The organism is Pedobacter nototheniae, assembly GCF_032678625.1.
GTDB classification, from domain to species: Bacteria; Bacteroidota; Bacteroidia; order Sphingobacteriales; family Sphingobacteriaceae; genus Pedobacter; species Pedobacter nototheniae_A.
On sequence record NZ_JAVTSO010000001.1, the window covers coordinates 1153114 to 1210784 of the forward strand.

The window sequence follows — 57671 nt, forward strand, 5'->3', positions numbered from 1 at the left end:
TTTTTTCCTTGTAAAGAACCTCCATAATTTTGTTCAGTTGTGTTGGTCGGCGGTCGGCCGGCACAATACTTCCTGTTTTTTCAGCTACCGTAATTAAACCGGCCTTATCTTCTTTAATCAAAGCCACGCTGCTCAAAATCAAACTGGCATTAATGGCATAATCTAATAAGCTCAGGCCATCAAAGGGCATTTTCATAGCCCTCGATTTATCAATTACACAATAAATGTGTTGTGCTTTTTCATCAGTATATGCATTAACCATTAACTCGCCTTTGCGGGCTGTAGCTTTCCAGTTAACCGTTCTGTAATCATCGCCAGCCACATAGTTTTTAACCTGATCAAACTCCATGCTGTGCCCAATTCTTCTCATTTTTTTAATTCCAACATCCGTTAAGCGATTGGAAATTGCCATGAGTTCGTATTGCCTGAGTTTTAAAAATGAGGGGTATACCGGAACGGTTTTATTTACCCCGAGGTTAAACCTGCGGCTTAATAAACCTAATGGCGATTGAACGTAAAGCCTGGTTTGCCCAAATTCATATTCTCCCCGTTTGGTTGGGCGAAGGAAATAAGTTATAATTTTCTGTTCCCGGGCAGATAAGGAAGAATTAAACCATAAATCGCGTTTTTGAAATTGAAAAGGAATTTCATCAATGATCCCAATTTTGACCTGAAAAGGATAAAAATTTTCGAGGTATATTTTCAATTCATTATCATCCCCATTGCTTAAACGGTCGGGGGTATCCCTCCGCAAAAAAACACCTTTGTTATTTCTATACAATAAAATGAAATCGAGAATAACCAATACAATCAGGGCACCAAAAAAGAAATAAGGCAAATCGCCTAAAAAGGAAACAAAAAAAGAAAACACAAATAAGCATACACAAACGCCAATGGCGATGAATAGCCGGTTTCCCAGAAAAAGATCTTTATAATATTTCCTTAGGGTGTTCTTCATAATACTTACCTCGGCACTTCTATTTTCTTTATAATCTGGGCAACGATGTCGGCAGCGGTGAGTCCTTCCATTTCCTTTTCAGGACTTAGCATAATGCGATGAGCCAGTACCGGAGTGGCGACCTTAATAATGTCTTCGGGAGTTACAAAATCCCGGCCTGCCATGGCCGCTATTGCTTTGGCGCCATTAACCATCGCTAAAGAAGCTCTTGGAGATGCTCCAAGGTATAACGATTTATTGTTGCGGGTTTCGTGTGTTATTTGTGCTGCATAAGCCAATAATTTTGGCTCAACAAATAAAGCCTTAATGGTTGCGCGTAACGACTTTACCTGTTCAACAGATAAAACGGCTTTAATTTCGTTCAGCTGGTCATCTGTTTTATGTTGATGCTGATTGGCTAAAATCTCTATTTCTTCTTCTAATGAAGGGTATTTGACTTCGATTTTGAAAAGAAAACGATCTAATTGTGCCTCTGGCAGGCGATAGGTTCCCTCCTGGTCTATCGGGTTTTGAGTAGCTAAAACCATAAACGGTTCGTCTAAATGATAGGTGTGCCCATCAACAGTAATCTGGCGCTCTTCCATAGCTTCGAATAAAGCAGATTGCGTTTTGGCTGGTGCGCGGTTAATTTCATCAACCAGTACAATGTTTCCGAAAATCGGCCCCTGTCTGAATTGAAATTCAGCCGTTTTAGGGCTAAACACCGCAGTTCCCAATACATCAGATGGCATTAAATCAGGTGTAAACTGAATACGGGAAAATACGGCCGAAATACACTTGGCAACCAATTTTGCACTTAAAGTTTTGGCTACGCCGGGTACGCCCTCCAATAAAAGATGACCATCTGCAAGCAAGCCTGCAATTAAAAGATCTATTGTGTCTTTTTGTCCAACTATAATTTTGCCCAGCGTTTCTTTGATTTGCTGTACGGCCGTGTTTAACTGGCTCAAATCTGTACGTTGGTTAAACATTTCCTGTTCCATATTTATTGGTCTTGTTTATAAAATTGTTCAATTATTTTGTTCAGGTCAATTAAATGCTGATCACTCACCATTTGTCCTCTTCCTAAATGATAAATTTCGATTAAAAGATTTTCTATGGTTTCAGGTGTCGCATCTGAAACATGAATCAGCTTTTCTTTAAATTCCTGATTAAGGTCTAATGTTCTTAACCTGTACTTATTTCTTATATATTCCAGTAAGAATTTTACTTTTTTCTCTGCTATATCGCGGTTATTTCGCTGCTGATAATATACACGCCCAACCACCTTAACAAACTCTACAGAAGTATTGCTTAACCTGTTTATTACCGGAATAATTCTTTGTCGTCTTTTAATTTCAAAGAGAACGAAAGCCAGCAGGCCAAACAGCGCAATATAATACGCCCATTTTAACGGTGGGTTATTAAAAATTACCCTTAAAGGAGCGGTATCTTCATCATCAGGCCTGGTAAAATGTTCATCCCAGATAATGGTTTTTACGTTGGGTAAATAAGATAAGGCTTTGGATGTATACTCCAGTCCATCGGGCTTTAATAAACTGTAATTGGTTAATAGTTGCGGGTTGGGCAGAATAAACAAGGCACCTTTTCCAAAGTTGTATTGTACAAAATTAGCTTCCTTCTTTTCTCGGTTACCTAAAACTATGGCTCTTGCAGAATCAACTTTTTGAAAAAACTGCTGACTAATTCCTTTATCAAAATAATAACCATTGCTTTTACGTAAAGCAGGATTGGTAAAATTTACCGGAGATTTTTCTTTGGGTTTCAGGGTAAAATCTGATGAAACATCAAGTTTTAAGGTGTCGGCCAAAACGCCGTTTATCCTGAAAGCGGCAATAAAAATATGATTTCCGCTTTCCATGTAACGGATCATTTCCCTGTAATCCAGTTTGTCAATATTAAGGGAAGAAGCGATAATAAAATAGTTGGAGGCACCTGCTGGTTTATCTTTTAAGGTATTATAAACTGGCTTTTTAGATTTTTTAACCTCGGCACCGGGAAAAATATCATTTATGCGCTGGCGTAAAATATAAGTACCAAAAGGAATTTTATCTTCTGATAAATAAGTTGGTGTCCAATTGGTAGGTTTGGGTTTAAAATATTGTGCAAGCAGGTATGAAACCAATAATACTGCACTAAAAATCAGGTATTTTCTCAGTCCGCTCATCCTATTTTCTGATTAAATTGATGAAAGGATTGATTAATAGGCTCGAAACTTTGTTTGTCTATAAAAAAGTCGCCATACCAGATGTATTCAAATTGTTGTGTCAGTTTGGTAAATTCTGCCTGGGCGTTTTCACTTTTAATTTCCTGGATATAAGCTTGGTTGGTTTTTTCGGGCATCCAGATAATCACCTGCCCGTCGCTTAATTTTTTTAAGGTTTTTAAATATAAAAGCCTTACCACCAAACGATAATTGCTGTTTTGAAGTGCTTTCTCAATTTGCTCATCAAAATTTATTTCATGAATGTTTTCTAAGCTTTCTTCAAAGGGTACTTCCAGTTGTTTTGATTTTCCGGTAAGCAGTTTAAAATCTATGCCAATAAGTTTCATTACAATAAATACAATGAGGGCAATGGCAACTCCAATAAGCAGGTATTTCAAGAAACCACCACCAATGGCATTACCGAAAACTTCACTAAATAAGCTGCCAAGCCACCTTAAAAAACGATCCCACCAGCTTAAGCTTTCTGGTGGTACATCATCATAAATGAAATCTTTTTGTTTACTGTAGCTTTTTATGGCAGCCTTATCAAGACTGCGGATGTCTATTTTACTGCTGTCTGTTTTTAAAATAATACTTTTTTTAGGCGCAGCCTGTTTTTGCTCAGGTTTTGCCTGTGCCGTACTTATGCCAATAAAGAGAATTAAAATAAGCAGTAAACGCATGTTAATATTCTTCAGGGTGTATGTAAGTTTGATCGCCAGTTTTCCCTAAACCATCAATTCTGTCCATTAAACCGCTGCTTTCTTTACGTTCTACAAGATTGAAATAAATAAGGGTTCCACATATCAGGGGAATGATTGTAAATATGTAGGATATGTATTGTAAAATGGAAATTAAAAAAGCGTAGGTTTTGGTAAGGGGATTTGCGGTATGGGTAAAGGCGCCTACCATGCCCAGAATAATTGCGGGTAATTGGGTAAGAAGCATGCAGCCATAGGTAATTACCCAGATGATAATAAGTACGGCGGCGGTTATCCACCATTCTTCGTTTAACAGTTTAAATGAACGGCCAAAAGAGTAACCCAGGCTTCCGTTTTCTATAATCATAATCGGATAAAAAATGGTAACTGCAGGGAACACATAAATGCCGGGAATAATACAGCATATAAAACATACCGTGGCAAACAACGAAATTACAATTCCACTGCCCAGCATTCTGAAAAAGTAAAACTTAAAATAACTCCAAACCTCTTCTACACTTGGCGCTACATTTCCTTTTTGAACATATAAAGCAATATAACTTAAAATGGTAATATACATGGAAGTATAAGAAAGAACCATGAAAATAATAACCAGTATATATTGAATGCCGATTTTTGCAAATATGCTAAATGGAGAACTTCGATAGGAACCTGAATATGGATTGCTTTGTAAATCTACCAGTTGTAACTGGGTCATGATGGAGCTGATCATACCGCCCAAAATGAAAATGCCGCAGATGTAAAGAAATGCTTTACCTAAAGGTTTGAAATTTTGTCTGATAAATAAAAAAGTATCGCCAATAAGTTCTCCAAACTCCCGTATTTTTCTAAATTCTACTTTTTCTGCCATTATAATTCTTGTTGAGTACGTTTAAATAGTTTTATGGGATAAATAATTACATAACCGACCATAAAAGCAAGCGAGCCACCTAAAATGGTTATGCTTAGCCAAATTGGCATTTCTGTGTGCCGGGTAACAAAGCTTTCAAAGAAGGCAGCCAATAAAATAATTGGGACAATGCCCAATGCAATTTTTGAAGCATCTTTTGCGCTGTTTTTTAAAGCGGTTAAACGTGTGTGGGTTTTGGGGAATAATAATCCGCTGCCTAAAACTAAACCGGCCCCGCCTGCAATTACCGCAGCTAAAATTTCCAGCGTACCATGAATCCAAATGACCAAAATGGATTGCGTGCCTAAACCCCTGCTAAAGAAAAAGTATTCAAAGGCTCCAATCATGATTCCTGTTCTGAGCAGAAAAAACACAGGCCCAATTGAAAAGAAAGCACCGCTTGCAAACATGAGCAGCATAACCCAAACATTATTGGAGGCGATTTGTAAAAACATCTGAAATTCGCCTTGTTGTTTGTATACACCAAAAGGATCTCCCTTGGCAATATTTTCATTCGTCATATTTACATAGCGATCGCCGAAAAACATGCGTAAAAATGAATCGTCATATTTGGCCGAAAGCACTCCGATGCAACAGGAAATAATAAAAAAAATAAAGGAGTATAAAAGCTGTTTCCGATATTGATAAAATAATAAAGGCAACTCATATTTCCAGAAACGAACAAAGCGACCCTTTTCTTCTTTTTTGTTTTTGTAAATGGCCTGATGTAAAACAGAAGCAATGCCATTTAAATAGGCGGTGGTTTTAGATTTGGGGTAAAATGTTTTGGCATAGGCCAGATCATTTGTTATATCGATAAAACGATGTGCCAGTTCATCAGGATTGTCTGTGCGCATTTGCTCATAGCCTTTCCATTTTTCAGAATTTTGCTTTACAAACAGCGCTTCCCTCATAAAGAATTTCCGGTTTTAAATTTTGGTTAAAATAAAACAAAAATCTTATTAGTCAATGGAAATATGTAAGGTTATTATTTTAAACTATTTTCTATAAAAGAGAATAATAAAATTAAGCGGAGTTAGCAGGTCTTAAAAACTATTTTTTTATGTTTGAGTAGATATGGAAACAATAAAAGTTAGTACAAGCCAACATGTGGATATAGATTATGCTGTAGCCGGTTTAGGAGAACGTGTTGCTGCGAGGTTAATAGATTTAGCATTGTTTGTGCTTACTTTTTTTGTATTTCTGTTTCTCTTTTCGATGATGGGCATTTTAAGTGGTACAGGCATTTTACCTACAGTGCTTATAATTATCTATTGTACGGGTTTTGTTTTTTATGATTTACTATGCGAAATCTTGATGAACGGACAGAGCGTTGGGAAAAGATTCCTTAAAATCAGGGTTATTAGTCTGGATGGTTCGCAGGCCAGTTTAGGCCAGTATTTTATGCGATGGGTATTTAGGATCGTTGATTTTGTGTTAACGGCTCAATTGGGTGGTTTGGTTTGTGTAGCGGTAACAGAGAATAAACAACGTTTCGGTGATCTTGTAGCAGGAACAACTTTAATTAAAACAGAGCCTGCCACGGCATTTCAGCAAATTGCTTTCCATCCAATTGTAGAAGAATATACCCCGGTTTTTGATAATGCAAATCTGATGACGGACCGGGATATTGAACTGATCCACGAAGTTTTAGTAACCTATTATAAAACGGGTAATCATACCTTAATATACCAGATGGCCGCCCGGGTTTCAAATCATTTGAGTGTTGTCGTTCCAACAGGAATGCACGAATTGAATTTTTTAGAAACCATTATGAAAGATTATAACTATATAACGGCCAATGTAGATTAAACAAAAATATCCTGACGCCTTTATTGGCAACAGGATATTTAAATTATTTGTTGCAGAGTGTTTATTAAACAAGTCCGCCGCCTAAAATTAATCTTAGTCCACCAAATAAAATGGCAATAGCGCACAATACAATGCCTGTAACCGCTGCGCCTGTAGGCATATTTTTTTCGGTTTCCTGGTTATAGCCAACTACGCTTAAAATTAAGCCAACTACGGCAAAAGGAATATTTAACCAGTTAAATGCTCCAAAGCAAGGGATGAAGCCTAAAAGCATTCCCAATATGGCTAAAATTCCAAATATCAATCCTACTGTTTTCATTGTTTACTGTTTTTTGTTTGAAAGTGATTTATTAATTTAAATGTTGAATAAGCGAAAAATATAAAACCATTAAATAACATGGCCGTAAATAAAACGATACTGCCCTTGTTTAACACTAAAGCTTCCTTAAAATTTAAAGATCCTATTTGAATAAAAGCCCTTGTCATGCCACAGAAACTACATGTTTCCTGATTTAATTTTGAAGTACAGGTTGGCATCAGATTGAAATAATCAGGGTTTACAAACTTGCTGGCCAGGATAATTAAAAGCGCCAGGATCGAAATAATAATCCACACAGTTCTAAATGCAAAGGTTGTTTCGGGATGATTTAATTTCATTTGAGATGGTTTAAGATAGAATTCAACTATCTTAAATGGAGCGTTTAATTATTTGGTTTATGGAACCTGAAGCATTGGTTTCGTTTAACAATGATAAAATAAAAATCGTTAAGAAAGGATATAATTTCTGATTAAATTTTTTAAAAGAGTTATTGCTTTAGTGCTGCTGTAACCTTTGGCAATAAAGCCGCAGTCCATTCGCCATACATTTTACCACTTGGGTGCAGGCCATCCGCAGCAACAAGAGAAAGGTCGTTAGCCGCATTTCGGGAGGCTGCTGTAATGTCTGTGTAACTTACGCCGGCAGCAAGCGTGATTTCTTGATTCGCTGCATTAAAATTATTGATTTCTTCTGCAATCGTCTGGGCGCTTCGCGGGCCATTTTTTGCGAATGGTGTAACACCCCAGTCGGGAATAGACACAACAAAAACCCTGCGTTTATCGCCGTTGGCAAAAGTTATTGCCTGTTGCAGCAATTCTGAAAACTCTTTTTTATAAGTTTCTATAGAATAACCTCTATACTGGTTGTTAACTCCTATAAGTAAGGTTACAAAATCGTACTTTCCGGTTAAATTAGCTTGTTTAATGGCGTTTTGCAATTCATCTGTTGTCCAGCCGGTTGTTGCGATTATTTTAGGCGTTTTTACATTAAGTTGATTCGTCTTTAACGCATTTTGCAATTGAAAAGGAAAAGATTCTTCCTGTTTTACCTGTTCGCCAATGGTATATGAATCGCCAAGGGCAAGATAGGTGTAACTTTTACCGTCAAAAAGTGTATCAGGTGTATAGGCAGGCATAGTGGTTGATTTTGTGCAAGCCGAAGTTAGTAAAGAAAATAAAATTGAGCAGAATAAAACTTTCATAGTATAAGCTACGAAAAATCTATAACAGGCGGTTTTTGTTAAACCAATTTCATTCCGAATAAATCGGCAATATGGTTTTTTAATTTGCCTTTAACCTCTTCCATATCCAGTTTGCGGCCAAGCTCTTGTTGTAAAGAGGTAACGGCTTTATCATCGATGCCACAGGGTACAATGTTTTTAAAATAATTTAAATCTGCATTAACATTAAAGGCAAAGCCGTGCATGGTTACCCATCGACTGCAACGAACGCCCATTGCACAAATTTTGCGTGCTTTTTCATTGTCTGCATCCAGCCAAACACCTGTAAAACCAGCATAACGACCTGCTATAATTCCATAATCTTTTAGCGTTAAAATAACAGCTTCTTCCAGCGTACGAAGGTATAAGTGGATATCGGTAAAGAAATTATCCAGATCTAAAATCGGATAGCCCACAATTTGGCCAGGTCCGTGATAGGTAATATCTCCACCACGGTTTATTTTGTAATAGGTAGCCTGTTTTTCTTTTAGTCCGGCTTCATCCAGAAGTAAATTTTCAGGATGGCCGCTTTTGCCGAGTGTGTAAACGTGTGGATGTTCGCAAAAAATAAGATGATTCGGAGTAGGCAAATGAGCGCTGTTAATGCGGTTTTCAGTTTTAACAGCAACTGTTTTATTCAGTAAATCTTCCTGTTGATCCCAGGCCTGCTGATAATCGATCAAACCCCAATCTGCGAAATTAACAGTTGTATTTTTAATCACCTCTATACTAATATCACTCATCTCGTTAGCTTATTTTGCGAAAATTTTTAGGTTATGCCATAACGTAACCAAGCATATAACCATCTTTTGTTTTAAAATAATTTACCGTTAAAGATCTTGTGCCCTCAGGTAATTCTACTATAGCATTTAAATTGCCTTCACTTTTTAATTTAAAAGGTTTAATGTGGATGTGCTGCTTAAATTCCAAGCCTTTTTTCCCGTACCATTTGTAAATGGCTTCCTTGGCACACCAGCAAACATATAAGCCATCTGTATTGTCGCCAATTTGTTTTTGGGCAAGTTCTATATCACTTAAAAACTTATGTTTTATACTTTTAATCTTATGCTTAATCAGCTCAATATCTACACCAACCGCATGCTCTTTGCTAATCATTACAGCAGCATAATCGTAAGAATGACTAAGGGAAATGAAATATTCGGAGTTAACCAAATAAGGTTTTCCGTGTTCATCAAACTGGCAATCAATATAATCAGTCGTGTTAAGCATGGTTCTGAGCAAAAGCCTGGTACTTAACCAGTGTAAAAGCCTTTTGCCATTATTGAACGTAGAAATAACGTCGAGCTCGTGTTGTTTAAGCTGTAACCCGGCCAGCAATTCGGATTCCGTTTCTTCGATTTTCCAAATGGCCAGAACCGAATGCTCATCAATATTTTTATTATAAACTATGGGCATTTATAAAATTGGGATTAACATGCAAAACTATCTTAAATAAATGATAATTTAGGCCAAAAATAAGCATAAAAATGATATTATCGGATAAAAGGATACTGGAAGAAATTGATAAGGGCACAATTATAATAGAACCTTTTGATCGGGAATGTTTGGGAACCAATTCTTACGATGTACACCTGGGCAAATATTTGGCAACTTATAAAAATAGGGTGCTCGATGCCAAGCTGCATAATGAGATAGACCATTTTGAGATTCCAAAGGACGGTTTTGTTCTTCAACCCGGAACGCTGTACCTTGGCGTAACTTTAGAATATACGGAAACACACAGCCATGTGCCTTTTTTAGAAGGTAAAAGTAGTACAGGCCGCTTAGGAATTGATATTCATGCCACTGCAGGTAAAGGCGATGTAGGTTTTTGTAATACCTGGACTTTAGAAATCTCGGTGGCCCAGCCCGTAAAAATTTATGCAGGCATGCCAATTGGCCAGTTAATTTATTTTGTTGTAGAAGGAAATATAGAAACCATGTACAACTCTAAAGGTAATGCCAAGTACAACAATAAAACCACCCGGCCGGTCGAAAGCATGATGTGGAAGAATAATTTCTAACCGCAAAATTCATTCTAACTTCATAAATATATGCCTCAGGTTTTGTACCTTGAGGCATATATTATTTGTACCCAACACAATGAAACTCAAAATTACTCTCGCTATCAGCTTTCTTTTTATCGTTATTGGTTTTATGGCTTTTAAAATGGATGATGATCCATTTACTCAATTGCTAAAAAAACTGGACGAATACACCAGTAAATATCCCCAGGAAAAAGTGCACCTGCATATGGATAAACCCTATTATGCCATTGGTGATGACATTTGGTTTAAAGCGTATGTAACAAATAGTAAAACACAGGGGCCATCTACCATTAGTAAAATTTTATATGTTGAGCTGATTAATGAAAAGGATTCGGTAAAAAGACAACTCAAATTGCCATTAATGGGTGGAATAACCTGGGGCGATTTTAAACTTACAGATTCATTAGGCGAAGGGAATTACAGAATCAGGGCTTACACCAGGTACATGCGCAATTTTGGAACCGAATTTTTCTTTGATAAAACCATCAAAATCGGGAACAGTTGGGCAAATAAGGTATTTACAAATGCTCAATATTCTTTTGTAAAAGAAAATAATGCAGATAAAATTAATGCAACCATTCATTTTGAAGATAAAAATGGGGTAGCTTATAAAGAAAATGAGGTAAGTTATGAAGTGCAACTTGATTACAGAACGGTTGCAAAAGGGAAAACTAAAACAAGTTTGGCCGGCGATGCCTTAATTAGTTTTACAAATGCACAGATAGCGAGCAATAAAACAGGAAAAATTATAGCCACAATTACGCTGGACAATAAACAAAAGATTGTAAAAACCATTCCAATTACCTCCACTTCAAATAACGTTGATGTACAGTTTATGGCCGAAGGCGGAAGTTTAATTGAAGATTTGCCACAAAAAATTGCAATTAAAGCTGTTAATGCTGATGGGAAGGGAGAGAATGTAAAAGGAACCATTGTGGATGATTCGGGAAATGAGGTAACTACATTTGAAACGAGTTATTTAGGTATGGGCAACTTTATTTTTAACATGCAGCCCGGCCGAACTTACACCGCCAAAACACAGTTTAAAGATGGTTCATCTAAAGATATCAGACTACCGCTGGCGCAAAAAAATGGCTATACCATATCCGTTAATAATCTGGATACTGGAAAAGTATCGTTAAAAATTATGGCAAGTAAAGAGCTGGCCAATGGCGATGAGGTTAAAATTGTTGCGCAGCACGGCGGAAATGTATATTATGTTTCGAAGGCAAAAATGGATAAGCAAGTATTGGTAGCCAATATTTCAAGAAAAAACCTGCCCACCGGAATTGTACAATTCACCTTGTTCTCAGGTGCTAATCAGCCCGTGGCAGAGCGTTTAATTTTTAACCAAAATAAAACTGATTTTATTAATGTGGATTTAAACACTTCAGCAGTTTCAAATGCAAAAAGAGGAAAATCAACCTTTACATTTGATGCGCTGAACGAGCAGAAACCCGTTTTAGGCAGCTTTTCTGTTGCAGTTACCAATGCAAGTAAAATAGTGCCTGATGAGGATAATGAAACTAATATTTTCACTTCATTATTATTAACTTCTGATTTAGCAGGTTATGTTGAAAAACCCAACCATTACTTTTTAAATGAAGATGCTAAAACCCAAAAAGAACTTGATAATTTAATGCTTACGCAAGGCTGGCGAAGGTTTACCTGGAAAAATATCATCAATAATTTAAACCCGAATATAACCTATAAACCTGAAGAATCATTAAGCATTGGTGGTACGGTAATGAAAGGCAATAAGCCTGTTGTTGGTGGTAAAGTGATGTTAATGGCAACTAAAGGAACCATATTTATTTTAGATACGGTAACCAATGCTGAAGGTAAATTTGTGTTTGATAATTTAGAATTTAGCGACAGCACTAAATTTGTTGTGCAGGCAAGAACAAAAACGGAGCGTAAGTTTGTTGATATTAACTTAAATGTTGTACCCGGGCAGGTTGTAACCAAAAATAAAAATGGGGCCGATGTTGAAGTGAATGTAAATAGTGCTTTAATGAAATACATAAAAGAAAGTGATAATTATTTTAACGAAATGACCCGGTTGGGTCTTTTGGAAAGAACAATTAAGCTTGACGAGGTAACCATTACAGAGAAGCGTAATCCTGTTAAATATTCTTCCAACTTAAATGGTGCGGGCAATGCCGATTATATTCTCAAATCAGATCAGCTATCAACGTGTATTACGCTTTCGCAATGTTTGCAAGGGCGTTTGCCGGGTGTGATTTTTAGAGGAACTACGCCATATTTAATGAGAAGCCAGAACCAGCCAATGTCGATAATTTTAGATGGTATGCAGGTTGAAGCTGATTTTCTGGATAACATTACACCTACAGATGTAGAAACGATTGAGTTGCTTAAAAGTGGCGCCAATACCGCAATTTATGGCGGACAAGGTGGAGGCGGCGTACTGGTTATTACAACTAAACGTGGTGGTAGTGATTATAGCTATAACCGTTATGCTCCCGGTATATTAAGCATCAGTCCAAAAGGATTTTCTGTATCCCGAGAGTTTTATGCACCAAAATACGATCAGACAAATAATCCAAATACGGCCGATTACAGAACAACAATTTATTGGAACCCACAAGTTGTAGCGGGTGCTGATGAAAAAGCAAAATTTGAGTTTTATAATGCAAATGAGCCAGGAAACTACCGTGTGGTGATAGAAGGAATTGATGCAGCCGGGCACCTGGCAAGAAAAATTTACACTTATGATGTGAAATAGGGAAAAATAGATAAATTTGAAATAGTATGCATGCATAATTTATGCTTCGTATAAATTACCATCATGCCGGATATTTAAATCTTGATACTATTTAATAATGGAAACAATAAAAGTAAGTGTAAAAGATCGTTTAGCAACCATAACGCTTTACAGAGGTAAATCAAATGCTTTAAACCGCGAGTTGATTACTGAATTGGATGAGATGCTAAAAAATATTGCTGCCGATGATAATATTGGTGGGGTAATTTTAACTGGAACAGCGCCATTTTTCTCTGCCGGACTGGATTTGATTGAACTTTATAATTATAACGAAGAAGAAGCCAAATCCTTTTGGCAATTGTTTTTAAACTTTACAGCCAAAATGGTTTCTTTTAAAAAACCTATGGTTGCTGCAATCAGCGGGCATAGTCCGGCGGGAGGCTGCGTAATGGCCCTTGCCTGCGATTATCGTGTAATGGCAGAAGGACAGTACATTATTGGTTTAAATGAAGTTCCTGTTGGGATTATTGTGCCAAACAGTATTTTCCAGTTGTATGCTTTTTGGATTGGAAAGGCAGAAGCATCAAGAAGTTTATTAGCAGGCAAACTCTATACTCCCGAAGAGGCGTTAAAGGTTGGATTGGTAGATGACGTTGTGAAAAACGAAGGTTTATTAACGGCGGCTGAACGTAAGATTAAAAAGTTTATGGAACTCGAACCCAATACCTGGTCTCAAAGTAAACTAAACATCCGTGCTGAATTAATTGAATCCGTAACAGCAGATCAATCGGCAACATTAGAAAAAATGCTGGCACAATGGTGGTCACCGGCAACGCGCCATATTTTAAAAACCATACTTGCCAATTTGCAGAGGAAGTAATGCTCTCATTTATTATTCACTAACTCATTTAACTACTATGTTCGCATTTAATCAACCCATGCTTAGAGAAGACGCCCTGAAAGGAAAAACCATTGTTATTACGGGCGGTGGTACCGGTTTAGGAAAAGCAATGGGAATATACTTTTTAAAACTCGGCGCCAATTTAGTCATTACCAGTCGTAAGCAGGATGTACTGCAAAAGGCTGCTGATGAAATGGAAGAAAAAACCGGAGGACAGGTTTTGGCAGTAGCATGCGATGTACGCGATACAACGCAAATAGAAAATGTATTAGCCAAAACTTTAGAGAAATTTGGTTCAGTTGATGCCTTATTAAATAATGCAGCAGGAAACTTTATTTCACCAACTGAACGTTTATCTGCAAATGCCTTTTCATCCATTATCGATATTGTACTAAAAGGCACGGTAAATTGTACGCTGGCTTTTGGTAAACACTGGATTGCAGCAAAACAACCTGCAGCTGTTTTAAATATCATTACCACTTATGCTTTTACAGGATCGGCTTATGTGGTGCCTTCTGCCTGTGCTAAAGGTGGAGTTTTGGCGCTTACAAGGTCTTTAGCTGTTGAGTGGGGTAAATATGGAATCAGGACTAATGCCATTGCTCCTGGTCCGTTTCCAACAAAAGGGGCCTGGGAAAGATTACTCCCAGGTGATTTAGCCAAAAAATTCGATTTTAAAAATAGGGTTCCATTAAAAAGGGTTGGAGATCATCAGGAACTTGCTAACCTGGCAGCCTTTCTAATCAGCGATTTCTCAGGTTACATCAATGGAGAAGTAATCAGTATTGATGGTGGCGAATGGTTACAAGGTGCAGGCCAGTTTAACGGGCTGGAAGCCATTCCTAATGAAATGTGGGATATGCTGGAACAAATGACAAGAAACGCCAAATAATCTAAAAATTAAGCAGAGGGATATAAGATAAACAAGAACCTTTTTTAATCTTATATCCTTCTATATGCATTCCATGATGCCGAATTTATTTTGGCATTCTTTCTTGTAGACCATAGACACAGGAATAAATGGCCTAAGGTTTTAAAACCCGATTGACCATCTTCCATCCTTTTTTCCTTTTCCATCTTCCCTTTTACATTTTTATTTATCTTTGCCGCTATGAACATTTTACTATTAGGATCGGGCGGCAGAGAGAGTGCTTTTGCCTGGAAAATGAACCAGTCTCCGCTTTGCGATAAATTAATTATTGCACCGGGAAATGGCGGTACAAATGCTTATGGTACCAATATTAACATCAGCGTAAACGACTTCGATGCAATTAGAAAAATTACAATTGCTGAAAAAATTGATCTGGTTGTTGTTGGTCCTGAAGAACCCTTGGTAAATGGAATTCATGATTTTTTTCTCGCCGATTCGACCATTGCACATATCCCCGTTATCGGACCTAAAAAGGAAGGTGCAATTTTAGAAGGCAGTAAAGATTTCTCTAAACAATTTATGCAGCGTCATGGTATTCCAACCGCCGCATCACAATCTTTTACACCCGAAACATTAGAAGATGGTTTAGTCTATCTTGAAAACCATGCTTTACCAGTGGTGTTAAAAGCAGATGGTTTAGCTGCAGGTAAAGGTGTTTTAATTTGTACCGAAACCGTAGAAGCACAGGAGGAATTAAAACTTATGCTTGGGGGTAAATTTGGTGCTGCCGGTGCAACCGTTGTAATAGAAGAGTTTTTAAGCGGTATTGAACTTTCTGTTTTTGTATTAACAGATGGCGAACATTACATTACTTTACCCGAAGCCAAAGATTATAAAAGGATTGGCCAGGGCGATACCGGCCTAAATACCGGTGGTATGGGGTCTGTTTCTCCGGTTCCTTTTGCTTCTGCTGAATTTTTGAATAAAATTGAAGACAGAATTATCAAGCCAACCGTAGAAGGTTTAAAAAAGGATAATATTGATTACACAGGTTTTATTTTCTTCGGATTAATTAAAGTTGGAGAAGAGCCTTATGTTATTGAATACAATGCACGAATGGGTGATCCGGAAACGGAAAGCGTTATTCCCCGCATAGAAAATGATTTGGTAGAATTATTTATGGCAACAGCCAATAAAACTTTAAACCAGGTAAATCTCGAAATTAGTGAGCAAACTGCCGCTACTGTAATGATTGTTGCTGGTGGTTATCCAGGCGATTATTTAAAAGGTAAAGCCATTTCTGGCATTGAAAACCTGCGTCATTCAAATGCTTTCCATGCCGGAACGCTCTTGGAAAACGACGTGGTAAAAACCAATGGCGGTCGTGTAATTGCAATTACAAGTTTGCAAAAAGATTTATTTACTGCGCTACAATCTGCAACTGCAGATGCAGGCCGGATTTACTTCGATGGTAAATATTTCAGGGAAGATATTGGTTTCGATTTGGTCTAACGAGATTCTGTTTGTCGTTTTAGTTAGCTTTAAGGTGTCTTTGTAATTTTTGTAGTACTGGTAAATTAAGGAATGTTTTTTTTGTAATTTCATTTAATTCTTCAAATGGAATTAAAACAATGAAAAAACTAAAATTCAACAAAACAGAGTTTGCTGGTGCACAAGTATTAAGCAGAGCAGACTTGAAAAAAATTACAGGCGGTAAACAGCTCACTTGCTGGTGTAATTCAGGTTCAGGAGGATTTTCACCACATCCAGATTCTACCGGAGAACAATTAATGGGCATGATGGAAGAGTACTGTAACGGTACTGGAGCGACTTGCAGCTAACGTAAAATACCTAAACGGATTTTCCGTTTAGGTATTTTAATTGAATTTCTACAAAAAAATTATTTAGACTTACTGCCTAATAACTCCTGAAGTTTGGCTTGTAAAGCTTCTCCTCTTAGATTTTTTGCTATAATTTTACCAGTTGGATCAATTAAGAAATTATAAGGGATAAAACTAATTCCATATTGCTTAACAACTGGACTATTGAAATAGTTTAAATCAGAAACATGAGTCCAGGTTAACTTATCATCGGCAATAGCTTTTAACCAGGCATCTTTTTTGCCGGGGCGATCTAAAGAAACACCTAAAACAGTAAAATCTTTATCTTTAAATTTATTGTAAGCAACAACTACATTAGGGTTTTCCTCACGGCAAGGACCGCACCAGGATGCCCAAAAATCTAACAGAACATATTTTCCTTTAAAATCAGATAATTTTACTGGTTTGCCGTCTGGGTCATTTTGAGTAAAATCCATTGCCATTACGCCAACAGCCGTTTTTTTAGCTGCATCGAAAAGTTGAGTAAGGTCCTTGCCAGATTTAGATTCTTTTAAAGCAGGGCTTAATGCGTTAAATGCTTTTTCAGTTTCAACAAGCTGGTCAGGATCTCCGGCCAATTGACCAATTGCAGATAAACTGATATAAGATTTAGGATTGTTTTTTGCGTATGATAATAAAAGAGGGTTTAGTTCAGCAGCAGCTTTATCGTAGCGGTTACCAATCTCCTCTCTTACTTTAGGATCTTTTTGTTGTTCTTCACTAAGTTTCGAAAACTCCGCGTTAATTGCAGCTAATTTATCGTTTACCGGTTTGGTTAATGCTTTTAATTTTTTATCATCATCATTAATTGCAGAACCGGTGATGGTTGCATGTTTAATTGAATCTGCTGCGGTTAATTTAATATTTCCAGGTTCAATGTATAAAGATGTAAAATCAAGCACCTCGCCTTTAGCAGGACGATTTACATAAGGGTTTTTGTTTAAGAATAAATTCCCTCTTGAAGGATCATTTAGCGTACCTTTAAAGGTAAAAGCACCATTGGCAACCGTTGCAGAGTCGGTAATATTTTTCCCGCTTGCAGCATAAACCAGGTAAACTTTATCTCCGGTTTTTAAACCTTTAATATCACCATTAATATTAAATGGTTTTTGTGCCATAGCTGCTAATGGTAATAAAGCCACTGCAGATAATAATAATTTTTTCATGTTTTTATAAGGTAGTTATATAGTTCCTTGCCCAAATATAACGTTTGTGCCTTTTTAAAACGTAAATTACTGTGTAAAATTATGATAACTTTTGATAGGTGCGCCACCAAAGATCAGGCATATCGCCATTTACGGCAATTTGATAATCTTCATACCGGCAAGGTATCAGGTGGTAACGTTCGTTTTTAGATTGGCCCGAAGGATAAGGAACCTGCATCCACCATCGATCGGATTTTTTACTTTTTACAAAGGTCATTTCACCTGATCCATCTTTTAAACTTGTTCTGTAAATAATAAACTGAGATTTGGGTGTAAGCGGGAAATCCTTTTTACGGGCATAAAAGCCATCAATAAAATACCAAACCATTTGAGCTAATAAAAATGCAGTTTGTCCGTTATTGTCATAAGCCGGGTTAAACTCGTAAAAACCAATCGAGGTAAGTTTATCGTTCATGCCGGCATAGCGGGCAATTCTGCAGGCTTCTTCGCCATCAAAACCATTTGGAGTTGTATTTGCGTTGGCTGCAGCGTCAGCTGATCGGATAGCCCCCATATCAAAACTCAGCATATTCGCATTTCTGATAATGGGTTCGGTTAAAGTAATGTCTTGGGCAAATTCACCCAGGCGATGTACATCAAAATAAAGCTTATCCATCACACTTAAACTTTCCTGATTAACAAAGTAAGTTTGATAACCAATATTACTAAAGTTAAAAAGGTAATTGGGCTGATGCAGAAAAATTTTATTCAGGTAACAATCAGATCGTGTTGCAATGCCTTCGTTGTTATCATCATCAATATCAAATTGATTGTCAACAATAACCAGATCTACTTTTTGCTCCAGGTTTTCATAGCCTAAGTATTGTGCATAAGTTAAATCCTGACCGCCACCAATAATAACCGGGATAATATTGTTTTTAACCAGTTCAGAAACAACCATCTTTACCGCAATGTACGTATCGGCAAGGGTTGCGCCATGTTTTATGTTCCCTAAATCTACAATTCTGCTGGTAAACGCACCTTCATTAAGCTTGTAAAACTTCTCTCTGAAGTAATCAGGCCCCAGCGCGCAACCTTCGTTATTTACGGCACTTCTTCCATCCAGTACCCCAAAAATTGCCATATCGTAAGTGTTCTCCTCTAAATCGGGAAATTTCTCCGTATAAATTTCTGTTTTTAAACCCAGCTGGCTGGTAAAAAAACCTTGTTTAGGGGTAAATTGATCTGGATTAAGGGGCGAAAAGAAATCGGTTAATGACATATATTTAAAACTATCGCCTCAAATATCTATTTTTGAATGCACATATTATATAAAAATAAAATTTCTGCTGATTTCTTTTTGGCAGGCTTTTATAAATTACTCATTTACAGCTTTCAAATTCAATAAAAAGGTATAGCCTTAAAATGATGAATAAGATAGGTTTACAGCCCGATAAATAAACATGATACTGGTAACCGGCGGAACGGGATTTTTAGGATCTGAATTAATAAAACAGCTAACAGATAAAGGTTTTGCGGTAAGAGCCTTGCTCAGGGCGCATTCTGTTATTCCTCAACTCATTAGAGATGTTACGGCAATAGAATGGTTTACTGCTGATATAAATGAACCATCCGCACTCGAAGATGCATTTGTTGGAATTACTAAAGTTTATCATTGCGCGGCCTTTGTTTCTTTTAACCCAAAAGATAAAAAGAAACTTTTTCATGTAAATATAGCCGGGACTTCGAATGTGGTAAACCTTTGCATAGAAAACAATTGCAGGTTGTTGCATGTAAGCTCTGTTGCGGCCTTAGGCGAGCCCAAAAGAGGCAGCCAGATTACCGAAAAGGATTTTTGGGAATACGATGCCAAAGCGCATGCTTATGGCTTATCAAAATACGAAGCAGAAATGGAAGTTTGGCGTGGCATCACCGAAGGGTTAAATGCTGTTATTGTAAATCCATCTGTAATTATAGGGAAAAATGCAGGCTTTGAAGGTAGTGGTGCAATTTTTAAGCTCGTTAAAGGAGGTTTTCCTTTCTTTACAAACGGAGCAACAGGTTTGGTTGATGTAGAAGACGTGGCCAATGCCATGATTTTGCTGATGGAAAGTTCTATTGCTGCCGAGCGTTACATTATCTCGTCAGAAAATTACCATTATAAGGATTTATTTGGCGCAATTGCAAAAGGTTTTAATGTAAAAGCACCAACAAAAGAAGCCAAACCCTGGATGCTTGGTATAGCCTGGAGGGCTTTAGCGCTTGTATCGGCCATAACCGGTAAAGAAGCTTCTATAACTAAAGATGCCGCAAAAAGCAGCTTGGTTTTAAGCCGCTACGATAACAGCAAAATTATTAAGGAAACGGGGATTAAGTTTAAGTCCCTTGCAGATAGTATTAATGAAATTACTCAACATTTAAAAAATGCCTAAGCAAAAAGCGTATTATATTATCGATTTTGACAGCACATTTACTCAAGTAGAAGCACTGGATGAATTGGCCCGGATTTCGTTAAAAAAGCACCCGGAAAAAGAACTTATCTTTCAAAAAATTGAAGATTATACCAATCTGGCCATGGAAGGTAAACTTTCATTTTCTGAAAGTTTAGCACAACGCGTTAAATTACTCGAAGCAAATGAAGATCATTTAAAACAACTGATTAAACACCTGAAGAAAAAAGTTTCAACTTCATTTTCGCGCAATGCTGAATTTTTTAAGAAACATGCTGATGAGGTCCTTATTGTTTCAGGAGGCTTTAAGGAATTTATTACGCCGGTAGTTAGTCAGTATCATATTAAAAAAGAAAATATTTACGCCAATACATTTGTAACCACCGGCGATGGAAATATCATCGATTACGACCATGCCAATCCGCTAAGTGAAGAAGGTGGAAAAGTGAAATTATTGCAGCATTTAAAACTGGAAGGCGAACTTTTTGGTATTGGTGATGGCTATTCAGATTTCCAGCTTCGTGAAAGCGGAATGATCAATAAATTTTTTGCCTTTACAGAAAATATTGCCCGCCAAACCATTATTGAAAAAGCAGATCATATTACCCCAAGTTTTGATGAGTTTCTATATGTAAATAACCTGCCAAGGGCAATATCTTATCCAAAAAACAGGATTCTTTGCCTGGTAATTGGCCAGGTAGATCCTAAAAGCATTGCTTTATTAAAACATGATGGTTTATCCATCAGACACAAAACTTCCTTTGAAGAAAAATACGTTAAAGATGTGGGGGTAATTTTATTGGCAGATGGCGAAAAGCTGGATAATGAGCAGATAAAAAATGCCGTAAAGCTTAAAACCATTGGCTATTTAGGTAGTGCAAGAAATAAATTCAACTTCGATTTATGTACCAAACAAGGTATAGTTGTTTTTGATGATCCAAAAAGTAACCCACGTAACCTGGATTTCATCCCAAAAAGAATGATCGATTTTATGAACACCGGAGCGACCTATTTAAGCAGTAATTTCCCGAATTTGCAATTGCCAAAAATTGATAAATCGCACCGTTTAATTCACATTCATAAAAATGTGCCTGGTATAATGGCGCAAATTAATACGGTTTTTGCTAAGCACAACATTAATATTGTAGGACAGTTTTTAATGACCAATCCTGAAATTGGTTACGCCATTACCGATATTAATACAGAATACGATAAACAGTTGTTTAAATCACTTAAAAAAATTGAACATACCATAAAATTTAGGGTACTGTATTAATATTTGTTAGGGAAGATCTCTTTAGCTTCAATGATAAGATTGCTTTGACAATTTTAGTAACTTGCTTATAAAGGTATCAAAGCCATAAGCACATTATTATTCTTTGGAAAGCAATTGCACTGCGAAAAGCGGGACTGCCAATAAAAATAGTTTAGCACCCCCCTTTCAAAAAAATCTTTTCTCTTAGCGTTATTTTAAAAACTGATGCCTTTTCAATAACAAGTGTTTAGGGCTCCCTAAAGCCTGGGAAGAATAAATCCCGGTGTGGCCCGAAAATAAATAGGCCGTTACACAGGCGATGGCGATGTAAATGCCTGGCGTAACTCCAAATAATTCAATACCCATTAAGATACAAGCCAAAGGTGTATTGGCTGCTCCTGAAAAAACAGCTACAAAACCCATTCCGGCAAGTAAACCGTAAGGCAGTGGAATGAACAAACTTAAAAAACTACCTAATGTAGCCCCAATAAAAAATAACGGTGTTACCTCGCCCCCTTTAAAACCCGCACTTAAGGTTAAGGCCGTTAAAAAAAGTTTAATGGCAAAAGTATAATAAGGCTCCTGGGTGGTAAAAGATTCGGAAATAACCGGGATGCCCAAGCCAATATACCTGGTAGAACCTAATAAATAAATGATTGCAATTAAAATAATACCGCCAATTACTGGTCGGAAAGGAGGATACTTTATTCTTTTGAACAAATTTGAAAGCGCATGGTTTAGGGCCGAGAAACTTCGGGCAACTAAACCGAAAATAATTCCGCAACTTAAAGACCATAATAAATTCATTGCATTCATTTTTGGTACAAAAGCTATAAAATAATGCGTATGGCCTACGCCCCAGGCCTTACAAACATAATCTGCAATTATTGCAGTAATAAACGATGGCAGTATGGCATTGTACATCAGGCTGCCAATCACAAATACTTCAAGCCCGAAAATAGCACCGGCAAGCGGCGTTCCAAATACGGACGCAAAGCCAGCACTTATTCCGCAGATTAAAATTACCTTTCGGTCTCTGGGTTTAAGCTTTAGTATTTTGGTAAACTGATCGGCAAAAGCACCGCCAATTTGTACCGCTGTTCCTTCTCTGCCTGCAGAGCCTCCAAATAAATGAGTAAGGATTGTTCCGGCAAAAATTAAAGGAGCCATAACCAGTGGAATGACCTTTTTAGGACTTTGTAATTCTTCAATTAAAAGGTTATTGCCTTTAACAACCTCTTTGCCCCAGTAATGATAGGCCAATCCAATAAAAAGGCCGGCAACAGGTAAAAAAGCAATTATCCAGGTATGTTTCTCCCGCCAGTTCGTTGCCAGGTTAAGCGTTTCTAAAAATAAGGCAGATGCCGAGCCAATAATCGTACCTAAAAGAACAGCAATTAAAAGCCATTTAAGGGTATTCAAAAATAGCACTCCAAATTCGAGCTTAATAAAGCGATTGATGGACGGAAAAAATCCTTCTGATAAGTTTTTAACAGGCATTTTAAATCAATTTTCTAATAAAATCGTAGGAGTCATCAGCCTGTTTGGGCGGTTTCGGCGGTACCCCATCGCCATTGGTTCAAATTTAGAAAAATTAACACTTGTTCCAAAATATGTTATCATATTTGCCTAACTAATTTATAAAATGGATTTTACGCCCGAAATAAAAGAAAAACTTAACCAGTTGCAGGAAAAGTATACCGCTATGGGGCAGGATATGGCTTCATATCTTGATGGTTTACTTTATGCTGATTTTTTAACCTACTGGGATTACATTCATCTGGATACCCTTTTAAGCTTGCAAAGCCCAAAAACACCTTTCCCTGATGAAGAGATTTTTATCATGTACCATCAAATTACGGAACTTTATTTTAAACTTAGTTTGCACGAATTAAAGCAAGTGGCTGAAAAAGAAAACTTAACCGTTGATTTTATTACGGCAAGGGTAAAAAGAATAAATGCTTATTTTAATGCGCTCACTACTTCATTTGAGGTGATGGTAGACGGAATGGAAAAAGAACAGTTTTTAAAATTCAGAATGTCTCTTTTGCCTGCAAGTGGTTTTCAGTCAGGTCAATACCGGATGATTGAAATTTGTGCTACAGATTTTATTCGCCTGGTGGATAAGAGCAAACGTGAAGAATTAACTACAGCATCTATTGAATCGCAATTTGAATATATTTACTGGAAGTTTGGGGCTACAGAGTTGGCTTCAGGTAAACAAACCCTTACTTTAAAACAATTTATACAAAAATACGCCAGCCAGTTTTTACAATTGGCAAAAGATCGGGTTCAAACCAATCTTGCAGCACTTTATCACCAGCTTGAGCAAAGCGGGCAAAACGTTACGGCATTGGCTGAAGAATTGCGCAAACTGGATTTGTACGTGAATGTAGAGTGGCCACTTTCTCATTATAAATCGGCCGTACGCTATTTAGAGAAAGATCCTGTAGATGTAGCAGCAACCGGCGGTACCAACTGGCAAAAGTACCTGCCTCCACGTTTTCAGAAGAGAATTTTTTATCCTTTCTTATGGACTGAAGAACAAATGAATGAATGGGGCAAAGGATGGGTGCTTAGTGTACTTAAAACACTAAAAAACAAAGATTAATTGACGATTTTAATTGAAAAAATGGCCATTTTTTGCTAATTTGGCCAAATTCAAATGATAGACTGTGTGGGTGAAAAGATGAACGAATTTGCGGTTTGCAATTTGTTTTCATTATTGAAAAATCACGCATTCAAAATTTAAAGTTATGACCGAGACATTAGACATAAAAATCACGAAAGCGGATCAAACCCGATTAAGCGTTACAGATTTTTCGCAATTACCTTTTGGTAAAGTTTTTACAGATCATATGTTCGTTGCTGATTACGAAGACGGCGAATGGAAAAATTTACAGATTCTTCCTTATGGTCCGATTCTGATGAGTCCGGCAATTTCTGCCTTACATTATGGACAGGCAATTTTCGAAGGATTAAAGGCATATCGCCAACCGAGTGGGCAAATCAGTGTTTTTCGTGCAAATAAAAACTTCGAACGTTTTAATAAATCGGCTTCAAGAATGTCCATGCCAACCGTTCCGGAAGAAATTTTTATGCAGGGGCTTGCTGCACTAATTAATATTGATGAAAAGTGGGTGCCATCACAAGAGGATTATGCTTTATATATTCGCCCGGTAATGTTCGCAACCGATCCTTATTTGGGTGTTAGAGCTTCTGATACATATAAATTTGCTTTATTAACCACGCCAACCGGCCCTTATTACAGTAAAGCTTTAAAAGTTAAAATCGAAACTGAATTTACCCGTGCAGATGAAGGCGGCGTTGGTTATGCCAAAACAGCCGGCAACTATGCCCGCTCTTTATATCCTTTTGAAGAGGCTAAAAAAGAAGGGTATGACCAGTTAATCTGGACGGATTCTGTAACTCATGAATTTATAGAAGAAGCTGGAACGGCAAACTTAATTTTTGTAATTAATGGCAAACTGGTTACCCCTTCGGTAAGAAGTACAGTTTTAGATGGCGTTACACGCGATACCATTATTCAGCTTGCCAAACAACAGGGCGTTGAAGTAGAAGAACGCAGGGTTTCTGTTAAAGAGGTACTTGAAGGCATAGAAAATGGCACTTTAACCGAAGCTTTTGCTGCGGGTACTGCTGCTACAGTTACTCAAATCGGAGAAATTGGTTATCAGGGAAAAACATATCAACTTACGGATTCTGCAAGCAGAACAGTATCAAATGGTATTGCTAAAAAACTAAACGACATCCGCTATGGTTTAGCCGAGGATGAATTTGGCTGGAACTGGGTATTGTAAACCACATAGATTAAAACTTAATGGCTTCGAAATTTTCGAAGCCTTTTTTTATGGCATTTATTTAAACAAAGCAACAAAAGCAATACAAAAAAGGGAATCAGCTTATCCTTTTGTAAATTTCGGACTTATAAAACCAGACAAATGAATAAATCTTTATTTTTTCTTTCTGTAGCAACTGTTTTATTCAGTTACAATGTTCAGGCACAGAAAAAACGACTAAATCTGCAGCAATCAATCGGTGCGCAACCCTCACTTACAAAAATGATAAACCCGGTAAGTGGCTGGGCAGATAATACGCATTATATTGAAAATGATTTACGTGAACGTAAGCAATATGCTGTAGATATTAAAACCGGCGAACGCACAGCTTATACACCGCCACCAAAAAGTGATGTAGATGTATTTGTTAAAGACAAAGATGTTTACATTAAATACGGTAAGGCTGAGGCTAAACGCCTGACCAATAATGCCGACGAAGAAAAAAACCCAACACTTTCGCCCGATGGTAAATACGTTGCTTTTACGAAAAATAATGATCTGTATGCTGTTGAGGTAGAAGGTGGGAAAGAAATCAGGTACACCAGTGATGGTACCGAGGTAATTTATAATGGCTGGTCATCATGGGTATATTTTGAAGAAATTTTGGGCCGGCCAACTAAATATAAAGCTTTTTGGTGGGCTCCTGATAGCAGGCATTTGGCTTTTATGCGTTTTGACGATACCAAAGTGCCAATGTTTCCAATAAACGGTTCCACTGGTCAACATGGTTACACCGAAAAAACACGGTATCCCAAAGCGGGTGATCCTAACCCGGAGGTAAGGGTTGGTTTTGTGAAGTCAGAAGGCGGAACCGTGGTTTGGGCAGATTTTAATGAAAAAGATGATCAGTACTTTGGCATGCCTTACTGGAGTTTTGATGGCTCCAGCATGATGGTACAATGGATGAACAGAGGTCAGGATGACCTTAAGTTTTATGCCGTGAACCCAACTACAGGTGCTAAAAAAGAAATTTACGACGAAAAACAGAAGAGCTGGGTGGATTTAGATTATGTTGGGCGTATTGAATATTTAAAAGACAATAAGCTTTACATTTTAAAAAGTGATAAAACAGGCTGGGCACATTTTTATCTTTATACCTTAGATGGGAAATTGGTTAACCCACTTACCAGTGGTAAGTGGCAGGTAAAAGATTTAGAATACGTGGATGAAAAGAATAAAGTAGTTTATTTTACTGCACGTAAAGAAGCTTCTACCACGCTTGATTTTTATCGAGTGGATTATAGCGGTAAGAATTTAAAACGGTTAACTTTTGGCGATTTTACACATCAGCCTGTAATCTCCCCGGATGGAAAATATTTTGTTACCACTTTTTCTAACGTTTCTACGCCACAAAAAAGATCGTTGGTAGATAACAATGGTAAAATTGTAAAAGAGCTTGCAGATAGCAAGGCAGAAGATTTTGAAGGTTATGATTTTGGTAAAACTGAAATGATTACCATTCCGACTGATGATGGTTATAACCTGCCTGCAGTAATTACTTATCCAACTGATTTTGATCAGACAAAAAAATATCCGGTTGTATTTAGCATGTATGGCGGGCCAAATGCGGGTACCGTAACCAATACCTGGAAAGGAACAGCAAATCAGTTGTGGGCAAATGAAGGGATTATTCAAATTGCTGTAGATCATCGTGCATCAGGTCAGTTTGGTAAAGAAGGGGTTGCTTTAATGCATCGTAATTTAGGGAAATGGGAAATGTACGATTACATTACAGCTGCAAAATGGTTAAAGGCCAAGCCTTGGGTTGATGATAAAAAATTGTTAATTACGGGGCACAGTTATGGTGGCTATATGACTTGTATGGCCTTAACTTATGGCTCTGATTATTTTGACTTTGGATATGCCGGAGCTCCCGTAACCAGCTGGGAACTTTACGATAGCGTTTACACAGAGCGTTTTATGGATACTCCACAAGAAAATCCTGAAGGATATAAAGCCGGTTCGGTATTAACTTATGTAGATAAATATAAAGGTTTACTTCGCATTATGCATGGCGATATGGATGATAATGTACACATGCAAAATACGATACAGTTAATTGATAAACTGGAAAATGCCAATAAACATTTCGAACTGATGATTTATCCAGGTGGAAGGCATGGATGGGCTGGTGTAAAATCGGCTCACGACCGTTCAGAGCGATATCGTTTTTATTATCAGAACTTATTAAACAAACCAGTTCCAGCTGAGTTATTTAAATAATTCGTATTCAAAAGCAAAGCCCGATAGATTAATATCGGGCTTTGCTTTTTATAAGGAATTTATATCTTTTAAATTTTACTTATCTAAAATAACTACACCTTTAGCTTCAAAAGCAAGTTCTTTTTTAGGGTCGGTAATTTTAGCAACTTCCTCTGCTGATTTATGCGCATCTTCAGCATAGTGGCGTAAAGTTTCAACAGAAATGGTTTGTTTTTTAGCTATGCCATCTAAAACCACATTTTTTCCAACAATATCCATTGGCATAAAAAAAGCGTAGTCCTTAAAAGTAACCCGCATAGCCTCTCCATTTGGCATTTCCAAAGTCATCCAGCAACCTTTCTTTTTACACACGTCCACCACTTTACCTTCAATTTTCATGTCGGTAGCTTTTTTATCACCCATTGCGGCTTCCATTTTCGCCGCAGGTTTTACATCTCCCGGTTTTACATCTTCACCAAATTTTTGGCCTTTGTATTCAGCTTGTGCAAAAGCAAAAGCAGTTAGCAAGCAGAAGCTTAAGCATAAAATGATTTTTTTCATCAGTATAATTTGTTTAGTGATTGAAAGAAGTGGTTAGAACATTTAATTTAGTTCATAATGCTTCTGTCTGATTATTTATTTCCGGTTATCTGATTCAAAGTTATTTAAAATTTTTCTAAATAATAAAGCAAAAAAAATCCTCGCTAACTTTCGTTAACGAGGAAAATCATCCCTATTGTTATAGATCACATCCCATGATGTACAACATGGTACCATAGACAAATGTTAATCCAAAATACCATATGCTGTAATTATTTTTATATCTACCTGTAAGCCAGTATTTTACTATAAACATTGCGCGTGTGCCAAAAAGAATAGAATTGGGGAATTGGGTGTTTTTTTTCTCGGTTTGTAGAAAACCGTTGCCCCGATTCCCCGTAGGGTTTTTGCATTTTAACCAAAAATGAGAGAAAATACTTCTTCAATTTTGCTCACAGCTTTAATCTCAATAGAATATTTATCTATGGCAATTCCTTTTAAATTATACTTTGAAATGTAAATGGTTTCAAAGCCTAATTTATCCGCTTCGGCAATTCTTTGTTCAATTCTGTTAACAGCCCTGATTTCTCCTGATAAACCAACCTCAGCGGCAAAACAGTTTTTAGAAGACACGGCAATGTCCTGGTGCGAGGAAATAATAGCAATTAAAACTGCAAGATCAATTGCCGGATCTTCTACCCGGATACCGCCGGCAATATTTAAGAAAACATCTTGGGCGCTCAACCTAAAACCACAACGTTTTTCCAGCACTGCCAGCAACATATTCATTCTTTTTGTATCAAAGCCTGTTGCCGATCGCTGCGGCGTTCCATAGGCTGCCTGACTAACTAAAGCCTGTGTTTCAATCAACATCGGTCTGGCGCCTTCAAGCATGGCCGCTATGGCAATTCCACTCAGTTCTTCATCGCGCTGCGACAGTAAAATTTCTGAGGGGTTTGAAACTTCACGTAAGCCGCTGCCCTGCATTTCATATATGCCTAATTCTGCTGCCGCTCCAAACCTGTTTTTGATAGAGCGTAAAATGCGATAAACGTGATGCCTGTCGCCTTCAAACTGCAAAACCGTATCAACCATATGCTCAAGTATTTTTGGCCCGGCAATGGCCCCGTCTTTAGTGATGTGGCCAATTAAAAAAACGGGTACACCTGTTTCTTTGGCAAAGCGAAGCAATTCAGCCGTGCATTCGCGTACTTGCGATACACTTCCTGGCGTAGATTCTATATGTGCCGAATGTAAGGTTTGTATAGAATCGACAACCAAAATTTCGGGCTGCAGGATTTCTATTTGTTTAAAAATATTCTGTGTTGATGTCTCGGTTAAAATGTAGCAATTTCCTGAAGGTTGGTCTGTAATCCGTTCTGCGCGCATTTTAATTTGCTGCTCGCTTTCTTCACCCGATATGTATAGTAATTTTTTACCTTTTAAATTTAAGGCGAGTTGAAGCATTAAGGTCGATTTTCCAATGCCGGGTTCCCCACCAATTAAAATCAGCGATCCCTCTACCAATCCTCCACCCAAAACCCGGTCTAATTCTTTATCTCCGGTTAAAATTCTTCTTTCGGTTGACGATTGAATTTCATCAACTTTACTGGGTTTACTTAATTTCCGACCTGAGGTATCACTTTTCCACGTAGGAATAGCCGCAGACGTTTTTTCTACAATTTCTTCAACAAAAGTATTCCATTGATTACATGAAGGGCATTTACCCAGCCATTTTGCCGATTCGTACCCACAGCTTTGACAGAAGTATGCAGTTTTTGATTTTGCCAATTGTTTTTAGATTTTAGATTTACGAATTTAGATTTTACCCCGCATAATAAGAGATGTTTTTTTGAACAATCTTTTGCCTACAAATAAATACCGTTTATAAGCAGAAAGCCTGACTTTTTAAAAATCAGGCTTTCTGTTAATGGTGTATTTTGAATTATAATTTTATCTCCTCATCTTTTGCGGAAATAAAGTGAAATTCATTTAAGTAGTATGATGACTGGGCTTTAACTTTTATCCACTGGCCATATTTAAAGAACCAGCGGCGTTGTAAGTTGAAAATACCTTTGGTAATGTAAGCTTCAATATATGGGTGAACGCAAAGCGTAACACCTTTTTCATTTTGCTCTCTTAAAATATAATTCAGGTTATTCTCAATATCATCCATTAAAACGATACTCGCTTTAATTTCGCCGGTACCACCACATGCCGGACATTTTTCTACCGTAACAATATTCATTTCCGGGCGAACACGCTGTCTGGTAATTTGTACCAGTCCAAATTTGCTCGGTGGCAAAATGGTGTGTTTTGCCCTATCCAACAACATCAGCTCACGCAAATAGTCGAATAGCATTTTACGGTTTGTTGGCTTGTGCATGTCGATAAAATCGATGACCACAATGCCGCCCATATCACGTAAGCGTAATTGACGGGCAATTTCTTTAGCCGCTTCTTTGTTTACCTGTAAAGCATTTTCCTCCTGGTTTTCTTTACTGGCTGTGCGGTTTCCACTGTTCACATCTATAACGTGCAGTGCTTCGGTGTGTTCTACAACTAAGTAAGCACCACCGGGTAAGTTTACTGTTTTGCCAAAAGCATTTTTAATTTGCTTTTCTATTCCGAAATGTTCGAAGATGGGTTCTTTTTGTTTGTACAGCTTAACAATCTTTTCCATTTCAGGAGAGATGTCGTGTACATAAGAACGAATATCATCGTACAACTCGGGTGTACTAACGTAAACATTTGTAAAATCAGGATTCAGAATATCACGAATTAACGTTGATGATCTGTCCATTTCACCCCAAACTCTTTTTGAAGGTTCAGTTCCAGGTACCTTTTTAATGAAGTTTTCCCACTTGGCAATTAAATCTAAAAGATCTTTTTGCATTTCGGCAACTCCACGGCCTTCAGAAACGGTTCTGATAATTACTCCAAAATTTTGGGGTTTAATACTTTCAATAATCTTTTTTAAACGATTACGTTCGGTATTACTTTTAATTTTTTTTGATATGGATATGGTATTGGAGAATGGCACCAGTACCACATACCTGCCGGCAATAGAAAGATCGGAACTTAAACGCGGTCCCTTGGTAGAAATAGGCTCTTTGGCAATTTGTACCGGTAAGAGCATATTTTTGCTAAGCACATCAGAAATTTTGCCTGCCTTGTTTATATCGGCTTCGAGCTTTAAATTGTCTAATAATGTGCCTGTAACCGAGCCATTACGCTTGATCTTTGTTAGCTTAATTAAAGATTGCACTTGAGGGCCCAAATCAAAATAATGCAAAAATGCATCTTTTTCATAACCAACATCCACGAAAGCAGCATTCAGACCGGGCATAATTTTTTTAATGCGGCCTAAATAAATATCGCCTACGGCGTAGTTATTATTAATTTGTTCTTTGTGAAGCTCAACAAGTTGTTTGTCTTCAATCAACGCTATGGTAACTCCGGCAGGAGTCGAATTGATAATTAATTCTTTTACCAACAGCTACAGATTTTAAGGCTTTCGCCCATTAACAAATGGATAGTAAATAAGAAAACATTGATGTAGCCGGATTTCATATCATAAAAAAATCATATAAAAGTATTTAAACCTCATAGTGTTTACCATGAGGTTTAAAAGGCTATATCAAAATAAGAAACTATTTTTTCTTATGTCTGTTTTTTCTTAAACGTTTTTTACGTTTGTGCGTAGCCATTTTATGTCTTTTTCTTTTTTTACCGCTTGGCATAGTTTTAAGTTTTAAATGTTTTTATTAATCTGTTAATTAATTTTTATTCTTTAGTTCAGCAACCTTCTTATCGATAAAAGAGGATAAGGTTGGATTTGCCGCTAATTTTTTGCTTTTTAAATAAGCATCTACTGCTTCTTTGTTTTTACCTAAATTTTCTAAAGCGGTTGCTAAATAAAAGTAGGCCTCAGGTGTTGGTGATTGAGCAATCACGGTATTAAAACGTGGAATTGCCTTGTCAAACTGACCTGATTTTATAGAGAATAATCCTAAATTCATATTTGCCTTAATATTTTTAGGGTCTTTGGCTACCACCTCAAGTAACATTGCAATACCTTGCATTGGTGCACCTAAGCCATTCACTATTGTAACACCTAATCCTGTTTTGGCCTCAATGTTTGTTGCATCTTTCTCTAATGCATTTTTAAAGGAAGTATTTGCTTTCTGCAATAAAGCAGGTTGGGCTAAACTATCCTGTGTACTTTCAAAGGCTCTTAAAAATTTGTTTCCTGAAGCCAACCATGTTGATGAAGATGGATTGCTTTGGGCTACAACTTCTAAATAAAGCGCAGATGGAGTAATTTGCTCTACATCATCCCATTTCTGGGCTAATTGTTTTGCAAGTTCAATTTTTTCAGCACCCTTGGCATTTTGGTAACTGTTTTCTAAAACGGTAATGTCTTTAGCTAAGCTTTTATTAATTACATTTTTAGCAGCTTCTGATGCTTGTGTGATGCTTATAGAACCGGTAGCAGGGGCCTGAGATCCAGCCATAGGGCCAGAAGCTGGCATTTTACCGTTTTCTTCTGTTGGTTTTACTAAACCTTTAATATCTCTTGTAAATAAAAATGCAACAAGCAATAAAATCGCTCCTATAATGATGGTTTGTTTTGATCTGATGCTGCTATTCACAATATGATATTTTAAGCTTCTACTTTAATTTTTTTGTTATTTTTTACTTTATCAACAAACACTTTTGCTGGTTTAAAGCTTGGAACGAAATGTTCAGGGATAATTATTGCAGTGTTTTTAGAGATGTTTCTCGCAGTTTTCTGTGCTCTCTTTTTAACAACAAAGCTTCCGAAGCCTCTTACGTATACATTTTCGCCGCCAATCATGCTAGTTTTGATAACTTTGAAAAATGCCTCAACCGTTTCCTGTACGTCAACCTTCTCAATTCCGGTTTTTGTTGATATTTCTGAAATAATATCTGCCTTAGTCATATTTTATTATTTATATATATTGTGTTTTAATATTATAACTGTTTTGGGGTTGCAAAAGTATTGCTTTTTAATGAGATAGGGAAATAAAAGATGATTTTTTTATCTGCGTTCTTATCACCGGAATGCAAGTTTTTTTAAAAATGAATAATTACACCGTAATTTGCAGTAATGATATTTCAAAATGAACTGATTAACTGGTACAACATAAATAAAAGAGATTTGCCCTGGAGGCACACTAATAACGCTTATGTAATATGGTTATCTGAAATAATATTACAACAAACCAGGGTTGAGCAGGGCCTTCCTTATTTTAATAAATTTTTAGATAATTTTCCGGCTGTTTCTGATTTTGCTGGCGCTAACGAGGCTAAGGTGCTTAAATTATGGCAGGGTTTAGGTTATTATTCGAGGGGTAGAAATATGCATGCCACAGCTCAGATTGTGATGAAAGATTTTGGCGGTGTTTTTCCAACCTTACATGATGATTTAATCAAATTAAAAGGCATTGGGGGATACACCGCTGCTGCCATATCATCTTTTTCATCCGGCGAAGCAAGAGCAGTTGTGGATGGAAATGTTTTCAGGGTTTTAGCCAGATATTTTGGAATAAGTACGGCGATTAATTCTCCGGCCGGTAAAAAAGAGTTTTTTATGTTGGCTAATGAATTGCTTTATCGTGCTGATCCTGCCTTGTATAATCAGGCCATTATGGAATTTGGCGCATTACAATGTAAGCCAAAATCGCCCAATTGTGGCGTTTGTCCGCTAAGCCAAACTTGTTACGCTTATAAACATAAACAAGTAAATATTTTACCGGTTAAACTCGCTAAAGCTGAAAAAAAGCTTCGGTTTTTTAATTACCTGGTTTGTATGGATGGCGATCAGATATTAGTGCGGGAAAGACAGGCGGGCGATATTTGGCAGCACTTGTACGATTTTCCTTGTATAGAAACATCGGATACGGTTAAAGCTGGCGACCCAGGTTTGGATGATAAAATTTCGGAATGGTTCGGTGAAAATGCTACTTACCAACTTAAAAATGCTAAAAAACATATTTTAACGCACCAAATTATACAAGTACAATTTTTTGAGTTAAAAAATTATATATTTAACTTTAGTAAACAAAAGGAACTTAATTGGGTTTCTTTAGATAGATTAGATGAATTACCGCAACCAAAAGTAATCCATGATTTTATTGTGGAAAACTTGGCTCAATTAAGGTAGAGTAACTAACTGCCTTGTGTAGTGGTAATTATTGCTTAGAAACTAACCAAAAAATATTTTATGTCAGGGATTAACAAAGTTATTTTAGTAGGGCACTTAGGTAAAGATCCTGAAGTGCGGCATTTAGATGGTGGCGTAACTGTAGCCAGTTTTCCATTAGCAACTTCAGAAACATATAATAAAGACGGTAAAAGGGTAGAGCAAACTGAATGGCATAATATTGTTTTATGGCGTGGGCTTGCTGAAGTGGCTTCGAAATATTTGCAAAAAGGTAAACTTGTGTATATTGAGGGAAAGTTAAGAACACGATCCTTTGAAGATAAGGAGAAGGTAAAAAAATACGTTACCGAAATTGTAGCAGAAAATTTTACTATGCTGGGCAGGAAAAGCGATTTTGAACAAACACCATCTACAAGTGTACTTCCGCCAATTAATGAAACTAAAATTGATGATGAGTTTACGATAAACCCCTCAGATGAAAATGGAGATTTGCCATTTTAAAAAATAAATACAAAGAAAAAGCCCCGATTTTTTTAAGTCGGGGCTTTTTCTTTTAATAACATTTTCTATTCTACTGTTACAGATTTAGCTAAATTTCTTGGCTGATCCACATTACAGCCACGCATTACGGCAATGTGGTAAGAAAGTAACTGAAGTGGTATGGTTGCAAGTAAGGGCAAAAATGCTTCATTTGCATCCGGAATCTCAATACAATAATCTGCCATTTTCTTCACTTCAGTATCACCTTGTGTTACAATGGCAATTACTTTACCTTTTCTTGCTTTTACTTCCTGTATATTGCTGATTACCTTTTCGTAAGAAGAATTTTGAGTTGCAATAAATACAACAGGCATTTCTTCGTCAATTAAAGCGATAGGACCGTGTTTCATTTCGGCTGCAGGATAACCTTCGGCATGGATGTAAGAAATCTCCTTGAGCTTTAAAGCGCCCTCTAAAGCTACAGGGAAACCGCTACCTCTTCCAAGGAATAAGCAGTTGGTAGAATCTTTAATTTGCGATGCAACTTCTTTAATTAAATCGTTCGATTCTAAAGCCAGTTGTATTTTCTCTGGAATATGATCAAGCTCAGTTAAAAGTTCAATCATTTTTGACGTGGTAATGGTTCCTTTTTGTTGTGCCATGTAAAAGGCCATTAAAGTTAAAACAGTTACCTGGGCTGTAAATGCCTTGGTTGATGCAACACCAATTTCCGGACCGGCATGGGTATAAACTCCGGCATGCGTTAAACGTGGAATGGATGCACCAGCAACATTACAGATTCCAAAAATCGTAGCACCTTTTTCTTTGGCCATTTCAATGGCGGCCATTGTATCTGCAGTTTCCCCTGATTGGGAAATGGCAATTACCACATCTTTTTCTGTAATAATTGGATTGCGGTACCTGAATTCAGAAGCATATTCAACCTCAACGGGAATACGTGCATATTCTTCAATCAAATATTCGCCAACCAGCCCCGCATGCCATGAAGTGCCGCAGGCAACAATGATAATACGATCTATATTTTTAAGCTTTTCGGCAAATTCTTTAATACCACCTAACTGTACTTTACCTTCTTCTGGGTAAATACGGCCGCGCATACAATCTTTAATGGATCTTGGTTGCTCATAGATTTCTTTAAGCATAAAGTGCTCAAAACCACCTTTCTCCAGCATTTCCAGTTTCAATTCTAACTCCTGAACCAAAGGAGTTTGTACAACATTGTCTAACCTTTTTACTAAAAGATCATTTTTGGTAATTAAAGCAATTTCGTTATCGTTTAAATAAATTACATTTTTAGTGTATTCTATAATTGGAGTAGCATCAGAAGCAATAAAATATTCGCCCGCTCCTACACCTATAACCATCGGACTGCCTTTTCTTGCTGCAATTAAGCGATCAGGATTTTCTTTGTCCATAATCACAATCGCATAGGCGCCTATAACTTCGTTAAGAGCCAAACGAACGGCTTCCATCAAATCTATTTGTTCCAGTTTTTGAATCTCTTCAATAAGGTGAATCAATACCTCGGTATCGGTATCGCTTTTAAATTCGTGCCCACGGTTAGTAAGCTCTTCTTTAAGGGTAGCATAGTTTTCTATAATGCCGTTATGTATGATAGAAAGTTTGCCATTGTTAGAAGTATGAGGATGCGAATTCCGGTCGGATGGAACCCCGTGGGTAGCCCATCTCGTATGTCCCATACCAATAGATCCGGTAAGATCCTGATCTTGTGTAAATTCTTCAAGAACGGCAACCTTGCCTGCCTTCTTGTAAATATGTTGTCCGGTATTATTCATCAGGGCAATGCCTGCGCTATCGTAACCGCGATATTCTAATCTTTTAAGGCCCTTTAAAACAATTGGCCAGGCTTCTCTATAGCCAATATAACCTACAATTCCACACATGTTTTTATAAATAAATTGGGTCAAATATAATAAACAAACGTTTGTTTACGTATTTAGACGCTAATTTTTTAATGAAGATTTGGTGAATAAACAAAAAGCCCTTGCTTAATTTATAAACAAGGGCTTTTTGAAAGTTTTTTTGCTTTAATTTATTTTGGTGTAATAAATATTTAGCTTAACCTTATTAGCTGTATTTCCATTTCCACCTATAATAGCTCTTTCTGCTGAAGCACCTGTAGGGGTTATTTGAAACTCTGTTAATGGGGTTACAGAAAGAAATGTTCCATAATCCTCTTTCTTTTTATCAATTAAGTCCTGGATGTAACTGGTCACAATAAATACATATCTGTTTTTAAGTGAATCATAATAACCTCCAAATGTTCCATCGCTTAGGGCTCTTGGGTCACCTGTATAGGTCGTGCCTGAAGTGGTTGTGCCAGATTGGTCACGATCCGGAACATTAACAGGTTGTTGAGCAATATCCCAGCGGTATAAAGCAAGATGCTGTGCTGGATTAAACGGATAAGCATAAGTTCCGGCGCTTAAATCCACAACAAGTTCTGCCTTGTTAATAACAGATTTACCATATGTAGAGGTAAAGTTTACCAGGTTAGGGAAAGAAAGTTTGGTTCTAACACCACCAAGGCCCTGTACGTAAGTAGATGTAAATGTAGTTGGACTTGTAGAAGTTAATTGTGTTTTAACGGGTGTACCGGTGTAATCGTGTTTAATACTTGCTGCAACGCCGGTATTTGGTATTGGAAAATTAACACTTATAGTATCAATTCCACTTGTTGCGTTTACTTTTTTATACACCAACTGTAAATAAGAATTACCTGAAGCGAAATTAATAAAAGCAACCCCACCTGTATTTGTATTGGTTACTGTAGCAGACAGTCCTTTAAAATATTCAACAAATTTTGAATCTGTTGTTGTCCCTGTTATTGGTAGCTTAATAATCGTATTTTGTATAAACTGTTTGTCTAATTTAATTCTGATTTGTGCTTTAACCGTTTTTAAGGTGTCAGGTTTGCCAGATACGATATCGTAAATTTTTATAGGAGTATTTGGGTAAATTTTACTGTTAAAAGAACCTAATAGCTGGCTCTCATATGGTTGGGCAGTCGAGCTTTTGTAATCTGAAACTTTATTGGTTAACTGATGTACAGCAATATTATATACAGAGTTTGTTGTATCTCCATAAAATTTAGTATTTACATTAGCCGTATCTATACGTAAAACCAATATAGCAGAGTCTAACACTGATGTTCCAAAGTCATAGCTTGTTGTGTATGGTAACACAGTCATAGCCAAACTGGACTCTGTTGTTCCAAAAATAGGATCAACCATTCTTCCTAATGGATATCTGGTTAATGAAGAAGTACTAAAGGCTGGTTCCTCAACAGTTTGTGATGTAATTAACTGGTTATCTACTAAGGTACCAACAATTGCCGTATTTGGATCAACATCTAAACCAACGCTGTCAGGGTTTTTGCAAGATGCAAAAAGAAAAAGACCTATCAACAGGGTTAATAAGTCTTGTTTTATAAATTTCATATTTATTATTAATAGTCTAATTATGCAACTGAAACCAATTCATCATTTGAAATTTCTTCATAAAAATTATAGAAGTTTTCAAAATTTTCGGTTAAGTTATACGCTAAAGTTGGCTTATTAGAATCTTTAACAAATTTTAACACTGCTGCATCCAGGTTTTCGTTGGCCAAAACTACTGCATCTGCATGTGTTACAGCGCCAATATGCATGCTGTTGCAATCAGAAGCTTCGAAAGCTTTTGTGTCTGCTTCAGTCATGTTAGCCATTACAGCTTTTTTAGAAAAATTAGCATTTAACTTCTCTGTAAAACAATCTTCATATATAGAATACACCACTTTTGAGTTTTTGAAAGTAGGATCGTTTTTGTAGGTTGTTTTAATATAAGCAGGAACCAAAGAACTCATCCATCCATGACAGTGAACAATATCTGGTGCCCAGCCTAATTTTTTAACAGTTTCTAACGCACCTTTACAGAAGAAAATTGTACGCTCATCATTGTCATCAAAGAATTTGCCGCTGGCATCTCTAAATACTTGCTTGCGCTGAAAATACTCTTCGTTATCCAAGAAATAAACTTGCATACGTGCAGCTGGGATGGAGGCTACTTTAATAATTAAAGGGTTATCGTTATCATCAATAATGATATTCATTCCTGATAAGCGGATTACTTCGTGTAAACGATTTCTTCTTTCATTGATGTTACCAAATTTTGGCATCAGAATACGGATTTCGAATCCTTTATCCTGCATTGCTTGTGGTAATTGACGTGTGATTTCTGAAATTTTAGTAAGCTCGAGGAAAGGCGACATCTCGTGTGTAACAATCAGCAGCTTCGTTTTTGCCATCTCCATATTTTAAGAAAATATTAAGTTAAATAAAAGATAATGAGCTGCAAAGATAAGCATAATAATACTATTTATCAATATAGCAAGCATTTGTTTGGTTTCGTTTAGATTAATTTACACCTTTACGGCTTTAATTTAGACTGTCAAAATTGGAGATCTTTAAAACCAAAGCAGAACTTGCTGCTTATCTTAAACCTTTAAAAGATTTAGGTAAGAAAGTTGCGCTTGTACCTACAATGGGTGCTTTACACAATGGCCATATTTCATTGATAAAATTGGCACAGCAAAATGCTGACATTATAATATGCAGCATCTTTGTTAACCCAACTCAGTTTACAGATCCTAAAGATCTTGAAAAATACCCCCGCCCTATTGAACACGATCTTGCCATGCTGGATGAAGCCGGTTGTAGCGCCGTGTTTATGCCTGATGTTACAGAAATGTACCCCAAACAGGAATCGTGGCATATTGACCTTGGAAATGCCGAGTTTTTATTAGAGGGCGAATTTAGAAAGGGCCATTATCAGGGTGTAACCCAAATTGTTAAAAAACTTTTTGATGCTGTTGAGCCTGATGTAGCCATGTTTGGACAGAAAGATTTTCAGCAGGTGCTTATGATTAAAAATATGCTGGCTTATTTTAAGCTGCCCATTAAAATCATTACCTGCCCTATTATCAGAGAGGATGATGGTTTGGCTATGAGCAGCAGAAATATACATTTATCTGCCGAGGATCGAATTCATGCTTTAGTATTGAGTACATCTTTAAAATTTGTTGAAGATCATTTTGCAGAATATTCGTTAAAAGAACTTGAAGATAAAGCGAAATCGTTTTATGATCATGTACCGGGTGTAGAGCTTGATTATTTTACGATAGCAAATGGAGATACTTTAGAACCGGCAGATTCAAAAGATGAAAATAATCTTGTTGCACTTGTTGCCGCTAAAGTTGGTTCTACCAGGCTAATTGATAATGTAATTATAAAATAACTCAAATAAGAAACGTTCAGAATTGTTGGCCTGAGTTAAACTCCAAGGCCATGACTGAAAACTCCAAACTGATTACTAACTTTGCAAAATGATTATCACGATATTAAAATCGAAAATACACCGTGTTAGGGTAACACAAGCCGAATTGAATTATGTTGGCAGTATTACGATAGATGAAGATTTAATGGATGCGGCTAACATCATTGCTAATGAAAAAGTGCAAATTGTTAACAACAATAATGGCGCCCGCTTTGAAACTTATGTTATAAAAGGCGAACGTGGAACCGGAACCATTTGTTTAAACGGCGCTACAGCCCGCCTTGCGCAGCTTGGCGACATATTAATTATAATGTCTTACGGTTCTTTACCTATAGAAGAAGCTAAAAAATACAATCCGATCCTGGTTTTTCCTGACGATAACAACCATTTGTTGAAATAATATTTTGACAATCGACCTTAAATCTGCGATTAAGTACCTTATTCTTTTTTTAATCGGAATCGGGGTTATGTACTTAGCATTTAAGGGGCAGGATATACATAAGATTTGGACCGAAATTAAAGCAGCTAATTTCTTTTGGATCTTAGTTTCTGCATTTACCGTTTGGCTTGCTCATGTATTGCGGGCTTTACGATGGCAAATGCTTTATCAATCTATCCAATACAGAGTAAGTTTCTGGAATGCCTACCATGCCGTAATTATTGGGTATTTAGCCAATTTAGCATTGCCGCGTTTTGGAGAAATAGGCCGCTGTTCGGTGGTACATAAAACCGAAAAAGTGCCCATGTTTGCTTCAATTGGTACGGTAATTACCGAAAGACTTTTTGATGTGCTTGTTCTGCTGATCACGGGGCTTTTAATGCTGGTTTTCCAGTACCATATTGTTTCCGATTTTCTTTATAATACCATATACCTCAACCTGCTTAAAAAGGTTGAAAGTTTAAACTATATCTGGATAATCACTATTGGCATTGTACTTATCGCTGCTTTTACAGGGGCTATTTATTTTATCCGTCAAAAATTAAACAAAAAGTTTTTAAGAATATATGTAAGCCTGAGGCAAGGCTTTGGTTCCTATAGTAAGCTTAAAAACAAGGGCTTGTTTCTTGTTTATACCTTGGGTATCTGGGCACTCTATTTTTTTTCCATGTACCTTGCCTTCTTCTCCATTCAAAAAACATCTGGTTTAGAGTTAAATGCGGCCTTTACAGCCGTAGTATTTTCAGGGTTTGCCATGGTTGCACCGGTACAAGGCGGCATTGGCGTTTTCCATTGGATGGTTGCACAATCATTAGTTTTATACGGAATTAGTTTTAAAGATGGATTGGCTTACGCAACCATTATCCATTCATCTCAGGTTTTACTGATATTGGTATTGGGCAGCATAAGCCTTGCGCGGGTTTTAGTTAAAAATCCCAACCGGTAATAACGCATTAATTTGCTCTGTTTTCTTCATCGCTCTTTTTGTTTTCTTTGGCTTTATAAGTAGAACGGCCGAAATTATAAGTTAGACTAAAAGCAAATCGCTGGCTGGCAAAATAATGGTATAAATCATTATTGATAATGCTCTTTTCCCTGAAAATGATCCGCCTTTTTATTGTATTAAATGCATCGTAAAGCATTAATTTGGTGTTGAGCTTGTTTTTTAGCCATCCTTTTTGCAGTCCGAAATCAACGCCATAAACAGGAACAAAAATATAAAGCCCATTACCACTTTTAGATTCATAGGTATAACTTACATCCAGTAACCAATCTTTTAAGGTAAAAATCTGGCTCCCATTAATTTTGTAATCGTAAACAGGTATTTGGTAGCTTTGGCTAAGGTAAGGCGTTAGTTCCTTATTGTAATAAAAACCAACATTATGGTTCATCTGCCACCATTTATTTACTTTAATGGGCGAACTTATTTGCAAATTGACAAAATTTCGATAAGGAATATTCCGACCTAAAAAGATCAATTCATTTGTTGTTGGATTGTACTCCGGATAACGCGCTATAACATCCGTTTCCCGCCCTGCATTTAATGAAATATTAAGCGTCTTTCTACTGTAAGCCAAAGCAAAAAGATTGGATGTTGAAGGATTCAGGTACGGATTTCCAATCCAATAGTGGCGTGGGCTGTAATAAAAACGGAAAGGATTTAATGCCGCAAAGGTTGGCCTGGTTAATCGCTTACTGTAACTAAAACTCAGTTGTTCGTTATCATTAATTGCATAAGTAACATTTACACCAGGCAGCCACTTCCAGTATTTTCTTTCGGTAAATGTACTGGTGGTAATAGAATTTGCTTCGGTATGTGTGTATTCTGTTCTTAAACTTAAACTATAATTTATTTTATCCCATTGGTTATTGTAAGCCATATAACCAGCCGAAATATATTCGTGATAACTAAACTCGTTGCTTCTTTTAGGGTCTAAGTAAAAAACGGAGTTGGCCAGCGTATCGTAGCGTAGGTTATTCTTTGTAGTAGTGTAGGCAAATTTTCCTCCAAACTCGAGTTTCCCTTTACCTATATTTTGTGTATAATCTGCTTGTGCTAAACGAATAAGTATGTTATTTCTTGAATTTGTTTTCCAATAATTCAGCAGTTCGGCATTAAGAGTATTCCGATTTTGAATATCCTCTGTTTGCCTGTTATCTATTTGTGCTAACGATGTAATGATATGAAGCTCGCTATTTTTAAACTGAGCATCATAATTGAGGCCACCGGCATAATTATATTGCCTGGGTAAAGCATTGTTGTCGCTTTTAACAAGGGCAATTGTTTGCTCTAAACCAGGTGTTTTAGTAATTAGTTCGTTGCCCGAAACCGCATTTCTGTTTGCCTGGTATGTGCGTAAAAAAGCTTCGAGGATTTGCTTGTTTTTTAATTCATAGCTTACCTTTGCCTGCACATTATAATTTTGATTAGAAGTGACCGTTCGTGTATCGGTAATCATAGCATTAGTATTAGCCAGGTATTGAAGGGCGTAATATTTATAAAAAGTGCTTCCGGTGGTATGCCCAAGTTTTAAATCATAAATAAACCGGGGTGTTTTAAAAACAAGCGACAAATTATTATCCAGTAAACTATAATTGTTTTGCTGAAACCGGGCATTATAAGTGCCTCTAAAGCCTAACGATAGGCTCCTTTTCAGCTTTATATCAATGATGCCCTGATATTCTCCATCATATTTTGAAGAAGGCTGGTTAATCATTTCAATAGATTCTACCATATCTGGTGATAAACTGCTTAAATAAGTCTGGATTTCATCATTGCTCATATTTATAGGCTTACCATCAACAAATATGGTTGGAGTTGCGCGGCTTGCCATCTGCATTGTTCCATCCTGGTTAACCTGTAAACCCGGTAATTTTTTAAAAACATCAAGTAAATTAGGTGCAGATTTAAAGAATGTGTTATTGGCAATGCCTATTTTTATTTGTCCGTTTTGCGTACTGAAAGCAGGTACTCCAGCCGTAATGGTTACTTCGCTAAGGAGGTTAACATCTTCAGAAATTAAAATATTTCCCAGCTCTAATGTTTTTGAAATGCTTTCATTAATCAACAGTTCTTTTTGTACTTTTTGATAACCTAATAAACTAACCGACAAAAAATATTTTCCTTTTGGGATTTCGGTAAATTGAAAGAATCCGGAAGTATCGCTGCTGGTATATTTAATTAAAGTAGATTGGTTTTGGTGCGTCAATATTAAACTGACTGATGGTAAACTTTGGTTGGTTTTGCTGTCGAGTACTTTTCCTTTAATAATTTGTGCGCTTAATGATGTGTTTATAAACAGAAAAAGGTACAATAGTAATGTCGGTTTCATCCTTGTGTATTTGGTTTTAGAATGGACCAAAACTAAAAGGGAAGCATGGAGAACCGGTTTTGATTCTCAAATTTGGGCGTTCGGAATTATAAAATGAGACTAAAGCTAAGTCGAAGGAACAAGTAAAAGCTGTTCTTTATAAAGCGTTGGCGTTGTTTGTTTATACTTTTTAAAAGCAGTGTAAAAAGTAGATTTAGAATTAAAACCCACCTCATACCCAATTGCTTCTAACTTTATGCCTTTGTCGTTAATAATCAGTTCACAGGCTTCATTTATCCTGAACTCGTTAATATACGCAGCGAAGCTTTTGCCTAAGTTATCATTTAGCAATTGGGAAAGCTGATGACTGGAAATATTAATCTTTTTAGCCAGATCGTTTAATTTAAGATTAGAATTTTTATAAAGTTCATCATCCAGAATAATTTTTTCCAGCTTTTCTGTTAAACCAAGGGCCTGCTCTTCTGCAATTTTCTTATTGGCATAACGCACCAAATCCTGACCTCCGAAAAGTAGATTGCTGGTTTTTCTTCTGCTAACAAATAAAAAGATATTTAGGTAAAGAATTAGGGAGAAAAATAAGGCTCCACTGATACAATGGCCATTAAAAAATGTAAAAAAGGGTAATTTAAAGGCTATAGGAATTGCTATATTTCCAATAAGTACCGATAGCAACAAGGTTTCTTTTGTAGAAAAGTTTTCGCCTTTGATAAATTGCTTTGCAAAAACATTTCTAAGTTGCCAGGCAGATAGTAGAATATAAATGATAAATTGAATGGAAATTATCCATTCGATATAATTTTCCCATATATAAGGTTGGGCATCGTATGGTGCAATAATACTCAGGATTACAATTGCTGAAATCCAAAATAAATAAGTTCCTTTTTGTATAAAATTGGTTTTCGGGTTTTGCCCAAGCGCAGATGTAATAAAATAAAAAAGAGATGGACCAACGAGCACACGGCCTAAAATGCCAATATGAATATAAACCCCAGGTAAATCCGGGTAGAAATAAAAAATAAAAGATTTGCCAATTTTTAAGCAAACCGATAAAAGCAACAAGCCAAGAAAATAGGTACTATTAGACTTCTCTTTTTTAAAGAACAACAAGTATGCACTAATGATAAAGCCATTAAATACGCCTAAGCCACTAAAGAAAAATAAGATTTGCATACCCAGGTTCATTTAACAAAAATAATAATCTTAGGCTAACAACAAACTTATTTGCCATTAATACTTTTGCTCCGAGCGCTTTAAAGTTTTTTATATTTGTTTTAAATAAAGCAAAAATACTAATGTAGTAAATATTTACTATGCAACCATAGTATTTTTGATTAAGAACCCTTACATTTGAAATCTAACCCTTTATACATAAAATGTTATGCATTTTGAATTAACTGAAGAACAAATCATGATTCAGCAAGCTGCCAGAGATTTTGCGCAGCAAGAATTGAAACCAGGCGTTATTGAAAGAGACGAGCACCAGAAATTTCCGGCCGAACAGGTAAAAAAACTTGGTGAACTTGGATTTTTAGGCATGATGGTGGATCCAAAGTATAATGGAAGCGGGCTTGATGCCATTTCTTATGTACTGGTTATGGAAGAACTGTCTAAAATAGATGCATCCTCTTCTGTAGTCGTTTCTGTAAATAACTCTTTGGTGTGTTACGGACTGGAAGCTTATGGAAATGAAGCTCAAAAAGAAAAATATTTAAAACCTTTAGCCTCAGGAGAGAAAATTGGGGCTTTTTGTTTGTCTGAACCTGAGGCAGGTTCTGATGCAACCTCTCAACGCACCACAGCCGAAGATAAAGGCGATTATTACCTGCTTAACGGAACTAAAAACTGGATCACAAACGGAAGTACCGCCTCTACTTATATTGTAATTGCCCAAACCCATCCAGAATTAAAACATAAAGGCATTAATGCTTTTATTGTGGAAAAAGGAATGGAAGGTTTTACCATAGGGCCAAAGGAAAATAAACTGGGTATCCGGGGTTCCGATACACATTCATTAATGTTTAATGATGTTAAAGTGCCTAAAGAGAACAGGATTGGCGAAGATGGCTTCGGTTTCAAATTTGCCATGAAAACATTAGAAGGTGGGCGTATTGGTATTGCAGCACAAGCTTTGGGTATTGCTCAGGGGGCTTTTGAACTGGCTACCCAGTATGCTAAAGAACGTAAATCTTTTGGTAAACCCATCTCTGAGCATCAGGCCATTGCATTTAAACTGGCTGATATGGCTACACAGATTGAAGCCGCAAGATTGTTGGTTTACAAAGCGGCCTGGTTAAAAAATGAAGGTTTGCCTTATACGCAGGCAGGCTCAATGGCAAAACTGTTTGCTTCTAAAGTTGCAATGGATGTTACTGTTGAAGCCGTTCAGGTTCATGGCGGTTATGGTTTTGTAAAAGAATACCACGTTGAAAGGTTAATGCGGGATGCGAAAATCACCCAGATTTACGAAGGAACATCAGAAATTCAGAAAATGGTTATTTCAAGGGAGGTAATCAGATAACATTTAATGTAAAGTAGGTAGTTCTTAGTCTGAGCGACTCCAGAACTACCCACTCTTAATACCTCACTTATTCCTTATCTCCGGCAATTGCCCCAAAAATTGCTTTGATCAAAGCCACTACGATGGCCAGAAATACTGCTGGTAAAAATCCCGTAACGTGGAAAGAACTCATCATATTGCTCACCAATAAGATCATCAATACGGAAATAATAAAAGATACCAGCCCTAAAGTTAAAAAGTTAACCGGGAATGTTAATACCCTTAAAATAAAACCAATGGTTGCATTTGCCAGTGCAATTAAAACGGCAGCAATAATGGCATTGCCATAACCATCAACACTTACGCCAGGTACCAACTTTGCGCCAATAAAGACGGCTAAGCCCATTAAAAGGACTTCGATAATTAATTTCATAATGTTTAATTTAGTGAAATGTTTAAACGCTTTTTAAAATATACGGTTATTTTTGTAGTTATGATCACTGCGTTCTCGTGTTCAGATACAAACAATAAGCCAATTATTAAATTTTCTGCAGATAGCACTTCAATTGTGATTAAAAACATTGGAGAAGCAAGTTTGCTACAGGTTAAAAATACGTTACAATTAGATCCCGATTCCAGTCATTTGGTTAATGTTTTAATCTCTCCAAAAGATGAAGATAGTTTACAGATGGAGCAAGAAATTCAGGGTAAACTTATTTTAGCTGGTGATTCATTGCTTTTTAAGCCCCAAAGCCCTTTTTTAAAAGGTAAAAATTACTTGGTAGAAAGCTATATAGAAGCGCAGTTCGGAAATAAGGAAAAGCTTTTTAAAGGAACGCTTAAATATAAGCTGGAGCCACAACAGATCATTCTTAAGCGATAAAAATTCGTGTAATTTACTGTCTCTTAGTTTGATTGTTTGTAAAAAATTAGTACATTTGCATCGTAATCGAAGAAAAGAGAAGGGGACAGTGTCCCCTTTTTCTATGAAATCAGGTTAAAATATGCAGGTAGAAAAGAGAGTTATAGCGCTCGTTGAAGAGAAAATTGCCGATAGGCCAGAGCTTTTTCTGGTTGAAGTAAAGATGTTGCCAAATAACAAATTAATTATTCATGTTGATGGTGATGAAGGCATAAGCATACAGGATTGTGTTGCAATAAGCAGACATGTTGGTTTTCATCTGGAAGAAGAAAATACAATAGAGCAGGCTTATAATTTGGAAGTTTCTTCACCAGGTGTTGGTGAGCCTTTAAAACTAATCCGTCAGTACAATAAAAATATTGGGCGTACAATTAGTATTAAGCTTAAAGAGGGGCAGAAAAAAGAAGGTAAACTTTTAGAGGTTACAGAAGATAGTCTGTTAGTCGAAGAAGTAGTAAAAGAAAAAGGGAAAAAAGCGGTATCAGTTCCGGTAACTGTACCCTTTAATGATATAATAGAAACAAGTGTGTTAATTTCATTTAAATAAAAATGAGTACTACAACAATTAATTTGATCGACTCTTTTCAGGAGTTTAAGGATTTTAAAAATATAGATCGCCCAACGGTGATCAGTGTGTTGGAAGAGGTTTTTCGTAGCATGTTGCGTAAAAAATATGGAACGGACGAAAACTGTGATGTAATCGTGAATCCGGATAATGGGGATTTGGAGATCTGGAGAACAAGAAAAGTGATGGAAGATGGTTTCTCCGAAGATGATGATTTAGAAATTGAATTGGCTGATGTACATAAATTAGACGCTACTTTAGAGGTTGGTGATGATTATATTGAGCAAATTACTTTAGAAAGCTTTGGCCGCCGTGCAATTTTAGCAGCCCGTCAAACTTTAGTTTCGAAAGTATTGGAATTAGAGAAAGATGAGATCTTTAAAAAATATAAAGATCGTGTTGGCGAAATCATTACCGGTGAAGTTTACCAGGTTTGGAAAAAAGAAACTTTAGTTTTAGATGATGAAGGCAACGAGCTATTAATGCCTAAAACAGAGCAAATCCCAGCTGATTATTTCAAAAAAGGAGATTCTGTGAGAGCAGTGATTTCTAAAGTAGAGATGATTAATGCAAATCCAAAAATCATCATTTCAAGAACAGCGCCTGAATTTTTACAACGCTTGTTCGAACTTGAGGTTCCTGAGATTTTTGATGGTTTAATTACCGTTAAAAAAATTGTTCGTGAACCAGGCGAGCGTGCTAAAGTAGCTGTCGAATCTTACGATGATCGTATTGATCCGGTAGGTGCTTGTGTGGGTATGAAAGGATCACGTATTCATGGTATCGTTCGCGAATTGAAAAACGAAAACATTGATGTGATCAATTTCACAAACAATCTGTCATTATACATTACCCGTGCATTAAGCCCGGCAAAAATTACTTCAATAAAACTGGATGATGAAACCAAACATGCATCGGTTTATTTAAAACCAGATCAGGTTTCATTGGCCATTGGCCGTGGCGGACATAACATTAAATTAGCCGGTAAATTAACTGGTTATGAAATTGATGTATACCGCGAAGCTGGTGAAGAAAGTGATGAAGACGTTGATTTAGAAGAATTCTCAGACGAGATTGATAGCTGGATCATTGATGAATTAAAGGCTATCGGTTGCGATACTGCTAAGAGTGTTTTAGCCCTTACGGTAGAAGATTTAGTGAAACGCACCGACCTTGAAGAAGAAACCATTAAAGAAGTGGTTCAGATTTTGCAATCAGAATTTGAATAAGTGGTGTAATTGCCAAATAAACACTACTTTTGTATTAATAAGAAAAAAATAACAGGAGATAAATGTCAGACGACAAACCAATCATTTTAATTAAAGCTATTAAAGAACTTAATATAGGCATGGGTACTGCCGTAGAGTTTTTAAACAAAAAAGGCTTCTCAGCTGAGAAAAGCCCTATGTTTAAACTTACGGGAGACATGTACAATGCCTTGTTAAAAGAGTATCAGGGAGATAAGATCGTAAGAGAAGAAGCCAAACAAATAGTGATTGGTAAAATACGTCGTGACGAGCCTGAAACTGAAAAACCAGCCGAAGCGCCGAAGAAAAATACCGACTTTGAAAAAAGCGATGAGATTTTAATTAAAAATGCTCAAACTTTTACACCTCCGGTAGAAAAACCAAAAGCTGAACAACCAAAAGTTGAAGCCGCTCCGGTTGCTCCGCCAGTGGCCGTACCAGAGCCAGTTAAAGAAAATAAAACTGAAGATAAAGCAGAAGAAGGCAGCTTGCCAGGTGTTAAAATTGTAGGAAAGATTGATTTAAACGATCTTAATACAAAAACGCGTCCTGTTAAAAAGGAAGAAACACCTGCTGCACCAGCAGCTGCTCCGGTAGTTAAAGTCGAAGAACCTGCAAAAGCAGTTGAGCAACCAAAAGCAGAAGTTAAACCTGTTGAGGTTAAAAAAGAAGAAGCGCCGGCAACGCCAGTAGCGCCTGTTCCTGTGGTTAACAAACCAGCAGAACCTGCAAAACCAGTTGAACAGCCAAAGGCAGAAGTTAAACCGGCAGAAGTTAAGCCAGTGAGCAACGAACCTGAAGTTATTAAAGCGCGTACAGTTAAATTAACAGGGCCTAATATTATTGGTAAAATTGTTTTACCAACTACTCCTGATAGGAGAAACGGTCCGGTAGCTTCATCAAGCGATAGTGAAGCCGCTAAACGTAAACGTAAACGTAAAAAAACACCTGGAGCACCAGGTCAACATGGTGGTCAGGGGCAGCAAGGTCAAAACCCTGCAGGTCAAGGTCAGGGCGGAACGCCAGGTCAACCTCGTCAACCATATCAGGGCAACCGTCCTGCAGGTGGTGGTACTCCATATCAGGGTAACAGACCAGCGAGCGGTACACCTTACCAAGGAAATAGAAATAACAACAGACCAGGTTTCCAAAATAGAAATGCTACACCAAGCGGACCTAAAGAAGAACCTACTGAGAAAGAAATACAAGATCAGATTAAAGCAACGCTTGCCCGTTTAAGTGGTGCAGGTAAATCTGGTAAGTTTGCACAACGTGCTAAATTACGTCGTCAGAAACGTGATGATGTAGCTACATCGGCAGAAGAAGCAGCAAACGAATTAGAATCACAGTCGAAAATATTAAAAGTAACAGAATTTGTTACCGCTAATGAATTGGCAAGTATGATGGATGTACAGGTAACCAAAATTATCGGTACTTGTATGAGCCTTGGAATGTTTGTTTCGATTAACCAGCGTTTAGATGCAGAAACTTTAACCATTGTGGCAGATGAGTTTGGATACGAAATTCAATTCGTTAAACCAGATGAAGATGAAGAAAATGTAATTGAAGAAGAAGATAACGAAGCTGATTTAATTGAAAGAGCACCGGTTGTAACCATTATGGGTCACGTCGATCACGGTAAAACCTCATTGCTGGATTATATCCGTAAAGCAAATGTGGTAGCTGGTGAGGCAGGTGGTATTACCCAGCACATTGGTGCTTACATGGTAACTACACCAACAGGTAAAAAAGTAACTTTCTTAGATACGCCAGGTCACGAAGCCTTTACAGCGATGCGTGCACGTGGTGCTAAGGTTGCCGATATTGCCATTATTGTAATTGCAGCGGATGATGCAGTGATGCCTCAAACAAAAGAAGCGATTAACCATGCACAGGCAGCAGGCGTACCGTTGGTATTTGCTTTCACTAAAGTAGATAAACCAGGTGCAAACTCTGATAAAGTACGTGAGCAGTTATCGGTAATGAATATCTTGGTTGAAGATTGGGGTGGTAAGTTCCAATCTCAAGAAATCTCAAGTAAAACAGGCTTAAACGTTGATTTACTTTTAGATAAAGTACTATTAGAAGCAGAATTATTAGAACTTAAAGCTAATCCAAATAAGAGAGCTACGGGTTCGGTAATCGAGTCGGCGCTGGATAAAGGACGTGGTATTGTAACTACTGTATTGGTTCAGGCCGGTACATTAAGAGTTGGAGATCCGATTCTTGCTGGTAGTTACAGCGGACGTGTTAAAGCGTTAACCAACGAGCGTGGACAAAAGGTTGAGTCTGCTGGTCCATCACAACCAGTACAGGTTTTGGGTATGCAGGGCGCACCTACTGCAGGTGATAGATTTAATGCGTTAGAAAGCGAAACTGAAGCACGTGATATTGCAAACAAACGTATGCAGTTACAACGCGAGCAAGGATTACGTACACAGAAACACATTACATTGGATGAGATTGGTCGTCGTTTGGCTATCGGTAACTTTAAAGAGCTTAATATCATTGTTAAAGGTGATGTAGATGGTTCGATTGAAGCATTAGCCGATTCGTTATTGAAACTTTCGACTGAGCAAATTCAAATTAACATCATCAGCAAAGGTGTTGGTCAAATCTCTGAGTCAGATGTATTGTTAGCTTCAGCTTCTGATGCCATCATCATTGGTTTCCAGGTTCGTCCATCAACAGGTGCACGTAAGTTAGCTGAGCAAGAACAAATTGATATCCGTTTATATTCTATCATCTATGATGCAATCAATGAGATTAAATCAGCGATGGAAGGTATGTTAGATCCAGAGTTTGAAGAGAAAATTGTAGCTAACGTTGAAATCCGTGAGACTTTCAAAATCACTAAAGTGGGTACTATTGCAGGTTGTATGGTATTAGATGGTAAGATTACCCGTAACAGCAAAATCCGTATAGTACGTGACGGCGTTGTAGTATACACAGGTGAACTGGCATCGTTAAAACGCTTTAAAGACGACGTTAAAGAGGTTAATAAAGGTTACGAGTGTGGTTTAAACATTCAAAACTTTAACAACATTGAAGTGGGCGATATTGTAGAAGCTTACGAACAGGTTGAAGTAGCCAGAAAACTTTAATAAGTTTAAAAATTATATAAGGGGCTTAAGAAATTAAGCCCCTTTTTTATGCTCCGAAATAAGTGATTCTATTTTTACAGGACTATTAATCACTTATTCAAGTGTAATATTTTTCGTACATAAATGTTAAAAGAGTCTCGAATTAATTCGAGACTCTTTTTTTTAATGGATATTTGCCGATTACCTTACAAAACATTTAATGGATATTGAGTTAAAAAAAGAAGAAACTCCTGTAAAAAAGAATTTTGATTTTGTAGATACAATCAGATGCATTTCGATGATTGGGATTGTATTTGAGCATTCTGCATCTATGTGGGGTACAAAGTATACTGACCAAAACAACATTTGGATACAGATATTTACCATGCAATTTTGGAAGTTTGCAACCGTTGCTTTTTTTCTAATCGCTGGTTTCCTAATTAATTATAAATTTACAGAATATACCCCAGCTCAATATTTAAAGAGAAGGTTTAGCAATACCATTAAGCCTTGGTTGTTTTGGATTATAGTACTTGTTATTTTAAACCTGATTCACGGAGCTATCATTTATTTTAAAGGAGGAAAAGACCTTTTTGGAGGAAATGTTATTACTTATTTTATAGAAGAATTTAGGTATATTCTATTTGAAAGTAGCTTTTGGTTTATTCTTAACTTTTTAATTTGTATTAGCATACTGCTTATTTTTAAAAGATATATCTATAAACTTTGGTTTGGTCTTTTTTGGGCAATAGTTTCTTTAATGTATGGACTAAACTTATACAATGAATGGTTTGTAACACATCATTCGGCGGCTTTATTTGGTTTTGTTTTTTTTCTCTGGCTTGGTGTTTACTTAAATAGATATTATGATCGAGTGATGTTGTTTATCTATAAAGTCAAATGGTCATGGGTATTAGTGATTAATATCTTGTTCTTTCTGCTTGCCTGTGCTGAAGTTATGTATTTAACACATCATGGCTCAAGGGACGAATACAATACACTTCGTGCATCAAATATACTGTACTCGCTTTCTATGTTTGTTTTATTACTTAAAATGGGTAGTATAAAATTTATAGATGAGCGATTAAAACCTCGTACCTCAACATTTGGAATATACCTTATACATCAAGTTTTAATTATTAGACTCCTACCCGAAATTTTTAAATGGAATGCATGGAATACGACTACTTTTACGGTATTTCAAAATATTCTTTATTCTATCCTACGTTTTATTATTGTTTATTTTTTAAGTTTTGTTTTAACGAGAATGATACTTAGAACAAAGCAACCTTGGATTGTTGGCGGATAATTAGTTAAAGAAAACGACCGGAAATTCCTTTGTTTTTAAGTTGTTATAATTTATGTAGAAATTTATCAGGCGTTCAGATAAAAACCCAAAAACACGTTTTTGATACGGATATTCACTAATTTTAACCACTTTTTCAAGTTCAAAAACAATTGGGAAAAGCCATTCGCAATAAGCTTGAAAAGTCTTCTTATCTGAGATAAACATATTGTAATTGTACATTGTTGTTTCAGAATCGAAGAACGTATCAAATATATCTTTAAGTTCAGGATATAATTTAATAACGACATCACGCATCAAATACCAATCTTCCTTAATATGATAATAGATATAATGATTTTTTATAGAGGCATCATATAATAATTCTATTGATGTAGCTGATGCTACAGGGACAATTATATACCCCGTCTTTAAAGCCTCAATCAAATTTGATTTCAGTTTATCTGATGCAACCTGTAAAAGATTTTCGTTACTGAGCTCTTTTAAATATACATCTCTGGAATCTACAATTGTTTTAGTTTGAAGTAATCTCTTTTTTAGAAAAGTTTCAGGTAAAATAAAATAACGGCGGTAATGACATAAACCGATCCAATTGCTGTCAATTTTATCTAAGTTTTTCCATATCCAGTATAATGCTGTAAGTTCACTATAGGTTCCATTTTTGTCTGCAATATTCTTACCCACATCATCAGAAATGAAACCCAGGTCAACCGAACTGGATTTTCGTCCAACTTGTATTGGTTTTATAAAATCGCATTGTGGAACCATGTATTCTTTATGAAATACCGAAAATATAGTTAAATCCTGACTCATTATATTAATTCTGTTTTGCTCTTCATTAAAGCAGAGGCTATAACTTGATGCATATCATAATATCTGTATTCTGCCAATCGACCGCCAAAAATCACATTTTCTTCTTTATCAGCCAATTGCCGATATTGGTTTAAAATTGCCATATTCTTTTCATCATTAACCGGATAATACGGCTCAGCATTTTTAACATCTTTAAGCGGGTATTCCCTTGTTATAACTGTTTTAGGTTGAGTGCCAAATTCAAAATGTTTATGTTCATATACCCTATTAAATGGGGTTTCGGCATCGGTAAAGTTCATAACGGCATTTCCCTGAAAGTTTTCTGTATCGTGTACTTCTACGTCAAATTTAAGACTTCTATACTCTAATTCGCCATAACAATTGTTAAAATAGGTGTCGATTTTACCTGTAAAAACAACTTTATCCGCAATGCCCATCCAGTAATCCCTGTCAGTAAAAAAATCTGTTTCTAATTTTACCTCACAATTTTTTAAAAGTCCTTCTACAATTTTATTATAGCCTCCAATTGGAATGCCCTGATACTTATCGTTAAAGTAATTATTATCGTAAGTAAATCTAACAGGCAATCTCTTAATAATAAAAGCAGGAAGTTCAGTTGCACTTTTACCCCACTGTTTTTCGGTATAGTGTTTAATTAATTTTTCATATATATCTGGTCCAACCAATTTTAAGGCCTGCTCCTCCAGATTTTTTGGCTTAATTATATTAAGATGCTCTATTTGTTTTGCGATTTTTTCTTTAGCTTCTTGTGGCGTTTTGGTGCCCCAAAGTTTGTAAAAGGTATTCATATTAAATGGGAGATTATAAAGTTCTCCCTTATAGTTTGCTATTGGAGAATTTGTGTATCTGTTAAACTCTGTAAACTGATTAACATAATCCCATAGTAATTTATCATTGGTATGAAAAATATGAGCGCCATACCAATGAACATTAATATCTTCTATTTTTTTGCAATGAATATTCCCTCCTGCATGGTCTCTTTTGTCTATAACTAAACATTTTTTACCCGCTTTGGTCATTTCATGAGCGAATGTTGCCCCAAAAAGGCCCGAGCCAACAACTAAATAATCATATTCTTTTTCTTTATTACTCATTCTCATTTATAGATTATCAATTCTATTGACAATATTATCAGTCATAAATTTAATTGCAGACTGGTAGGTTAGTACTTCGGTTGCAAATTTATAGGCGTGATTGACGATTTCCTCATATAAATCAGGTTTTGACTCAATCATTTCGTACTGACTAACCAAGTCGCTCAAGTCATTTTTTATAGGTATGTAGTGTTTGTAAGGAATCAATTGATCGTGAAAATATTCTTTCCACTCCCTTTCTTGGATAAAAACAACTCTTCGACTATAAAAAAGAAATTTTAATCTTGCAGAGTAGCTATTTCCTGCCACATCTATAAGGTATTTATATTTACAGTGATCGGGTAATGTAGTGTAAGGAACATCTTTTTTGTGAATTACAAAATTATCTACAAATGTATCTTGAAATATAAATTTTTCAGGATGATCTTCTCCTATGTTGATTAGTTTTTCTCTAATGGCATTCGTATTTTTATTTCCAATCCAAAATAGCCTGTTATCCATCCATGTATCTAAACCATTTAAGAGCATTTGATTTGTTGTTTCTTCATAGGAGATAATACCTGCTTCCGGCCAACCATCAAAAGCAAAATCAGGAATTAGATAATCTTTCTGATCGACTTTGAGGCAATAATAAAAATCTTCTTTTGAAATAATTTCGTTTGGTTTATCGTTAATGAAAAATCTAAATAAAAAATCTTTATCTGTTCTTATATTTTTTAAACAATCAGAAACAAGCTTAGCTGTGGAGAAACCTCTCGATTGACTTTTTCCAATGAAAGAAATTTTAAAGAAATCACCAGTTTTAATGAGTTCAATATGAGGTAGTTTTCCTCTGTAACTCTTTGCTAAAAATTTTTGCCCTTTAGAGATTTTATCTATTTTTTTATATGCAAAAGAAGTTAACCCCATATTAATCTATCGTATTTTTGTAAAGGTATCTCATTTTATGTAATTGAACTGACTAAATGTATATTTTTGTAGCTTATGATATCAATTATAATTGCTTCAGTTGATGAGAAAAGGCTTAGGGATGTTAAAAATAACATTAAAGAAACCATTGGTGTTGATTACGAGTTGATTAGTTTTGATAATGGTGGAGTAGATAAACTTGGACTGTGTGAAGTTTACAATAAAGGAGCAATTGCAGCTAAGTACGATTTGCTTTGTTTTATGCATGAGGATATCAGTATTAAAACTGAAAATTGGGGTATAGAAGTCGTAAATAACTTTAAAAGGAATCCTGAAGTTGGTATTTTAGGTGTTGCCGGAAGTGCTTATAAGAGCCTAGCTCCTTCAGGTTGGTTTGCAGAGAGTCATCATAACAATTTGTTGTACTGTAATTACATTCAAGCTTTTAAAAATAAAGGAGAAAAACCCATTCATTATCTTGAGAGGGGAAATAAAATTGATATTGCCAAAGTGGTTTGTGTGGATGGCATGTGGTTTTGTACGCTTCGAGAAATTGCGGTTAAATATCCTTTTGATCAAAATATGCTAAAAGGTTTTCACGGCTATGACATTGATTTTTGTTTAAACATTTTTAAAAACGGATATGATATAATGGTTTCACTAAACATCTTGATGGAACATTTCTCAGAAGGTGGTTATAGCAAATCGTGGTTGGAAGATACTTTAAAACTACATGATAAATGGGCCGATTTTTTACCAGTTAGTGTTGTTGATTTATCTGGAAGTGAGCGTAATTTAATTGAAAAGAGTAGTTATAAGTGGATTTTAAAGAAACTGGTATCTATGGGTTATGATTTTAAAGCTTTATACCAATTTTTAAATGGCTATAGGGTTAAAGGGAAGCTAAGTAATAATTTATTCTTTAAATGCCTTTTCTATAGTTTGAAATACCTCAAATCTTCTCGTTAGAAGATTGAATGGAATGATTAGAGGAGAAACAAATTTTTCTTAGATAATTTAGCTTGCTAAACTTCGATTTTTTCACCGTAAAAAAAATCAGGTATATCTTGTTTAGCAATAAAAAGAAGAGTTTAAAGCTATTTGTTATCTCTCCTTTTTCATTAAAGCAGGCCAAAATATTTTTATAATAGAGTTTATGCCTTAATGATTTTTCGCTGCACATCTTAATCCAGTTCAGTGCTGGCAAACTAAATAAAAGATCGGGACGATCTTGATCAGTTTTCATATTCAGCGAGTCGGTAATTGATGTGCTGTGTTGTCTGTACCGAACTAAAGGAGAAGGAATTAATTTGATCCCCCCTCTTTCAGATGCAATATTTGCAATCCACCGATCATGAAAATACGCTTCGTTGAATGGAATTATATCTTTCACCAACTGATTGCTGAATAATATAC

General features: G+C 36.5%; 54 protein-coding genes and 1 riboswitch (2 of these 55 only partly in view). Of the genes, 24 read left to right on the forward strand and 30 right to left on the reverse strand.

Going from position 1 to position 57671, the window contains the following annotated elements:
- The 6 genes in view from R2Q77_RS05245 to R2Q77_RS05270 are tightly spaced (at most 5 nt apart) and all read right to left on the reverse strand, a layout consistent with a single transcriptional unit that may run on beyond the window.
- A protein-coding gene (locus R2Q77_RS05245; protein WP_316802657.1) for a DUF58 domain-containing protein crosses the window boundary here: on the reverse strand, positions 1 to 958 show its 5' portion. 389 nt of this gene lie to the left of the window's left edge; only the first 958 of its 1347 coding nucleotides appear in the window; it begins with the start codon at positions 956 to 958; its stop codon lies off the left edge, out of view.
- Between the two features lie 5 nt (positions 959 to 963).
- Positions 964 to 1941, reverse strand: coding sequence for a MoxR family ATPase (locus tag R2Q77_RS05250; protein WP_316802658.1), 978 nt, complete (start codon positions 1939 to 1941; stop codon positions 964 to 966).
- Between the two features lie 2 nt (positions 1942 to 1943).
- Positions 1944 to 3125 carry a DUF4350 domain-containing protein gene (locus tag R2Q77_RS05255; RefSeq protein ID WP_316802659.1) on the reverse strand — a complete coding sequence of 394 codons (1182 nt, stop codon included), beginning with the start codon at positions 3123 to 3125 and terminating at the stop codon, positions 1944 to 1946.
- Entirely contained in the window at positions 3122 to 3847 is a 726-nt protein-coding gene (locus tag R2Q77_RS05260; RefSeq protein ID WP_316802660.1) for a hypothetical protein, read from the reverse strand. The genes R2Q77_RS05255 and R2Q77_RS05260 overlap by 4 nt, the downstream gene beginning before the upstream one ends.
- Position 3848: 1 nt before the next feature.
- The gene (locus R2Q77_RS05265; RefSeq protein ID WP_316802661.1) at positions 3849 to 4736 is read right to left on the reverse strand and encodes a hypothetical protein; all 888 of its coding nucleotides are present in this window, start codon (positions 4734 to 4736) and stop codon (positions 3849 to 3851) included.
- On the reverse strand, positions 4736 to 5689 hold the full coding sequence (locus R2Q77_RS05270) for a stage II sporulation protein M (protein ID WP_316802662.1): 954 nt from the start codon (positions 5687 to 5689) through the stop codon (positions 4736 to 4738). The genes R2Q77_RS05265 and R2Q77_RS05270 overlap by 1 nt, the downstream gene beginning before the upstream one ends.
- A 163-nt stretch (positions 5690 to 5852) precedes the next feature.
- Here R2Q77_RS05270 and R2Q77_RS05275 point away from each other — a divergent pair, with 163 nt between their 5' ends.
- Entirely contained in the window at positions 5853 to 6587 is a 735-nt protein-coding gene (locus R2Q77_RS05275; RefSeq protein WP_316802663.1) for an RDD family protein, read from the forward strand.
- Between the two features lie 64 nt (positions 6588 to 6651).
- On the opposite strand, the gene R2Q77_RS05280 is transcribed toward R2Q77_RS05275, so the two are convergent.
- From R2Q77_RS05280 to R2Q77_RS05300, 5 genes are all read right to left on the reverse strand, one after another.
- Positions 6652 to 6906: a hypothetical protein gene (locus R2Q77_RS05280; protein WP_316802664.1), complete on the reverse strand. Its 255-nt coding sequence runs from the start codon at positions 6904 to 6906 to the stop codon at positions 6652 to 6654.
- Positions 6903 to 7244 carry a DUF2752 domain-containing protein gene (locus R2Q77_RS05285; RefSeq protein WP_316802665.1) on the reverse strand — a complete coding sequence of 114 codons (342 nt, stop codon included), beginning with the start codon at positions 7242 to 7244 and terminating at the stop codon, positions 6903 to 6905. The genes R2Q77_RS05280 and R2Q77_RS05285 overlap by 4 nt, the downstream gene beginning before the upstream one ends.
- Positions 7245 to 7393: 149 nt before the next feature.
- Positions 7394 to 8107, reverse strand: a complete 714-nt coding sequence (locus R2Q77_RS05290; RefSeq protein ID WP_316802666.1) for an SGNH/GDSL hydrolase family protein — start codon at positions 8105 to 8107, stop codon at positions 7394 to 7396.
- 38 nt (positions 8108 to 8145) lie between these two features.
- Entirely contained in the window at positions 8146 to 8868 is a 723-nt protein-coding gene (gene lipB, locus R2Q77_RS05295) for a lipoyl(octanoyl) transferase LipB (RefSeq protein WP_316802667.1), read from the reverse strand.
- Positions 8869 to 8899: 31 nt separating this feature from the next.
- The gene (locus R2Q77_RS05300) at positions 8900 to 9541 is read right to left on the reverse strand and encodes a 4'-phosphopantetheinyl transferase family protein (protein WP_316802668.1); all 642 of its coding nucleotides are present in this window, start codon (positions 9539 to 9541) and stop codon (positions 8900 to 8902) included.
- Positions 9542 to 9612: 71 nt separating this feature from the next.
- Here R2Q77_RS05300 and dcd point away from each other — a divergent pair, with 71 nt between their 5' ends.
- The 4 genes from dcd to R2Q77_RS05320 all read left to right on the forward strand — a co-directional run bounded on the left by dcd (position 9613) and on the right by R2Q77_RS05320 (position 14691).
- Positions 9613 to 10149, forward strand: a complete 537-nt coding sequence (gene dcd, locus R2Q77_RS05305) for a dCTP deaminase (protein ID WP_316802669.1) — start codon at positions 9613 to 9615, stop codon at positions 10147 to 10149.
- 79 nt (positions 10150 to 10228) lie between these two features.
- Entirely contained in the window at positions 10229 to 12919 is a 2691-nt protein-coding gene (locus R2Q77_RS05310) for a carboxypeptidase-like regulatory domain-containing protein (RefSeq protein ID WP_316802670.1), read from the forward strand.
- Positions 12920 to 13016: 97 nt separating this feature from the next.
- A complete protein-coding gene (locus tag R2Q77_RS05315; protein ID WP_316802671.1) occupies positions 13017 to 13778 on the forward strand; it encodes an enoyl-CoA hydratase/isomerase family protein in 762 nt (253 codons plus the stop codon).
- Between the two features lie 37 nt (positions 13779 to 13815).
- Positions 13816 to 14691: an SDR family oxidoreductase gene (locus R2Q77_RS05320; RefSeq protein ID WP_316802672.1), complete on the forward strand. Its 876-nt coding sequence runs from the start codon at positions 13816 to 13818 to the stop codon at positions 14689 to 14691.
- Positions 14692 to 14741: 50 nt separating this feature from the next.
- On the opposite strand, the gene R2Q77_RS05325 is transcribed toward R2Q77_RS05320, so the two are convergent.
- Positions 14742 to 14876 carry a hypothetical protein gene (locus tag R2Q77_RS05325; protein WP_316802673.1) on the reverse strand — a complete coding sequence of 45 codons (135 nt, stop codon included), beginning with the start codon at positions 14874 to 14876 and terminating at the stop codon, positions 14742 to 14744.
- Between the two features lie 34 nt (positions 14877 to 14910).
- Here R2Q77_RS05325 and purD point away from each other — a divergent pair, with 34 nt between their 5' ends.
- Positions 14911 to 16182, forward strand: a complete 1272-nt coding sequence (gene purD, locus R2Q77_RS05330; protein ID WP_316802674.1) for a phosphoribosylamine--glycine ligase — start codon at positions 14911 to 14913, stop codon at positions 16180 to 16182.
- 119 nt (positions 16183 to 16301) lie between these two features.
- Positions 16302 to 16511: a hypothetical protein gene (locus tag R2Q77_RS05335; RefSeq protein WP_316802675.1), complete on the forward strand. Its 210-nt coding sequence runs from the start codon at positions 16302 to 16304 to the stop codon at positions 16509 to 16511.
- A gap of 59 nt (positions 16512 to 16570) precedes the next feature.
- Here the strand turns inward: R2Q77_RS05335 and R2Q77_RS05340 are convergent, their stop codons facing one another.
- Positions 16571 to 17716 (reverse strand): TlpA disulfide reductase family protein, encoded by a 1146-nt coding sequence (locus R2Q77_RS05340; RefSeq protein WP_316802676.1) that lies wholly within the window; start codon positions 17714 to 17716, stop codon positions 16571 to 16573.
- Between the two features lie 79 nt (positions 17717 to 17795).
- Positions 17796 to 18977 (reverse strand): formimidoylglutamase, encoded by a 1182-nt coding sequence (locus R2Q77_RS05345; protein WP_316802677.1) that lies wholly within the window; start codon positions 18975 to 18977, stop codon positions 17796 to 17798.
- Positions 18978 to 19158: 181 nt separating this feature from the next.
- On the opposite strand from R2Q77_RS05345, the gene R2Q77_RS05350 reads away from it, so the two are divergent.
- Positions 19159 to 20127 (forward strand): NAD-dependent epimerase/dehydratase family protein, encoded by a 969-nt coding sequence (locus R2Q77_RS05350; protein ID WP_316802678.1) that lies wholly within the window; start codon positions 19159 to 19161, stop codon positions 20125 to 20127.
- Complete coding sequence (locus R2Q77_RS05355) at positions 20120 to 21421, forward strand: HAD-IB family phosphatase (protein WP_316802679.1); 1302 nt, start codon at positions 20120 to 20122, stop codon at positions 21419 to 21421. Before R2Q77_RS05350 ends, R2Q77_RS05355 begins: the two co-directional genes overlap by 8 nt.
- A 189-nt stretch (positions 21422 to 21610) precedes the next feature.
- Here R2Q77_RS05355 and R2Q77_RS05360 read toward each other — a convergent pair whose 3' ends face one another.
- Positions 21611 to 22900 carry a voltage-gated chloride channel family protein gene (locus R2Q77_RS05360; protein WP_316802680.1) on the reverse strand — a complete coding sequence of 430 codons (1290 nt, stop codon included), beginning with the start codon at positions 22898 to 22900 and terminating at the stop codon, positions 21611 to 21613.
- 19 nt (positions 22901 to 22919) lie between these two features.
- A riboswitch (Fluoride riboswitch) is annotated at positions 22920 to 22982 on the reverse strand.
- A gap of 63 nt (positions 22983 to 23045) precedes the next feature.
- On the opposite strand from R2Q77_RS05360, the gene R2Q77_RS05365 reads away from it, so the two are divergent.
- The 3 genes from R2Q77_RS05365 (at position 23046) to R2Q77_RS05375 (ending at position 27483) form a co-directional block, all read left to right on the forward strand.
- On the forward strand, positions 23046 to 24011 hold the full coding sequence (locus tag R2Q77_RS05365) for a tryptophan 2,3-dioxygenase family protein (RefSeq protein ID WP_316802681.1): 966 nt from the start codon (positions 23046 to 23048) through the stop codon (positions 24009 to 24011).
- A 145-nt stretch (positions 24012 to 24156) separates the two neighbouring features.
- A complete protein-coding gene (locus R2Q77_RS05370; RefSeq protein WP_316802682.1) occupies positions 24157 to 25221 on the forward strand; it encodes a branched-chain amino acid aminotransferase in 1065 nt (354 codons plus the stop codon).
- Between the two features lie 141 nt (positions 25222 to 25362).
- Entirely contained in the window at positions 25363 to 27483 is a 2121-nt protein-coding gene (locus R2Q77_RS05375) for a S9 family peptidase (protein WP_316802683.1), read from the forward strand.
- 75 nt (positions 27484 to 27558) lie between these two features.
- Here the strand turns inward: R2Q77_RS05375 and R2Q77_RS05380 are convergent, their stop codons facing one another.
- The 5 genes from R2Q77_RS05380 to R2Q77_RS05400 all read right to left on the reverse strand — a co-directional run bounded on the left by R2Q77_RS05380 (position 27559) and on the right by R2Q77_RS05400 (position 32968).
- The gene (locus tag R2Q77_RS05380; protein ID WP_316802684.1) at positions 27559 to 28023 is read right to left on the reverse strand and encodes a DUF4920 domain-containing protein; all 465 of its coding nucleotides are present in this window, start codon (positions 28021 to 28023) and stop codon (positions 27559 to 27561) included.
- Positions 28024 to 28416: 393 nt separating this feature from the next.
- A complete protein-coding gene (gene radA, locus R2Q77_RS05385) occupies positions 28417 to 29793 on the reverse strand; it encodes a DNA repair protein RadA (RefSeq protein ID WP_316802685.1) in 1377 nt (458 codons plus the stop codon).
- Positions 29794 to 29947: 154 nt separating this feature from the next.
- Entirely contained in the window at positions 29948 to 31498 is a 1551-nt protein-coding gene (locus R2Q77_RS05390; RefSeq protein WP_316802686.1) for an Rne/Rng family ribonuclease, read from the reverse strand.
- A gap of 283 nt (positions 31499 to 31781) precedes the next feature.
- Positions 31782 to 32657 carry a tetratricopeptide repeat protein gene (locus R2Q77_RS05395; RefSeq protein ID WP_316802687.1) on the reverse strand — a complete coding sequence of 292 codons (876 nt, stop codon included), beginning with the start codon at positions 32655 to 32657 and terminating at the stop codon, positions 31782 to 31784.
- A gap of 11 nt (positions 32658 to 32668) precedes the next feature.
- Positions 32669 to 32968 carry an HU family DNA-binding protein gene (locus tag R2Q77_RS05400; RefSeq protein ID WP_131538453.1) on the reverse strand — a complete coding sequence of 100 codons (300 nt, stop codon included), beginning with the start codon at positions 32966 to 32968 and terminating at the stop codon, positions 32669 to 32671.
- A 168-nt stretch (positions 32969 to 33136) separates the two neighbouring features.
- Between R2Q77_RS05400 and mutY the strand changes: the two genes are divergently transcribed.
- Both mutY and R2Q77_RS05410 read left to right on the forward strand, forming a co-directional pair.
- The gene (gene mutY, locus R2Q77_RS05405) at positions 33137 to 34192 is read left to right on the forward strand and encodes an A/G-specific adenine glycosylase (RefSeq protein ID WP_316802688.1); all 1056 of its coding nucleotides are present in this window, start codon (positions 33137 to 33139) and stop codon (positions 34190 to 34192) included.
- Positions 34193 to 34252: 60 nt separating this feature from the next.
- The gene (locus R2Q77_RS05410) at positions 34253 to 34693 is read left to right on the forward strand and encodes a single-stranded DNA-binding protein (RefSeq protein ID WP_316802689.1); all 441 of its coding nucleotides are present in this window, start codon (positions 34253 to 34255) and stop codon (positions 34691 to 34693) included.
- Positions 34694 to 34758: 65 nt separating this feature from the next.
- Here the strand turns inward: R2Q77_RS05410 and glmS are convergent, their stop codons facing one another.
- From glmS to R2Q77_RS05425, 3 genes are all read right to left on the reverse strand, one after another.
- A complete protein-coding gene (gene glmS, locus R2Q77_RS05415; protein WP_316802690.1) occupies positions 34759 to 36597 on the reverse strand; it encodes a glutamine--fructose-6-phosphate transaminase (isomerizing) in 1839 nt (612 codons plus the stop codon).
- 144 nt (positions 36598 to 36741) lie between these two features.
- Positions 36742 to 38154 carry a DUF4270 family protein gene (locus R2Q77_RS05420; RefSeq protein ID WP_316802691.1) on the reverse strand — a complete coding sequence of 471 codons (1413 nt, stop codon included), beginning with the start codon at positions 38152 to 38154 and terminating at the stop codon, positions 36742 to 36744.
- Positions 38155 to 38174: 20 nt separating this feature from the next.
- On the reverse strand, positions 38175 to 38999 hold the full coding sequence (locus R2Q77_RS05425; RefSeq protein ID WP_316802692.1) for a glycogen/starch synthase: 825 nt from the start codon (positions 38997 to 38999) through the stop codon (positions 38175 to 38177).
- Positions 39000 to 39148: 149 nt separating this feature from the next.
- Between R2Q77_RS05425 and panC the strand changes: the two genes are divergently transcribed.
- The 3 genes from panC (at position 39149) to R2Q77_RS05440 (ending at position 41412) form a co-directional block, all read left to right on the forward strand.
- The gene (gene panC, locus R2Q77_RS05430) at positions 39149 to 39988 is read left to right on the forward strand and encodes a pantoate--beta-alanine ligase (RefSeq protein ID WP_316802693.1); all 840 of its coding nucleotides are present in this window, start codon (positions 39149 to 39151) and stop codon (positions 39986 to 39988) included.
- 88 nt (positions 39989 to 40076) lie between these two features.
- Entirely contained in the window at positions 40077 to 40427 is a 351-nt protein-coding gene (gene panD / locus R2Q77_RS05435) for an aspartate 1-decarboxylase (RefSeq protein ID WP_131538460.1), read from the forward strand.
- 4 nt (positions 40428 to 40431) lie between these two features.
- Positions 40432 to 41412, forward strand: a complete 981-nt coding sequence (locus tag R2Q77_RS05440; RefSeq protein WP_316802694.1) for a lysylphosphatidylglycerol synthase transmembrane domain-containing protein — start codon at positions 40432 to 40434, stop codon at positions 41410 to 41412.
- A 7-nt stretch (positions 41413 to 41419) separates the two neighbouring features.
- Here the strand turns inward: R2Q77_RS05440 and R2Q77_RS05445 are convergent, their stop codons facing one another.
- A complete protein-coding gene (locus tag R2Q77_RS05445; RefSeq protein WP_316802695.1) occupies positions 41420 to 43798 on the reverse strand; it encodes an outer membrane beta-barrel protein in 2379 nt (792 codons plus the stop codon).
- Between the two features lie 105 nt (positions 43799 to 43903).
- Positions 43904 to 44968: a helix-turn-helix domain-containing protein gene (locus R2Q77_RS05450; RefSeq protein WP_316802696.1), complete on the reverse strand. Its 1065-nt coding sequence runs from the start codon at positions 44966 to 44968 to the stop codon at positions 43904 to 43906.
- Between the two features lie 208 nt (positions 44969 to 45176).
- On the opposite strand from R2Q77_RS05450, the gene R2Q77_RS05455 reads away from it, so the two are divergent.
- Positions 45177 to 46316: an acyl-CoA dehydrogenase gene (locus R2Q77_RS05455; RefSeq protein WP_316802697.1), complete on the forward strand. Its 1140-nt coding sequence runs from the start codon at positions 45177 to 45179 to the stop codon at positions 46314 to 46316.
- A gap of 67 nt (positions 46317 to 46383) precedes the next feature.
- Here the strand turns inward: R2Q77_RS05455 and R2Q77_RS05460 are convergent, their stop codons facing one another.
- Positions 46384 to 46728, reverse strand: coding sequence for a phage holin family protein (locus R2Q77_RS05460; RefSeq protein WP_316802698.1), 345 nt, complete (start codon positions 46726 to 46728; stop codon positions 46384 to 46386).
- A gap of 18 nt (positions 46729 to 46746) precedes the next feature.
- Between R2Q77_RS05460 and R2Q77_RS05465 the strand changes: the two genes are divergently transcribed.
- The 5 genes from R2Q77_RS05465 to R2Q77_RS05485 all read left to right on the forward strand — a co-directional run bounded on the left by R2Q77_RS05465 (position 46747) and on the right by R2Q77_RS05485 (position 53421).
- Positions 46747 to 47178 (forward strand): hypothetical protein, encoded by a 432-nt coding sequence (locus R2Q77_RS05465; protein ID WP_316802699.1) that lies wholly within the window; start codon positions 46747 to 46749, stop codon positions 47176 to 47178.
- 121 nt (positions 47179 to 47299) lie between these two features.
- Complete coding sequence (gene rimP, locus R2Q77_RS05470) at positions 47300 to 47764, forward strand: ribosome assembly cofactor RimP (RefSeq protein ID WP_316802700.1); 465 nt, start codon at positions 47300 to 47302, stop codon at positions 47762 to 47764.
- 2 nt (positions 47765 to 47766) lie between these two features.
- Positions 47767 to 49011 (forward strand): transcription termination factor NusA, encoded by a 1245-nt coding sequence (nusA, locus tag R2Q77_RS05475; RefSeq protein WP_316802701.1) that lies wholly within the window; start codon positions 47767 to 47769, stop codon positions 49009 to 49011.
- Between the two features lie 62 nt (positions 49012 to 49073).
- Positions 49074 to 52133: a translation initiation factor IF-2 gene (gene infB, locus R2Q77_RS05480; protein ID WP_316802702.1), complete on the forward strand. Its 3060-nt coding sequence runs from the start codon at positions 49074 to 49076 to the stop codon at positions 52131 to 52133.
- A gap of 199 nt (positions 52134 to 52332) precedes the next feature.
- Positions 52333 to 53421 (forward strand): acyltransferase, encoded by a 1089-nt coding sequence (locus tag R2Q77_RS05485; protein ID WP_316802703.1) that lies wholly within the window; start codon positions 52333 to 52335, stop codon positions 53419 to 53421.
- On the opposite strand, the gene R2Q77_RS05490 is transcribed toward R2Q77_RS05485, so the two are convergent.
- The 3 genes from R2Q77_RS05490 to R2Q77_RS05500 are packed head-to-tail and all read right to left on the reverse strand — an operon-like array spanning position 53422 to position 56255.
- Positions 53422 to 54231, reverse strand: coding sequence for a DUF4422 domain-containing protein (locus R2Q77_RS05490; RefSeq protein WP_316802704.1), 810 nt, complete (start codon positions 54229 to 54231; stop codon positions 53422 to 53424).
- Positions 54231 to 55346: a UDP-galactopyranose mutase gene (gene glf, locus R2Q77_RS05495; protein WP_316802705.1), complete on the reverse strand. Its 1116-nt coding sequence runs from the start codon at positions 55344 to 55346 to the stop codon at positions 54231 to 54233. The genes R2Q77_RS05490 and glf overlap by 1 nt, the downstream gene beginning before the upstream one ends.
- Before the next feature lie 6 nt (positions 55347 to 55352).
- Positions 55353 to 56255, reverse strand: coding sequence for a glycosyl transferase family 90 (locus R2Q77_RS05500; protein WP_316802706.1), 903 nt, complete (start codon positions 56253 to 56255; stop codon positions 55353 to 55355).
- 75 nt (positions 56256 to 56330) lie between these two features.
- On the opposite strand from R2Q77_RS05500, the gene R2Q77_RS05505 reads away from it, so the two are divergent.
- A complete protein-coding gene (locus R2Q77_RS05505; RefSeq protein WP_316802707.1) occupies positions 56331 to 57224 on the forward strand; it encodes a glycosyltransferase in 894 nt (297 codons plus the stop codon).
- On the opposite strand, the gene R2Q77_RS05510 is transcribed toward R2Q77_RS05505, so the two are convergent.
- A protein-coding gene (locus R2Q77_RS05510) for a glycosyltransferase family 2 protein (protein ID WP_316802708.1) crosses the window boundary here: on the reverse strand, positions 57208 to 57671 show its final stretch. 472 nt of this gene lie beyond the right edge of the window; the window shows 464 of its 936 coding nt (coding positions 473-936); its start codon lies beyond the right edge, outside the window; it ends in the stop codon at positions 57208 to 57210. The two genes, R2Q77_RS05505 and R2Q77_RS05510, sit on opposite strands and share 17 nt — an antisense overlap.

Excerpts from the sequence above, each read along its gene's own strand:
- R2Q77_RS05250 (WP_316802658.1), bottom strand. The coding sequence starts at position 1,941 with ATGGAACAGGAAATGTTTAACCAACGTACAGATTTGAGCCAGTTAAAC.
- R2Q77_RS05255 (WP_316802659.1), bottom strand. The coding sequence starts at position 3,125 with ATGAGCGGACTGAGAAAATACCTGATTTTTAGTGCAGTATTATTGGTT.
- R2Q77_RS05260 (WP_316802660.1), bottom strand. The coding sequence starts at position 3,847 with ATGCGTTTACTGCTTATTTTAATTCTCTTTATTGGCATAAGTACGGCA.
- R2Q77_RS05265 (WP_316802661.1), bottom strand. The coding sequence starts at position 4,736 with ATGGCAGAAAAAGTAGAATTTAGAAAAATACGGGAGTTTGGAGAACTT.
- R2Q77_RS05270 (WP_316802662.1), bottom strand. The coding sequence starts at position 5,689 with ATGAGGGAAGCGCTGTTTGTAAAGCAAAATTCTGAAAAATGGAAAGGC.
- R2Q77_RS05275 (WP_316802663.1), top strand. The coding sequence starts at position 5,853 with ATGGAAACAATAAAAGTTAGTACAAGCCAACATGTGGATATAGATTAT.
- R2Q77_RS05280 (WP_316802664.1), bottom strand. The coding sequence starts at position 6,906 with ATGAAAACAGTAGGATTGATATTTGGAATTTTAGCCATATTGGGAATG.
- R2Q77_RS05285 (WP_316802665.1), bottom strand. The coding sequence starts at position 7,244 with ATGAAATTAAATCATCCCGAAACAACCTTTGCATTTAGAACTGTGTGG.
- R2Q77_RS05290 (WP_316802666.1), bottom strand. The coding sequence starts at position 8,107 with ATGAAAGTTTTATTCTGCTCAATTTTATTTTCTTTACTAACTTCGGCT.
- lipB (WP_316802667.1), bottom strand. The coding sequence starts at position 8,868 with ATGAGTGATATTAGTATAGAGGTGATTAAAAATACAACTGTTAATTTC.
- R2Q77_RS05300 (WP_316802668.1), bottom strand. The coding sequence starts at position 9,541 with ATGCCCATAGTTTATAATAAAAATATTGATGAGCATTCGGTTCTGGCC.
- dcd (WP_316802669.1), top strand. The coding sequence starts at position 9,613 with ATGATATTATCGGATAAAAGGATACTGGAAGAAATTGATAAGGGCACA.
- R2Q77_RS05310 (WP_316802670.1), top strand. The coding sequence starts at position 10,229 with ATGAAACTCAAAATTACTCTCGCTATCAGCTTTCTTTTTATCGTTATT.
- R2Q77_RS05315 (WP_316802671.1), top strand. The coding sequence starts at position 13,017 with ATGGAAACAATAAAAGTAAGTGTAAAAGATCGTTTAGCAACCATAACG.
- R2Q77_RS05320 (WP_316802672.1), top strand. The coding sequence starts at position 13,816 with ATGTTCGCATTTAATCAACCCATGCTTAGAGAAGACGCCCTGAAAGGA.
- R2Q77_RS05325 (WP_316802673.1), bottom strand. The coding sequence starts at position 14,876 with ATGGAAAAGGAAAAAAGGATGGAAGATGGTCAATCGGGTTTTAAAACC.
- purD (WP_316802674.1), top strand. The coding sequence starts at position 14,911 with ATGAACATTTTACTATTAGGATCGGGCGGCAGAGAGAGTGCTTTTGCC.
- R2Q77_RS05335 (WP_316802675.1), top strand. The coding sequence starts at position 16,302 with ATGAAAAAACTAAAATTCAACAAAACAGAGTTTGCTGGTGCACAAGTA.
- R2Q77_RS05340 (WP_316802676.1), bottom strand. The coding sequence starts at position 17,716 with ATGAAAAAATTATTATTATCTGCAGTGGCTTTATTACCATTAGCAGCT.
- R2Q77_RS05345 (WP_316802677.1), bottom strand. The coding sequence starts at position 18,977 with ATGTCATTAACCGATTTCTTTTCGCCCCTTAATCCAGATCAATTTACC.
- R2Q77_RS05350 (WP_316802678.1), top strand. The coding sequence starts at position 19,159 with ATGATACTGGTAACCGGCGGAACGGGATTTTTAGGATCTGAATTAATA.
- R2Q77_RS05355 (WP_316802679.1), top strand. The coding sequence starts at position 20,120 with ATGCCTAAGCAAAAAGCGTATTATATTATCGATTTTGACAGCACATTT.
- R2Q77_RS05360 (WP_316802680.1), bottom strand. The coding sequence starts at position 22,900 with ATGCCTGTTAAAAACTTATCAGAAGGATTTTTTCCGTCCATCAATCGC.
- R2Q77_RS05365 (WP_316802681.1), top strand. The coding sequence starts at position 23,046 with ATGGATTTTACGCCCGAAATAAAAGAAAAACTTAACCAGTTGCAGGAA.
- R2Q77_RS05370 (WP_316802682.1), top strand. The coding sequence starts at position 24,157 with ATGACCGAGACATTAGACATAAAAATCACGAAAGCGGATCAAACCCGA.
- R2Q77_RS05375 (WP_316802683.1), top strand. The coding sequence starts at position 25,363 with ATGAATAAATCTTTATTTTTTCTTTCTGTAGCAACTGTTTTATTCAGT.
- R2Q77_RS05380 (WP_316802684.1), bottom strand. The coding sequence starts at position 28,023 with ATGAAAAAAATCATTTTATGCTTAAGCTTCTGCTTGCTAACTGCTTTT.
- R2Q77_RS05400 (WP_131538453.1), bottom strand. The coding sequence starts at position 32,968 with ATGACTAAGGCAGATATTATTTCAGAAATATCAACAAAAACCGGAATT.
- mutY (WP_316802688.1), top strand. The coding sequence starts at position 33,137 with ATGATATTTCAAAATGAACTGATTAACTGGTACAACATAAATAAAAGA.
- R2Q77_RS05410 (WP_316802689.1), top strand. The coding sequence starts at position 34,253 with ATGTCAGGGATTAACAAAGTTATTTTAGTAGGGCACTTAGGTAAAGAT.
- glmS (WP_316802690.1), bottom strand. The coding sequence starts at position 36,597 with ATGTGTGGAATTGTAGGTTATATTGGCTATAGAGAAGCCTGGCCAATT.
- R2Q77_RS05420 (WP_316802691.1), bottom strand. The coding sequence starts at position 38,154 with ATGAAATTTATAAAACAAGACTTATTAACCCTGTTGATAGGTCTTTTT.
- R2Q77_RS05425 (WP_316802692.1), bottom strand. The coding sequence starts at position 38,999 with ATGGCAAAAACGAAGCTGCTGATTGTTACACACGAGATGTCGCCTTTC.
- panD (WP_131538460.1), top strand. The coding sequence starts at position 40,077 with ATGATTATCACGATATTAAAATCGAAAATACACCGTGTTAGGGTAACA.
- R2Q77_RS05445 (WP_316802695.1), bottom strand. The coding sequence starts at position 43,798 with ATGAAACCGACATTACTATTGTACCTTTTTCTGTTTATAAACACATCA.
- R2Q77_RS05450 (WP_316802696.1), bottom strand. The coding sequence starts at position 44,968 with ATGCAAATCTTATTTTTCTTTAGTGGCTTAGGCGTATTTAATGGCTTT.
- R2Q77_RS05455 (WP_316802697.1), top strand. The coding sequence starts at position 45,177 with ATGCATTTTGAATTAACTGAAGAACAAATCATGATTCAGCAAGCTGCC.
- R2Q77_RS05460 (WP_316802698.1), bottom strand. The coding sequence starts at position 46,728 with ATGAAATTAATTATCGAAGTCCTTTTAATGGGCTTAGCCGTCTTTATT.
- R2Q77_RS05465 (WP_316802699.1), top strand. The coding sequence starts at position 46,747 with ATGTTTAAACGCTTTTTAAAATATACGGTTATTTTTGTAGTTATGATC.
- rimP (WP_316802700.1), top strand. The coding sequence starts at position 47,300 with ATGCAGGTAGAAAAGAGAGTTATAGCGCTCGTTGAAGAGAAAATTGCC.
- nusA (WP_316802701.1), top strand. The coding sequence starts at position 47,767 with ATGAGTACTACAACAATTAATTTGATCGACTCTTTTCAGGAGTTTAAG.
- infB (WP_316802702.1), top strand. The coding sequence starts at position 49,074 with ATGTCAGACGACAAACCAATCATTTTAATTAAAGCTATTAAAGAACTT.
- R2Q77_RS05485 (WP_316802703.1), top strand. The coding sequence starts at position 52,333 with ATGGATATTGAGTTAAAAAAAGAAGAAACTCCTGTAAAAAAGAATTTT.
- R2Q77_RS05490 (WP_316802704.1), bottom strand. The coding sequence starts at position 54,231 with ATGAGTCAGGATTTAACTATATTTTCGGTATTTCATAAAGAATACATG.
- glf (WP_316802705.1), bottom strand. The coding sequence starts at position 55,346 with ATGAGTAATAAAGAAAAAGAATATGATTATTTAGTTGTTGGCTCGGGC.
- R2Q77_RS05500 (WP_316802706.1), bottom strand. The coding sequence starts at position 56,255 with ATGGGGTTAACTTCTTTTGCATATAAAAAAATAGATAAAATCTCTAAA.
- R2Q77_RS05505 (WP_316802707.1), top strand. The coding sequence starts at position 56,331 with ATGATATCAATTATAATTGCTTCAGTTGATGAGAAAAGGCTTAGGGAT.